This is a genomic window from Clostridium malenominatum (assembly GCF_039521365.1).
Classification (GTDB): domain Bacteria; phylum Bacillota; class Clostridia; order Clostridiales; family Clostridiaceae; genus Clostridium_AW; species Clostridium_AW malenominatum.
Window position 1 is genome coordinate 57672 of sequence record NZ_BAAACF010000006.1, and the last position, 57671, is coordinate 115342.

The 57671-nt window shown below is 30.2% G+C and carries 65 protein-coding genes and 1 riboswitch (2 of these 66 cut by a window edge); of the genes, 14 read left to right on the forward strand and 51 right to left on the reverse strand.

Annotation, left to right across the window (positions count from 1 at the left end; translation table 11 throughout):
- The 12 genes from ABDZ69_RS14615 to ABDZ69_RS14670 all read right to left on the reverse strand — a co-directional run.
- A protein-coding gene (locus tag ABDZ69_RS14615) for an ABC transporter permease (RefSeq protein WP_343770793.1) crosses the window boundary here: on the reverse strand, positions 1-73 show its start. Its footprint begins 695 nt before the window's first position; 73 of the gene's 768 nt are visible here — the first part of the coding sequence; it begins with the start codon at positions 71-73; the stop codon falls past the left edge of the window.
- 16 nt (positions 74-89) lie between these two features.
- Positions 90-1130: an ABC transporter substrate-binding protein gene (locus tag ABDZ69_RS14620; protein ID WP_343770795.1), complete on the reverse strand. Its 1041-nt coding sequence runs from the start codon at positions 1128-1130 to the stop codon at positions 90-92.
- 46 nt (positions 1131-1176) lie between these two features.
- Positions 1177-1962: a nucleoside phosphorylase gene (locus ABDZ69_RS14625; RefSeq protein ID WP_343770796.1), complete on the reverse strand. Its 786-nt coding sequence runs from the start codon at positions 1960-1962 to the stop codon at positions 1177-1179.
- Between the two features lie 22 nt (positions 1963-1984).
- Positions 1985-2770: an ABC transporter permease gene (locus ABDZ69_RS14630; protein WP_343770798.1), complete on the reverse strand. Its 786-nt coding sequence runs from the start codon at positions 2768-2770 to the stop codon at positions 1985-1987.
- On the reverse strand, positions 2767-3522 hold the full coding sequence (locus tag ABDZ69_RS14635; RefSeq protein ID WP_343770800.1) for an ABC transporter ATP-binding protein: 756 nt from the start codon (positions 3520-3522) through the stop codon (positions 2767-2769). Before ABDZ69_RS14635 ends, ABDZ69_RS14630 begins: the two co-directional genes overlap by 4 nt.
- 15 nt (positions 3523-3537) lie before the next feature.
- Entirely contained in the window at positions 3538-4449 is a 912-nt protein-coding gene (locus tag ABDZ69_RS14640; RefSeq protein WP_343770802.1) for a dihydroorotate dehydrogenase, read from the reverse strand.
- Complete coding sequence (locus tag ABDZ69_RS14645; protein WP_343770803.1) at positions 4442-5218, reverse strand: dihydroorotate dehydrogenase electron transfer subunit; 777 nt, start codon at positions 5216-5218, stop codon at positions 4442-4444. Before ABDZ69_RS14645 ends, ABDZ69_RS14640 begins: the two co-directional genes overlap by 8 nt.
- A gap of 18 nt (positions 5219-5236) precedes the next feature.
- The gene (locus ABDZ69_RS14650; protein WP_343770805.1) at positions 5237-6511 is read right to left on the reverse strand and encodes a dihydroorotase; all 1275 of its coding nucleotides are present in this window, start codon (positions 6509-6511) and stop codon (positions 5237-5239) included.
- A gap of 34 nt (positions 6512-6545) precedes the next feature.
- A complete protein-coding gene (locus tag ABDZ69_RS14655) occupies positions 6546-7781 on the reverse strand; it encodes a M20 family metallo-hydrolase (RefSeq protein WP_343770806.1) in 1236 nt (411 codons plus the stop codon).
- 19 nt (positions 7782-7800) lie between these two features.
- The gene (locus ABDZ69_RS14660) at positions 7801-8544 is read right to left on the reverse strand and encodes an IclR family transcriptional regulator (RefSeq protein ID WP_343770807.1); all 744 of its coding nucleotides are present in this window, start codon (positions 8542-8544) and stop codon (positions 7801-7803) included.
- Positions 8545-8689: 145 nt separating this feature from the next.
- Positions 8690-9529, reverse strand: coding sequence for a CvfB family protein (locus ABDZ69_RS14665; protein WP_343770809.1), 840 nt, complete (start codon positions 9527-9529; stop codon positions 8690-8692).
- A complete protein-coding gene (locus ABDZ69_RS14670) occupies positions 9496-10671 on the reverse strand; it encodes an MFS transporter (RefSeq protein ID WP_343770810.1) in 1176 nt (391 codons plus the stop codon). The genes ABDZ69_RS14665 and ABDZ69_RS14670 overlap by 34 nt, the downstream gene beginning before the upstream one ends.
- 208 nt (positions 10672-10879) lie before the next feature.
- On the opposite strand from ABDZ69_RS14670, the gene ABDZ69_RS14675 reads away from it, so the two are divergent.
- The 6 genes from ABDZ69_RS14675 (at position 10880) to ABDZ69_RS14700 (ending at position 16564) form a co-directional block, all read left to right on the forward strand.
- Entirely contained in the window at positions 10880-11554 is a 675-nt protein-coding gene (locus ABDZ69_RS14675; RefSeq protein WP_343770811.1) for a response regulator transcription factor, read from the forward strand.
- A complete protein-coding gene (locus ABDZ69_RS14680) occupies positions 11551-12582 on the forward strand; it encodes a sensor histidine kinase (RefSeq protein WP_343770813.1) in 1032 nt (343 codons plus the stop codon). The genes ABDZ69_RS14675 and ABDZ69_RS14680 overlap by 4 nt, the downstream gene beginning before the upstream one ends.
- Before the next feature lie 167 nt (positions 12583-12749).
- Positions 12750-13511: an ABC transporter ATP-binding protein gene (locus ABDZ69_RS14685; protein WP_343770814.1), complete on the forward strand. Its 762-nt coding sequence runs from the start codon at positions 12750-12752 to the stop codon at positions 13509-13511.
- Positions 13512-13524: 13 nt separating this feature from the next.
- Positions 13525-15468 carry an FtsX-like permease family protein gene (locus ABDZ69_RS14690; RefSeq protein ID WP_343770816.1) on the forward strand — a complete coding sequence of 648 codons (1944 nt, stop codon included), beginning with the start codon at positions 13525-13527 and terminating at the stop codon, positions 15466-15468.
- A 111-nt stretch (positions 15469-15579) separates the two neighbouring features.
- Positions 15580-16011, forward strand: coding sequence for a DUF2500 domain-containing protein (locus tag ABDZ69_RS14695; protein ID WP_343770817.1), 432 nt, complete (start codon positions 15580-15582; stop codon positions 16009-16011).
- A 28-nt stretch (positions 16012-16039) separates the two neighbouring features.
- Positions 16040-16564 (forward strand): 2'-5' RNA ligase family protein, encoded by a 525-nt coding sequence (locus ABDZ69_RS14700; protein ID WP_343770819.1) that lies wholly within the window; start codon positions 16040-16042, stop codon positions 16562-16564.
- Between the two features lie 161 nt (positions 16565-16725).
- Here ABDZ69_RS14700 and ABDZ69_RS14705 read toward each other — a convergent pair whose 3' ends face one another.
- The 4 genes from ABDZ69_RS14705 to ABDZ69_RS14720 all read right to left on the reverse strand — a co-directional run bounded on the left by ABDZ69_RS14705 (position 16726) and on the right by ABDZ69_RS14720 (position 22961).
- Positions 16726-18717: a fructose-1,6-bisphosphatase gene (locus ABDZ69_RS14705; protein WP_343770820.1), complete on the reverse strand. Its 1992-nt coding sequence runs from the start codon at positions 18715-18717 to the stop codon at positions 16726-16728.
- 146 nt (positions 18718-18863) lie between these two features.
- The gene (locus ABDZ69_RS14710) at positions 18864-20255 is read right to left on the reverse strand and encodes an MATE family efflux transporter (RefSeq protein WP_343770822.1); all 1392 of its coding nucleotides are present in this window, start codon (positions 20253-20255) and stop codon (positions 18864-18866) included.
- A 114-nt stretch (positions 20256-20369) separates the two neighbouring features.
- A complete protein-coding gene (locus tag ABDZ69_RS14715; protein WP_343770823.1) occupies positions 20370-21578 on the reverse strand; it encodes a DUF401 family protein in 1209 nt (402 codons plus the stop codon).
- A 111-nt stretch (positions 21579-21689) separates the two neighbouring features.
- Positions 21690-22961 carry a M14 family metallopeptidase gene (locus ABDZ69_RS14720; protein WP_343770825.1) on the reverse strand — a complete coding sequence of 424 codons (1272 nt, stop codon included), beginning with the start codon at positions 22959-22961 and terminating at the stop codon, positions 21690-21692.
- 181 nt (positions 22962-23142) lie between these two features.
- On the opposite strand from ABDZ69_RS14720, the gene ABDZ69_RS14725 reads away from it, so the two are divergent.
- Genes ABDZ69_RS14725 through ABDZ69_RS14740 form a run of 4 tightly spaced genes read left to right on the forward strand, consistent with a single transcriptional unit; the run spans position 23143 to position 27043 of the window.
- Entirely contained in the window at positions 23143-23961 is an 819-nt protein-coding gene (locus ABDZ69_RS14725; RefSeq protein WP_343770826.1) for a GDSL-type esterase/lipase family protein, read from the forward strand.
- Between the two features lie 15 nt (positions 23962-23976).
- Positions 23977-24462, forward strand: a complete 486-nt coding sequence (locus ABDZ69_RS14730) for a DUF4358 domain-containing protein (protein WP_343770827.1) — start codon at positions 23977-23979, stop codon at positions 24460-24462.
- A gap of 20 nt (positions 24463-24482) precedes the next feature.
- Positions 24483-25880, forward strand: a complete 1398-nt coding sequence (locus tag ABDZ69_RS14735) for an MBOAT family O-acyltransferase (protein WP_343770829.1) — start codon at positions 24483-24485, stop codon at positions 25878-25880.
- Positions 25881-25903: 23 nt separating this feature from the next.
- Complete coding sequence (locus ABDZ69_RS14740; protein WP_343770830.1) at positions 25904-27043, forward strand: DHHW family protein; 1140 nt, start codon at positions 25904-25906, stop codon at positions 27041-27043.
- Positions 27044-27082: 39 nt separating this feature from the next.
- Here ABDZ69_RS14740 and ABDZ69_RS14745 read toward each other — a convergent pair whose 3' ends face one another.
- The 6 genes from ABDZ69_RS14745 to ABDZ69_RS14770 form a co-directional block, all read right to left on the reverse strand.
- Positions 27083-28615, reverse strand: a complete 1533-nt coding sequence (locus ABDZ69_RS14745) for a zinc metalloprotease HtpX (protein ID WP_343770832.1) — start codon at positions 28613-28615, stop codon at positions 27083-27085.
- A 118-nt stretch (positions 28616-28733) separates the two neighbouring features.
- Positions 28734-29204: a peptide-methionine (S)-S-oxide reductase MsrA gene (msrA, locus tag ABDZ69_RS14750; protein WP_343770833.1), complete on the reverse strand. Its 471-nt coding sequence runs from the start codon at positions 29202-29204 to the stop codon at positions 28734-28736.
- Between the two features lie 24 nt (positions 29205-29228).
- Entirely contained in the window at positions 29229-30206 is a 978-nt protein-coding gene (locus ABDZ69_RS14755; RefSeq protein ID WP_343770834.1) for a hypothetical protein, read from the reverse strand.
- A 17-nt stretch (positions 30207-30223) separates the two neighbouring features.
- Positions 30224-30409, reverse strand: a complete 186-nt coding sequence (locus tag ABDZ69_RS14760; RefSeq protein ID WP_343770835.1) for a DUF4177 domain-containing protein — start codon at positions 30407-30409, stop codon at positions 30224-30226.
- A 442-nt stretch (positions 30410-30851) separates the two neighbouring features.
- Complete coding sequence (gene lepB, locus ABDZ69_RS14765) at positions 30852-31457, reverse strand: signal peptidase I (protein WP_343770836.1); 606 nt, start codon at positions 31455-31457, stop codon at positions 30852-30854.
- 10 nt (positions 31458-31467) lie between these two features.
- Positions 31468-32346, reverse strand: coding sequence for a radical SAM/SPASM domain-containing protein (locus ABDZ69_RS14770; RefSeq protein WP_343770837.1), 879 nt, complete (start codon positions 32344-32346; stop codon positions 31468-31470).
- 213 nt (positions 32347-32559) lie between these two features.
- Between ABDZ69_RS14770 and ABDZ69_RS14775 the strand changes: the two genes are divergently transcribed.
- Positions 32560-32724, forward strand: coding sequence for a hypothetical protein (locus ABDZ69_RS14775; RefSeq protein WP_343770838.1), 165 nt, complete (start codon positions 32560-32562; stop codon positions 32722-32724).
- Between the two features lie 84 nt (positions 32725-32808).
- Here the strand turns inward: ABDZ69_RS14775 and ABDZ69_RS14780 are convergent, their stop codons facing one another.
- The 13 genes from ABDZ69_RS14780 to ABDZ69_RS14840 form a co-directional block, all read right to left on the reverse strand.
- On the reverse strand, positions 32809-33456 hold the full coding sequence (locus ABDZ69_RS14780) for an HAD family hydrolase (RefSeq protein ID WP_343770839.1): 648 nt from the start codon (positions 33454-33456) through the stop codon (positions 32809-32811).
- Positions 33457-33504: 48 nt separating this feature from the next.
- On the reverse strand, positions 33505-33840 hold the full coding sequence (locus tag ABDZ69_RS14785) for an SHOCT domain-containing protein (RefSeq protein ID WP_343770841.1): 336 nt from the start codon (positions 33838-33840) through the stop codon (positions 33505-33507).
- Positions 33841-33846: 6 nt separating this feature from the next.
- Complete coding sequence (locus ABDZ69_RS14790) at positions 33847-34002, reverse strand: hypothetical protein (protein WP_343770843.1); 156 nt, start codon at positions 34000-34002, stop codon at positions 33847-33849.
- 136 nt (positions 34003-34138) lie between these two features.
- Positions 34139-34510, reverse strand: coding sequence for an NUDIX hydrolase (locus tag ABDZ69_RS14795; RefSeq protein WP_343770845.1), 372 nt, complete (start codon positions 34508-34510; stop codon positions 34139-34141).
- Positions 34511-34605: 95 nt separating this feature from the next.
- Positions 34606-35592, reverse strand: a complete 987-nt coding sequence (locus ABDZ69_RS14800; RefSeq protein WP_343770847.1) for a tetratricopeptide repeat protein — start codon at positions 35590-35592, stop codon at positions 34606-34608.
- 128 nt (positions 35593-35720) lie between these two features.
- Positions 35721-36788 (reverse strand): hypothetical protein, encoded by a 1068-nt coding sequence (locus tag ABDZ69_RS14805; RefSeq protein WP_343770848.1) that lies wholly within the window; start codon positions 36786-36788, stop codon positions 35721-35723.
- A gap of 46 nt (positions 36789-36834) precedes the next feature.
- Positions 36835-37896 carry a DUF5673 domain-containing protein gene (locus ABDZ69_RS14810; protein ID WP_343770849.1) on the reverse strand — a complete coding sequence of 354 codons (1062 nt, stop codon included), beginning with the start codon at positions 37894-37896 and terminating at the stop codon, positions 36835-36837.
- Complete coding sequence (locus ABDZ69_RS14815) at positions 37889-38647, reverse strand: alpha/beta fold hydrolase (RefSeq protein WP_343770851.1); 759 nt, start codon at positions 38645-38647, stop codon at positions 37889-37891. Before ABDZ69_RS14815 ends, ABDZ69_RS14810 begins: the two co-directional genes overlap by 8 nt.
- 26 nt (positions 38648-38673) lie before the next feature.
- A complete protein-coding gene (locus ABDZ69_RS14820) occupies positions 38674-39423 on the reverse strand; it encodes a DUF5694 domain-containing protein (RefSeq protein ID WP_343770853.1) in 750 nt (249 codons plus the stop codon).
- A gap of 28 nt (positions 39424-39451) precedes the next feature.
- On the reverse strand, positions 39452-39898 hold the full coding sequence (locus tag ABDZ69_RS14825) for a GNAT family N-acetyltransferase (protein WP_343770855.1): 447 nt from the start codon (positions 39896-39898) through the stop codon (positions 39452-39454).
- A 222-nt stretch (positions 39899-40120) separates the two neighbouring features.
- A complete protein-coding gene (locus tag ABDZ69_RS14830) occupies positions 40121-40732 on the reverse strand; it encodes a 4Fe-4S binding protein (RefSeq protein ID WP_343770857.1) in 612 nt (203 codons plus the stop codon).
- Complete coding sequence (locus ABDZ69_RS14835; protein WP_343770858.1) at positions 40707-40958, reverse strand: 4Fe-4S binding protein; 252 nt, start codon at positions 40956-40958, stop codon at positions 40707-40709. Before ABDZ69_RS14835 ends, ABDZ69_RS14830 begins: the two co-directional genes overlap by 26 nt.
- A 178-nt stretch (positions 40959-41136) precedes the next feature.
- Positions 41137-42924 carry a flavocytochrome c gene (locus ABDZ69_RS14840; RefSeq protein WP_343770859.1) on the reverse strand — a complete coding sequence of 596 codons (1788 nt, stop codon included), beginning with the start codon at positions 42922-42924 and terminating at the stop codon, positions 41137-41139.
- Positions 42925-43117: 193 nt separating this feature from the next.
- On the opposite strand from ABDZ69_RS14840, the gene ABDZ69_RS14845 reads away from it, so the two are divergent.
- Together ABDZ69_RS14845 and ABDZ69_RS14850 are read left to right on the forward strand one after the other, a co-directional pair.
- The gene (locus ABDZ69_RS14845; RefSeq protein ID WP_343770860.1) at positions 43118-44842 is read left to right on the forward strand and encodes a sensor histidine kinase; all 1725 of its coding nucleotides are present in this window, start codon (positions 43118-43120) and stop codon (positions 44840-44842) included.
- Complete coding sequence (locus tag ABDZ69_RS14850) at positions 44830-45597, forward strand: response regulator transcription factor (protein WP_343770861.1); 768 nt, start codon at positions 44830-44832, stop codon at positions 45595-45597. Before ABDZ69_RS14845 ends, ABDZ69_RS14850 begins: the two co-directional genes overlap by 13 nt.
- A gap of 67 nt (positions 45598-45664) precedes the next feature.
- On the opposite strand, the gene ABDZ69_RS14855 is transcribed toward ABDZ69_RS14850, so the two are convergent.
- The 16 genes from ABDZ69_RS14855 to ABDZ69_RS14930 all read right to left on the reverse strand — a co-directional run bounded on the left by ABDZ69_RS14855 (position 45665) and on the right by ABDZ69_RS14930 (position 57378).
- The gene (locus ABDZ69_RS14855) at positions 45665-46363 is read right to left on the reverse strand and encodes a DUF6199 family natural product biosynthesis protein (protein ID WP_343770863.1); all 699 of its coding nucleotides are present in this window, start codon (positions 46361-46363) and stop codon (positions 45665-45667) included.
- A 25-nt stretch (positions 46364-46388) separates the two neighbouring features.
- The gene (msrB, locus tag ABDZ69_RS14860; protein WP_343770865.1) at positions 46389-46841 is read right to left on the reverse strand and encodes a peptide-methionine (R)-S-oxide reductase MsrB; all 453 of its coding nucleotides are present in this window, start codon (positions 46839-46841) and stop codon (positions 46389-46391) included.
- A gap of 36 nt (positions 46842-46877) precedes the next feature.
- Positions 46878-47495 (reverse strand): HAD family hydrolase, encoded by a 618-nt coding sequence (locus ABDZ69_RS14865; protein WP_343770866.1) that lies wholly within the window; start codon positions 47493-47495, stop codon positions 46878-46880.
- Positions 47496-47508: 13 nt separating this feature from the next.
- Positions 47509-47919, reverse strand: a complete 411-nt coding sequence (locus ABDZ69_RS14870) for a hypothetical protein (protein ID WP_343770867.1) — start codon at positions 47917-47919, stop codon at positions 47509-47511.
- 22 nt (positions 47920-47941) lie between these two features.
- On the reverse strand, positions 47942-48457 hold the full coding sequence (locus ABDZ69_RS14875; protein WP_343770868.1) for a hypothetical protein: 516 nt from the start codon (positions 48455-48457) through the stop codon (positions 47942-47944).
- A 41-nt stretch (positions 48458-48498) separates the two neighbouring features.
- Complete coding sequence (locus ABDZ69_RS14880) at positions 48499-49089, reverse strand: GNAT family N-acetyltransferase (protein ID WP_343770869.1); 591 nt, start codon at positions 49087-49089, stop codon at positions 48499-48501.
- 113 nt (positions 49090-49202) lie between these two features.
- On the reverse strand, positions 49203-49790 hold the full coding sequence (locus tag ABDZ69_RS14885; protein ID WP_343770870.1) for an AAA family ATPase: 588 nt from the start codon (positions 49788-49790) through the stop codon (positions 49203-49205).
- A 5-nt stretch (positions 49791-49795) separates the two neighbouring features.
- The gene (locus tag ABDZ69_RS14890; RefSeq protein WP_343770872.1) at positions 49796-50785 is read right to left on the reverse strand and encodes a GNAT family N-acetyltransferase; all 990 of its coding nucleotides are present in this window, start codon (positions 50783-50785) and stop codon (positions 49796-49798) included.
- A gap of 185 nt (positions 50786-50970) precedes the next feature.
- Positions 50971-51582 carry a DJ-1/PfpI family protein gene (locus ABDZ69_RS14895; RefSeq protein WP_343770874.1) on the reverse strand — a complete coding sequence of 204 codons (612 nt, stop codon included), beginning with the start codon at positions 51580-51582 and terminating at the stop codon, positions 50971-50973.
- Positions 51583-51622: 40 nt separating this feature from the next.
- Positions 51623-52306: a cyclase family protein gene (locus tag ABDZ69_RS14900; RefSeq protein WP_343770876.1), complete on the reverse strand. Its 684-nt coding sequence runs from the start codon at positions 52304-52306 to the stop codon at positions 51623-51625.
- 96 nt (positions 52307-52402) lie between these two features.
- Positions 52403-53149 (reverse strand): SagB/ThcOx family dehydrogenase, encoded by a 747-nt coding sequence (locus tag ABDZ69_RS14905; RefSeq protein ID WP_343770878.1) that lies wholly within the window; start codon positions 53147-53149, stop codon positions 52403-52405.
- 62 nt (positions 53150-53211) lie between these two features.
- Positions 53212-54090, reverse strand: a complete 879-nt coding sequence (locus ABDZ69_RS14910) for an aminoglycoside phosphotransferase family protein (RefSeq protein WP_343770880.1) — start codon at positions 54088-54090, stop codon at positions 53212-53214.
- A 122-nt stretch (positions 54091-54212) separates the two neighbouring features.
- A complete protein-coding gene (locus ABDZ69_RS14915) occupies positions 54213-54887 on the reverse strand; it encodes an HD domain-containing protein (RefSeq protein ID WP_343770882.1) in 675 nt (224 codons plus the stop codon).
- A 45-nt stretch (positions 54888-54932) separates the two neighbouring features.
- Positions 54933-55442 (reverse strand): hypothetical protein, encoded by a 510-nt coding sequence (locus ABDZ69_RS14920; RefSeq protein ID WP_343770884.1) that lies wholly within the window; start codon positions 55440-55442, stop codon positions 54933-54935.
- Positions 55443-55516: 74 nt separating this feature from the next.
- Positions 55517-56158 carry a lactate utilization protein gene (locus ABDZ69_RS14925; protein ID WP_343770886.1) on the reverse strand — a complete coding sequence of 214 codons (642 nt, stop codon included), beginning with the start codon at positions 56156-56158 and terminating at the stop codon, positions 55517-55519.
- Between the two features lie 44 nt (positions 56159-56202).
- Positions 56203-57378 (reverse strand): S41 family peptidase, encoded by a 1176-nt coding sequence (locus tag ABDZ69_RS14930; protein ID WP_343770888.1) that lies wholly within the window; start codon positions 57376-57378, stop codon positions 56203-56205.
- 138 nt (positions 57379-57516) lie between these two features.
- Positions 57517-57641, forward strand: a riboswitch (cyclic di-AMP (ydaO/yuaA leader).
- A gap of 4 nt (positions 57642-57645) precedes the next feature.
- On the opposite strand from ABDZ69_RS14930, the gene ABDZ69_RS14935 reads away from it, so the two are divergent.
- Positions 57646-57671, forward strand: the 5' portion of a protein-coding gene (locus ABDZ69_RS14935; protein ID WP_343770890.1) for a LysM peptidoglycan-binding domain-containing protein. 739 nt of this gene lie beyond the right edge of the window; 26 of the gene's 765 nt are visible here — the first part of the coding sequence; the start codon lies at positions 57646-57648; its stop codon lies beyond the right edge, outside the window.

Consider the following 57671-nt stretch of genomic DNA (forward strand, 5'->3'; position numbering starts at 1 on the left):
ATTTCCATAATAAAATTATTATTGGAAACATTATTATAGGAAGAACTATTTTTCTCTGCTCCCTACTTAACAAATACATCACTTCCTTATTATTTAGCTGTGTAGATTAATTCTTTTGCGTCGAAAGTTTTGTCAATTACCTTATATTCATTTAGTATTTTTATTGATTTATTCCACTTTTCTAAGTCTGCTGCTCCTAAACCATTTTTCTTAGTGTTTTCGCTCTGCCATAAATATGGAACGAATACTTCATTTAATATCTTAGTTATAGTAGCTTCTTTACCTTTAAAGCTTTGTGCATATTTTTCAATTGAAAGATTAACAGCTTCTTCTGCGTTTCCGTCAACTATATACTGTATACCTTTATTTAATGCAGTTTTAAATCCTTCTATTAACTGAGGATTTTCTTTTGTTAGCTTATCGCTGGCTATTAAAACATTACCATGGGATGGCAAGAAATCGTCTGAACGTATTTCACTTACATCTACTCCCTGATTCTTTAACTCTATTGTTCTTAGCATTGAGAATACCATAACATCAATTTGATCTGTAACTAAAGCATTTACTATAGCACCAGTTCCAATAACTTCAACTTTAATGTCATCTAAAGTTAATCCTGCTTCCTTTAACATAACTTGTAATTGAATATAATTTGGACTTCCAAGGGAAGTAACTGCAACTTTTTTACCTTTAAAGTCCGCTGGAGTTTTTATTCCTTGAGATGTTTTAAATATTGCTGCTCCAAGACCATTTTGGTATGTAGTGTGAACTACTTTTACTGGTATGCCTTGAGTTTTAGCAATTAAAACTGAGTCAGCATTTGGGAATCCAAATTCTACATTTCCTGCTGCAACGTTCTTAACAATTTCTGCTGCTGCTGCATAGTAAAATTCCACATCTAATCCCTGTTCTTTAAAGTAACCCTTTTCTTTTGCTACATAAAGCGGCGCATAATAAGGCACTGCTGCTCCATCAATTTGAATGGATACCTTTTTCAATTCTTTTTTATCTGCTACAGGTTCCTTTTTGCTACTTCCACAAGCTGCAAGTAAAGTAGTTCCAAGTGTTAGTGTTAAAGTAGTAGCTAATACTTTAAACCATTTTTTGTTTTTAAATAAGCTAGTTTTCATAATTTTTACACCCTCTCTTTAATATCGTTAAAATATATTATAAATTTTATTTTAAGCAATTTTCATATACTTTAGTTACTGCCTCTAGTGCTGTTTTACATAATCTTTTCTGAGGCTCTTCATAATCCACAAGCCACTTATTAGTCAATCTATTACAATGAGCTGTGCAAATACTACCAGCCATAACTCCATAGATGGAGCTTAAGGTAAATATAGTTTCTGCCTCCATTTCAATGTTTAACACATTTAAGCGAATAAACTCTTCGTATAAATTCTTATAATTTTTATCTTTATTTATGCCTAGGGGATTTCTTCCTTGCCCTCTATAAAAGGAACCTACTGAAGCACCAATTCCCATATGATGTGGCACTCCACTTTCTTCACAGGCTTCCTTTATACACATAACTAAATTAAAGTCTGCCACCGCTGGATACTCTGGCATGGCATAAAAATTTGAAGCTCCACCCATTCTAACAGCTGCGGTATTTATAATGAATTCTCCACACTCTACATCTTCTTTTATTGCTCCTGTACCACCTATTCTAATTAGTGCCTTTGCGCCTAACTCAATAAGCTCAGTTATAGCAATTTCTGTTGATGGGGCTCCAATTCCTGTAGAGCAAACGTTCACAGGATATCCCTTATATTTTCCTTTAGCTAATTTATACTCTCTATTGGAAGATATAATTTCAAAGTCATCTAGAAACTCTCTAAAGAATTCTACTCTTCCTGGATCACCTGGAAGTAACACTACATCACAGATATCTTTTTTTTCGCAACGTAAATGAGGAACTTTATTATCGTATAATGGATTATCTGCAACAATATACAAGCTTATCATCCTTTCTTTTAATTTATCTTACTTGCTGGGACTCATGCCAATATAAGAACTTTTTCTCCATTAAATTAACTAACTCATAGAATATAATCCCAACAATAATTGTAAATATAATACCTGCAATAAGCAAAACTGTATCAAAGGTTGAGGAAGCATATATCAATACATATCCAAGTCCTTGTTTTCCTGATATCCATTCTGCAACTATTGCTCCGATTACTGCCTGAACCATACCTACTTTTAACCCTGAAAAAATCATAGGAAGAGCTGAAGGCATTTCAACTTCTCTTAAAATTTGAAACTTGGACGCATTTAATATCTTCATTAAGTTTCTAACATCCTTTGGAATAGCGTTTATTCCAAGCATAGTTCCCTCCATAACTGGAAAGAAAACCATAGATACAACCAAAACTAACTTTGAAGTTAAACCTAATCCAAACCAAATTACAAACAACGGAACCAATGCAATTTTAGGTGCTGTTTGGGCAAAAATTAAATATGGCATTAATGCATCTTTTAAAAAAGTTGATTTTTCTAGGAAATATCCAAAAATTATACCAAGTAGTGTACCTAGTATAAAGCCTAAAAATATTTCACTACTGGTTACTAAAAAGTGAACCCAAATTTCTTTTCCACCCATCATTTCAGCCAATCTAGCAAATACTGCCCCTGGCTTTGGCATCATATACTCCGGAACTCCAGTAGCATCTACATAGATTTTCCATATAAGTATAAAGGCTCCTATGGATAGAGCATACTCAAATATAAATTTAAATAGCTTCGAACTACCTTTATTATTCACCCTAGCACCTCCCTGAGATACTTGGAGTATTCATTAAATTTTTCCGTATTTCTTACTTCAGCTGTTCTTGGTCTTTCTAAATCTATATTTATTATTTCTTTTATTTCTCCTGGTCTTGCGGACATTACTACCACTCTATCTGATAACATTACTGCTTCATCAATACTATGTGTTACAAACAGAATTGTCTTTTTAGTCTTTTCCCAAATTTTTAATAGTTGAATATTTAATGTATCTCTTGTCATAGCATCTAATGCACCAAAAGGTTCATCCATAAGAAGTAGTTGAGGATCATAAGAAAGAGATCTCACTATAGAAACCCTTTGTCTCATACCGCCAGATAATTCTCTTGGAAGAGAATTTTTAAAATCTGACAGCCCTGCAACTTCTAATAATTCATCTAAATATTTAAGTCTTTCTTCATTTGCCATATTCTTAATTTTCAATGGAAACATAGCATTTTCTAAAACAGTCTTCCATGGTAATAGTACTGAATCTTGAAAAACAAAACCTATATGTTCATTTCCCTTTAGGTTTTCATTAAATTCAATTGTTCCACCTGAGTACTTTTCTAAATTGCTAACAATTTTTAATAAGGTGGATTTTCCACATCCTGAAGGACCAATTATAGACACAAACTCACCATTTTTAATGTCAATATTTATATCCTTTAATGCTATTGTTTCCTTTCCCAGCATGCTCTTATATGTTTTTTGCAGATTTTTTATAGAAAGACAATTTTTGTTTTCCAAAATATACACCTCCTCTTATATTTCGACCTTTCCTATTATATCTTTAACACTAGAATATCCATTTTCTACTAAATATTTTTCTATACCTTTCACTGTATCAATCATACAGTTTGGGTTAACAAAATTATACGTGCCTAACTGTATAGCTGTAGCACCCGCTAAAATATATTCTATTGCATCTTCCCAATTAGCAATTCCACCTATGCCTATAATAGGTAAGTTAACCTTTTGAGCTACTTGCCATACCATCCTAAGAGAAATCGGCTTTATAGCTGGTCCTGACAGTCCTCCAATAATATTACCTAGTTTTGGTTTACGAGTATTAACATCTATAGCCATGCCTATATAAGTATTGGTAAGAGCTATGGAATCCGCTCCTCCTTCTTGGGCTGCTAGAGCAATAGTAACTATATCACTCACATTTGGAGTAAGCTTTGGAATAATAGTTTTTTCCGTTATTCCCCTAACTTCTTTTACAATTTTATATGTGGCTTCTTCACTCATGCCAAAAGCTTTCCCTCCCTCTTCCAGGTTAGGACAGGATATATTTAACTCAATCATTGAGCAAGCTTCTTCTTTGTCTAATATTTCTACCATCTTTTTAAATTCATCTACACTATAAGCAGAAACACTTACCATAATTGGTGTATTAAACTTAGCATAGCATTGAAGATCATTTTTTATAAAATGCTCTAAACCTTTACTTTGTATGCCTATAGAATTTAGTATTCCCCCTGTAGTTTCAGCAATTCTAGGAGTTTTATTTCCATCTCTAGGATGTAGAGTAACACTTTTAGGTACTACAGCGCCTATCTTATTTACATCTATCAATTCGCAACTACCTATACCAAAAGTTCCCGATGCAGGCATAACTGGGTTCCTTAAAGTTATCTTTCCTAATTTAACTTGGAGATTTGGTTTACTCATCAAAACTCACCTCCTCCGTTGAAAAAACAGGCCCATGATTACAAACAGTTTTGTATCCATCTTTCGTTTTACATACACAAGCTAAACATACTCCAATTCCACAAGCCATTTTTTCCTCTAAGGATATATAACTTTCTATTTTATAACGGAGACTAATGTCTCTTAGTAATTTTCCCACTCTATTAGAACCACAAGTAAACATTTGATTTATATTATCTGTATTTATATGCTTATCTAGAATATTTTTTAGGTTATCCATTGAACTTGTGCCATCTTCATCCTGTATTGAGTAAACTGTACAACCTATGCTATTTAAAAATTCTTCGCCTAGTATACTCTCTTTAGTTTTACCACTTAAAACAGCTATTACTTTTATATATTTTTTTCTAGCTTTTTCTGCTAAGGATATTACGGAAGCTATTCCTACCCCTCTACCAATAATAATAATTCCCTTTGCACTTTCATTTAATGAGTAACCATTACCTGTTGGTCCTAGTAAATCTATTTCATCACCACTTTTAAAGCCCGTCATAATTTCTGTTCCTTTACCTTTTACAATATAAACAACTTCTATTTCTCCATTTTCTTTATGGAATCTATAGACACTAAAAGGCCTTCTTAAAAACGGATCTTCATTAGAGCCACAACGTATATGAAGTATTTGCCCCTCTTTAATTTCCTCAGCTAAGGGACTACATTTGATTACTAAGTGATAATATTTACCTTTAATACATTTATTAGATATGACTTTTCCTTTAGTTGTTTTCATATAAAAATTCCACCCTCCTTATATTTCACAAAATTGAATTTCTCCTCTAACTATAGTAGTTACTGCTTTTCCTCTTAATTTTCTGTTATGAAAAGGTGAATTTTTTGATTTCGAATAGAATTTGTTACTATCTACTATCCATTCTTTTTCTATATCCAATAAAATTATATCTGCAAAACTTCCTTCTTTTAAAGTTCCTCCGGGAATTTTAAAAAGCTTTGCCGGAGTACAGCTCATTTTATCTATAAGTTTTTCTATTGACATTTTTCTTTTATGAACTAATTCTAACAAGGATATTCCAAGGGCAGTTTCTAAACCAACTATTCCATTTGCTGCATCTACAAGATTTTTCTCCTTGTCCTCAGTACTATGAGGCGCGTGATCTGTAGCAATAATATCTATAGTACCGTCAAAAATCCCTTCGATTAAAGCCTCCACATCCTCTATCGTTCTTAGAGGGGGACTCATTTTACCATTAGAACCTAAACTTTTAATCTCATCCTCTGTTAATGAAAAATGATGAGGAGTTACTTCACAGGTTACATTAATCCCTTTTTTCTTAGCTTCTCTAACCATTTCTAAAGCTTTTTTAGTTGATATATGCTGAATATGAAGGTGCGCTTCTGTTATATCTGCAAGTACTATATCCCTCCATATAATAACCTCTTCCGCTAAGGCCGGTACTCCTTCTAAGTTTAGTTCTTCTGACATCTTACCTTTATTTATACTTCTGTCATATACTAAATTTATATCCTCACAATGTGCACTTACGGGTATTTCTAAGGCTTTTGCATCCATCATAGCTTCATACATTACTCTGGTATTCATTACAGTTTTACCATCATCCGTTATCCCAACTATTCCAGCTTTCACTAGCTCCATATATGGACTCTTTTCTAATCCTTCAAGACTCTTTGTTATACTTCCCATAGTATATATATTGCATTTTGCTTTTTTGCCCTTATTTATAACATATTGAACTACCTCTTCATTATCTATAACTGGCGTTGTATTTGGCATGCACACTATACTTGTAAAACCTCCAGCTACTGCAGCCATTGCTCCTGTCTTAATTGTTTCTTTATATTCTTGTCCTGGCTCTCTTAAATGCACATGAGCATCTATTAATCCCGGACAAACATAATATCCAGAAGCTTCAACTACCTTGCATCCATCTATTTCAATATGTTTTTCAACTTTTGAGATTTTTTCATCTTCTATAAGAATATCGTATATTCCAAATAAATTCTGAGATGGATCTACTATCCATCCGTCCTTAATTAATGTTTTCATATCGACTCCTCCAAATCCCAATTTTTGATAAAAATCATTTCGCAAGTTCTAAAACAGCTTCATATAATACATTTATTCCTATTTCAATATGTTTTAAATCTACATCTTCATTGGGATTATGACTTATTCCACCTTTACAAGGTATAAATATTAAAGATGATGGTGCTATCTTACTCATATTCATTGTGTCATGTCCTGCACCACTTGCCATCACTTTATAATTTACACCTAATCTATTGCATACACCTTTTACAAGTTCCATCATTTTATTGCTACATGCTATAGGCTCTTCTCGACTTAATATCTTTACATGGCTTTTTATATTACGCTTTTTACTTACTTTGTAAATGCAATTATTTACACCTTTTAAAGCTCTACTCATACTATCTTTGTCAATACCCCTAATATCAACAAATAATTCTACTTTTCCAGGAACTACATTGATTGCTCCAGGAAAAGTTCTACAATTTCCTGTAGTTGTTACTGTTTTATATGTAGCTTCCCTATTACCTACATTTTCTACTCCTAAAATAATTTCTGATGCTGCTACCAGTGCGTCTTTTCTCATATTCATAGGACATCCACCTGAGTGCGCTTCTTCTCCTTCTAGTTCTATGAGAAGCCTTATTGGAGCTGCAATAGCTTCCACTATTCCAATAGGTATATTTTCTTTCTCAAGTACAGGACCTTGTTCTATATGCAATTCTAGAAAAGCTTTTATACTACCCTCTTTTAAAATATCTTTTTTTATATCCTCAGGATTATAGTTATTATGAATTAAAGCTTCATAAATCGATACTTCATCATCATCTCTATAGTTTTTTAATTCCTCCACATCCATTTTCCCTGTCATGACCTTACTGCCAACGGTGGAAAGATTAAACCTACTTGATTCCTCTGTTGAAAAAATAACTATTTCTATTGAGTGGTTATGTGGTATATTGTTTTGGATTAACTTTCTCACTAACTCTATCCCTGCCACCACCCCTAATAGTCCATCGTATTTTCCTCCATGAGGTACCGTATCTATATGTGAGCCAACCATAACGCAAGGTAAATTTTTATCTTCACCCTTTTTTATAGCTCTAACATTGCCAACCCCATCTTCATTTATTGTTAATCCCATATTTTTAAATATTTCTATTAAGTAAGCTCTAGCCTCCATATCTTCTCTAGACAAGGCTAATCTAGTTACACCTTTTCCTTCTTTGTGCCCTATAGAATTTACTTTATTCATCACTTTTAGAAATTCATTAAGATTTTCGGCCAATATAACCCCCCCTATACCCCTACTTCATCCATCCTAGGGACGTAGATATTTTATCAGCAGTATCTATCAAGCTATGGATCTTATTTTCTATTTCATTATTTTCAGTTTTAATACTTATCATAGTTACACTTCCTATAACTTTTCCATACATATTTCTTATAGGTGTAGATATAGCAATAACTCCATCATCTAATTCTTCGTCACAAACTGCATAACCAGCTTCCCTTATTTTACTCAACTTTTCTTTTACTTCTAAGCAATCTGTTAAAGTATTTTTACTATATCTCTTGAATTCACTTTTTTCCAAAATTTCGTCTATTTCTTTTTCTTCTAAATAAGCTACTATTGCTTGCGCTGCAGAAGCGCCGTTTAACGGCATTTCGCTTCCAATCTTCACATAGAATTTTATCCTATCCCCACTATTAACAGTATCAATACAAATTGATTTTTTATTTTCCATTACGGTTAAAAAAATTACTTCTTCATACTTATTAAATAAATCCTCTAAAAATGGCCTTGCCACGGTTTTTACATTGTTATTATTTAAATATCCTACCGCTAAGGAAACCACTTTTAATCCTAATCTATATCTAGAAGTCTCCTTATCCTGAAGTACATAATCATTATCTTTAAGAGAAGCTAATAATCTATGGGTAGTACTTACAGGTAAATCCAAAGACTTGCTTATTTCTGTAATCATAAGACCTTCGGGCTTGTTACTTAGTAACTCTAATACCATGAAAATTCTTTCTACTAATTGCATAAAACCTCCTCTTTTCCGCCTGGCGGAAATGTATTCTTCCTAACGGAAATTAATATTATTATATCACATAGAATCAAATAATCAAATATTTTCAATATTTCGACATAGAAAAAATGGATGTAGTTTTTGCACTACATCCATTTTTTTATTTTAATAAAGTTGTTCCTTTTTCATCTTGGGTTACTAAGCCACTTTTCATTAAGCCCCCTAGAGCCCTTTTAAAATAGTTTTTGCTAGTTTTAAATACTTCCTTTATTTCTTCAGGTGAGGAGGCATCATTATATTCCATAAAACCGTCATTTTCTTTTAAGTACTTTAAAATATCCTCTTGAAGCTGAGTTCTTTCTTCCTTTCCAGTTACTCTAGTTGTAAGCCCCAGGGTTCCGTCTTCATAAACTTTTTTAATCTTTAATTTTATCTTTTCTCCGTTTCTTACCTTAATAAAGTATTCATTTTTAAGCATTATACCCTTATATTTATCTTCTACTGCTACAATTACATTTTCACTTCTATAAAGTCCACAGATAGTTCCCATTACTTCATCTCCAACCTTATACCCTTCTCCCATTTGTAAATGTTCTTCTACATCTACTGTACCAGCTAATCTTCCAGTTTTATCCTCATATACATAAAATAAATAGCTATCGCCTTCTTGTAATCTATATTTTTGCTCCTTTAAAGGCACGAATAAATCTCTATCTATTCCTATTTCTAAAAAAGCTCCTATTTGTGAATTATCCTTAACTTTAAGATAAGCTAAATCTCCTACCTTAGCTAAAGGGTCCCTTAATGTAGCCACCAATCTGTCCTTTGAATCTCTATAGAGGAATACAATTATTTCATCCCCCTCTTCAAATTCTTTTTCTAAAGACTCTTTAAAAGGTAATAAAATATCATCTTTTGTATCTCCTGTTTCAGCATCTAAATAATAACCTATTTTTGTTTTTCTACTTATTTTAAACTTATTGTAATCTCCAACTTGCATCCTTTTTCCCTCCATTTTTTACTCCACTTAATTATTAATATCAAAGCTATTATACTTAATATTCCACAAAATATGAAACTAAATCCTAAAGAAACATCACTAGCCTTTCCAATAGATAAATTTACAAAGGAAGCTATGACATTCCCAAACATTGCATACATAGATAAAATGGTGGCCCTATTTTCCCCCTCTATGGACTTATTTTGGATGTCCATGTTTAAAGGCTGTATTATGGCAAAAGCTCCTTCAATTAAAGCTATAAATATTATGGTAATAATTCTTCCCTTTACGTATGCCAATAAAAAGCTGCACCCAATTATTAAAGCAATTAAAGCTTTAAAGGATAATTCATAGCCAAACCTATCTTTTATTTTATAAGCTTTAGAAGAGCTTATACATATTATTTGCATAAAAGCTGTTAATAACCCAAAATATTTTATAGGCACACCTATTTCTAAATACTTTGGCCCATTTAAAAATACACAAATAGAATGAGTAGATTCCGAAATTAAAGCAATAGCTGCTATAAAAACCAACATTTCCTTATTTGTTAAAACGGATTTTATGCTACCTTTAATCTTTATTTCCTTATTAGTCTCCTTTACATCCTTTAAGAAAAACACTAAAAAAAATGTTACCCCATAAGGAAATATAGTAAGAAACACTGGCAAATCCAAGCTAACCTTTATCATAAAAGTAGATAAAAATGAAGCTGTAAAAAAACCAGCTGCGGAAAAAGACGCATATAAACTAAATGCTTTACCCGACTCTTCTTTCTCTGCTGATAAATAAATAAGAGCTGAATCAGAACCAGAAATACCAGAAATACTTAATGCTGACACTATTGCCGCAATTAAAAAATAAAGAAAACTATTACTTTTATAAAAAATTATTTTAGAAATAAAAAAGAAAAAATATGATAAAGTCAAAGTTTTCTTGTACCCAAACTTATCTCCAAAGTATCCCCAAGGTACTTCTAGTAAAAGCATAGATAACATAAGCATTGACTCTATAAAAAATATTTGAGATAGGGTAAGTCCCCTGCTTTGCCTAAAAACCGTAGCTATAGAACCATAAAAAACCAACCCCTGAAAATAAGAGATTGCATACATTATATATAAATTCTTTTTTTTGCTATTCAATTTGATACACCTCATCTAAAATTTTTCATCACAAAAAGACCTCTTTTTTAAGGCCTTAAAAAATATAGCTTTGGTATATCAATGATCTAGCATAACACCATCTCCAACTTTAAAAGTTTTGCTTTATTTCATTTAGTATACCATATATTTTCTAAGTATTGTATAATATTTCTAACTATACTTTACATTATTTGAAAGAGGTCATTAAATGTTTAAAATACTTATTATTGAAGATGACTTAAAAATGCGTGAAATAATTTTAGAAAATATACACCGTTGGGGATTTGATGGGCTTTATGTGAAAGACTTTAATCAAGTATTTAATGAGTTTATAAACTATGAACCTCATCTAATTTTACTTGATATAAATCTTCCTTCCTATGATGGCTTTTATTGGTGTGGAAAAATACGTGAAGTATCAAAGGTACCTATTATATTTATTTCCTCAAGAAATAGCAATATGGATATAGTAATGGCTATTAATATGGGTGGCGATGACTTTGTGCAAAAGCCTTTTTCTTTAGAGGTACTTATGGCAAAAATAAATGCCCTTTTAAGAAGAACCTATGATTATATGAGTACTGAAGCAAATGTAATTGAACATAGGAATTTAATATTAAATTTAAAGGATAGCACTGTATCTTATAATGATAAAAAAGTAGAACTTACTAAAAACGAGTTCAAAATCTTATATGTACTTATGAAAGATAAAGGTAGCATAATAAGCAGAGATTCTATAATGAGAAGTCTTTGGGAAGATGAAAATTTCGTTGATGATAATACACTTACAGTAAATATAAACAGACTTAGAAAAAAACTAGAGGACTTAGATATTGAAAATTATATACAAACTAAGAAAGGGCAAGGATATATAATAATATGAGATTTGATAAATATTTAGCTGATAAAAGATACTCCCTACTTTTTTATCTTCTTTTAATGAGCTTTGTTTCCGCTGTTATATCTCTAGATAGTAGCATGAAAGTTAGTATGGGCAATATTATTTATCTTAATGCAGTTTCTTTTATATTTTTCACTCTTTATTTAGTTTTAAATTATTTATTTATAAAAAATTATTATAAAACAATTAATGATATAGTAAAGAATAATAATGATGAGTTATTCTATAGAGTTCCCAAACCTAAAAGTTACGAACAAAAACTATTTCACCATCTTTTAAAGGATGTCTATGAATACCAAAATGAAAAAATTCAAAAGCTTTATGATACTAAGAAAGATAATGAAGAATTTATAACTTCTTGGGTTCATCAAATTAAAACTCCTATAGCCGTTAGCAGACTTTTAATTGAAAACAGCTTAAATAAACCTACTGCTGCAGTTCTTTCAAGCCTTGAGGAAGAACTAGATAAAGTAGAAAGCTACATAGAGCAAGCTTTATATTATTCAAAGATAGATGATTTTTCTAAGGATTACCTTATAAATGAAGTTGAGCTGGACAGAGTAGTTAAGGAAACTGTAAAAAAGCATGCTAAAACCTTTATAAATAAAAAAATAAAAGTAGAAATTGAAAATACAGAATTAGTGCTTGTTACAGATAAAAAGTGGCTATCTTTTGTATTAGATCAAATTCTAGATAACTCCTTAAAATATACTAATTCTGGTGGAAAAATTAAAATATATGGAATTAAGAATAATAGGGGTCACGAGCTAACTATAGAAGATAACGGCATTGGAATTAAAACCGAAGATGTTGATAGGATTTTTGATAAAGGCTTTACAGGCTATAACGGAAGAGAAAATTCTAAATCTACAGGTTTTGGCCTTTATCTTTCTAAGAGATTAGTCCGAAAACTTGGTCATGATATATATGTAGAATCTAAATATAGGGAATATACCAAAATTATTTTAATTTTTCCCAAGCTTTCAGAGTACCTTGATGTATCTAGATGATTATTATGGCAGCCAAATTTGGCTGCCTTTAGTCATTTTAAAATCTATGTGACAAAAATGTAAGGATAAAACTGCCCTTTGTAAGATAAAAAAATGGTTTAAACTTTTTAATTTTTATAAAATAGGATTATAGATTGAAGTAACATATTTTTCAGGAGGATTAAAATATGAATGACGTACTAGTTGCTAAAAACTTAAAAAAAGTTTATGGTTCAAGAGGAAATGTATATACAGCATTACAGGATATAAACTTAAATATTAAAGAAGGTGAATTTGTTGGAATAATGGGACCTTCTGGTGCTGGTAAAACAACACTTTTAAATATTATCTCAACTATAGATAAACCTACTGGTGGCTCTGTAACCATAGGTGGTGACGATATTGTTAAAATGAATGAAGAAAAGCTATCTTTATTTAGAAGAAACAAATTAGGATTTATTTTCCAGGATTTTAATTTATTAGATACGTTAACCGTTAAGGAAAATATTATACTTCCCTTAACCTTATCTAAGGTCAATGTTAAGGAAATAGAAAAAAGACTTAGAGATGTTTCTGTAGATCTTGGAATAGACGATATTTTAAGTAAATATCCATATGAAATTTCTGGCGGTCAAAAACAAAGGACAGCTGCTGCAAGAGCTATTATAAACAAGCCTGCTTTAGTTCTTGCCGATGAACCTACAGGGTCTTTGGACTCAAAATCTTCTACTGAGCTTTTACAGTCTTTAAGTGATTTAAATGAAAATAATAATACCACTATAATGATGGTAACTCACGACGCCTTTGCAGCAAGCTACTGTAAAAGAATAATCTTTATAAAGGATGGTCTTTTATTTACAGAGCTTACTCGAGGGGCATCCCGTAAAGAGTTTTTCCAAAAGATACTTGATGTTTTAAAAACTCTTGGCGGTGGACTAAACGATATGTAAGGAGGAAATTTAAATGGGTTTATTTAATATAGCCTTTAAAAATATAAAGGGAAACTTTTATAACTACTTTTTATACTTTGTATCAATGATTTTTAGCATAATGATTTACTTTACCTTTACCTCCATTCAATACAATACTCAGGTTCTAGAAATTGTTGGAGGTTCCATGCAACTTGCAATAGCTTTTAAAGCTGCCTCAGTAGTTATTGCTATATTTGCCGCAATGTTCATGTGGTACTCAAACTCCTTCTTTACTAGAAAACGAAAAAAGGAAGTAGCCTTATATTCTTTACTTGGAATTAGAAAGAAACAAATTGGACGAATGCTTTTCTATGAAAATTTAGTCATGGGAATATTAGCTCTAGCTAGCGGAATAGCCATAGGAGGACTTTTATCCAAGTTATTCATAATGCTTTTAATTAATCTTATGGGCTTTTCTGGAGATATAAAATTTATGATCTCTTTTAAAGCTATTTTAGATACAGCCCTTGTATTTGCAGTATTATTTTTAATTACCTCACTGCACAGTTATACTTTAATATATAAATTTAAACTTATTGAGCTATTTAAATCTGAAAATACAAGGGAAAAGGAACCTAAATCTTCCATAATATTTTCTATACTTGCTATAGTTTTAATTGGTTATGGATACTTTATTTATCTTGATACATCTAAAGGTTTTAATCCTAGTGTAATATTCATAACCTTAGGTTTGACAGTGCTAGGAACCTATGCTTTATTTTCTTCCTTAACCTTATTAGTCATTAAGCTATCTAGGAAAAATAAGAAAAGATACTATAGTGGGATAAACATGATTGGTACTTCTCAGCTTTTATATAGAATTAAGGGCAGCGCAAGAACCTTAGCAACCATAGCAGTGCTCAGTGCTACTACTCTTACAGCTATGGAAGTTACAGCTAGTCTTTATTACGACTTTACAACAAAGCTTAATAACTCCTATGGTTTTACTTATGCTTATGCAAGCAAAGATAAGGAACTAGATAAAAAAGTAGAGAAAATTATAGCTAAATATCCTAAAAACAAACTTTTGAATTCAGTTGATATGGAATTTCTTAAGGTTAAAGGAAACTGGCCTAACCTTATAAATGTAAAAACTGGAACCGGATTAGAATCTAAACCTATATCTGAGTTTTATATAATATCAGAAAGTAAATATAATGAAATTGCAAAGGCAAGAGGGCTACAATACAACTTAAATTTAAATACCCAAAGCGAAGCCTTAGTCTTTGATGAACAATTTGTTCCAGCATTTATGAGAAACTATACAGGCGAAACTATCACCATTGATCAGAGCAAGGAAAAACTAAACTTACAAATAAAAGCCTTTAAAACTCATACTCTAGCTAATCAGAGCATGATGTCTACGGTAGCCGTTGTAAAGGATGAGGTTTATAATAAGTCATATAAACCTGAAAATGTATATAGAATAAAAGGATATATAACTGATAATAGAAAAGATAGTGCCGAACTTACTAAAGAGATAACAGCACTTATGCCTAAAACTTCTCACTGGCCATTAAGTTATTCTTCATACTATTCACAGTATAGAGGTGGCTTAGCCGCATCTGGTGCAACTATATTTATTGGTGCCTTTTTAGGACTAGTATTTCTAGCTGCAACTGGCAGTATAATATTCTTTAAACAGCTATCTGAAGCTAACGATGATAAAAATAGATATAAAATCATAAAAAATATCGGGGTAACAAACAAAGAGATTAAAGCCTCTATAAGTAAGCAAATATTAATAGTGTTTTTACTTCCTCTAATAGTAGGAATAACTCACAGCTTAGTAGCTTCATCTCTTCTATCTAGAGTATTTAATACTGATTTTACCATACCAATTTTTATAACCATGGGAGCCTATACATTTATATATATGATGTATTACTTTTTAACAGTAAACTCATATTATAATATTGTTAATGGAGATAATTAACGTAAAAGGGTGGAAAACATACTATAGTTTTGCACCCTTTTTTCTATTGACAATGAAAGGATTTTACTTATTTGAATAGAATAATAGTATATAGACGAAAGGAGTGATTTTATGTTTCCGAGAGACCCATTTGGAGGAGGATTCTTTGGTGGTATGCCACCTTTTTTTGCATTATTTTTCATGCTATTTGTTATAGCTTTTGCCTTCGTTATTATATCCAGTATCAAAAGTTATGTAAAAAACTCTAACTCCCCTATTATTAGCGTAGAAGCTAAAGTAATTGGCAAGAGAGCAGATGTGTCTAACCATGTTCATCATGACAATGACAACCATACTCACCACCATAGCTCTACTACCTACTATATAACCTTCCAAACTGAGCATGGAGAAAGATTAGAATTATCATTGAGCGGAAGAATATATGGACAACTTATTGAAGGAGATACAGGGATGCTTACTTACCAGGGAAGCTGGTTTAAAGATTTTCAAAGAAAAACTACTGAGAGTTTTAGTAATAATAATAACGAATATAAAGAATACTAATTGCAAACTATTTAAAGGAGATAATCGCATGAATAGATATGTAATAGTATGTCTTTTAAAGGATGATGTGCTTAATTTTCACGAAAAACTAGTAGAAGAAGTTTGCTCTAAATATAAGGTAAGACCTCAAAAACTTCCTGCTCATTTTACTATAAAGGCTCCCTTTGAAACAGATAGAATAGATGAAGTAGAAGATATTTTAGAGAGATTTATAAAGGATAGAAAAAAAGAAGCTTTGGAAATATCGGGCTTTGATTATTTTAGGGATGCAGTAGTTTTTATGAGAGTTTTACCTTCTAAAGGAGCAATAGAAATTCACGACCAATTTATTGATGAATTAAAAATCTTACCTTGGTTAGATTGGAAACCTCATGAAGGAAAAGATAAAGTTTATCATTGTACAATAGTTAGCAGATTAAAACCTGATAAATTTCACCCCATTTGGGATTATGTAAATAAATATAATCCACAATTCCATACTTATTTTGATAACATTTCTATACTAAAATGGAATGGGGAGAGATGGGAAACCTATAAAGAATATTTATTTTAGTTAATAGTTTTTTAATTTTTTAGTTTCCTAGTTGCGGATGAAATTTCTTAGGAATTTCTAGCTTATAAAAATTTAAAGAATTCCCCTAGGGGAATTCTTTTTCCTTAACTAAAAACTCAAAAACTAACAACTAGTTAATTGAAAATTGGAAACCAATTTTCTTAAATTTCTTTTTCCTCAATTAACCCTTTTCTATAGGCAATTAAAAGCTTTTCTAAATCTAATATTTCATTTTGTAATTTTTTGCCTATGTCTGTATCTGCAACTCTTTTTCTTACAGCAGAATGTTCTAGAATCACAGTAGAGCTTAGAATATCACTTTCTTCTTCAATTGCCTTTTTAGTTGATTCAAAAGGCTCATGGGAAGATAGTAGCAATCCATAGGAATTATATATTAAAGTGTACCCTGCTATACCTGTTTCTGGTTGATATGCTCTACAGAATCCTCCATCAATTACCAAAAGTTTACCATTGCCCTTTACAGGACTTTCCCCTTTAATTGTTTTTACAGGAATATGTCCATTTATAATATGAGAAATTTTAGGGTTTAATTTAAATTCTTCAAATATTCTATTACATAATTCTTCGCTATCTCTATATTTATAATAATAGTTTTGATTTTCTTTATGAGTTTCTTTTTCTTCAATAAAATATCTTTCAAAGGTGGTAATTCTATCTTTTCCAAAAAGCGGTGAATATGGACCGCACCATAAATACCACATCATGTCCATGGCATGATTTTTTACATCTGTATCATTTTTATAAAAATATGCTTCCCTTGCATAATACTCAAATATATCTAGCAAGGATTTACCATAATATTCTTTATCCTGGATAACTAATTTTTTAAAGCTACCATCTTTATTTAATGGAATGCATCCATGATATAAGAGATTAGAATTGTATACTAAATATAAATTACCTTTGCTATACATAAAGCGTATGTGCTTTTGAAGTTTTTCGCTATTAACAAAGGATCTAGTTAGTTTACTTATCAACTCTTCCTCTTCTAAAGTCAATTTATAAGGTTCCTTAGGATCCACTGTTGGTAAGCTCATATCCCTCATTTTATATTTCTTTTTATTAACTTCCACAGTACCCTCTTCAAAATTAATCTTATCTAATAAAAGCATATAATCCATTTCAAATTCAGGTCTTCTTTTTATCTTTTGTCCTTCTAGTTTAAACTGAATAATAGCTATAGCTTTATGCATTTTCGCATAAAGGTGCTGGTCACCTTCACTAATGTCTTTATCTAATGTCTTTGGAATAAAACACTCACATGGATCATTATTATATGTTTCCATTGCAAAAGTAGCAAGAGGTAGAAGATTAATTCCATATCCATCTTCTAAAGTGCTTAAGTTTGCATATCTTAAAGATATTCTTAAAACATTAGCAACACATGCCCTAGAACCCGATGCTGCTCCCATCCAAAGTATATCATGATTTCCCCATTGAAAATCAATGGAATGGTGATCCATTAAAGCATCCATAACTATTTCAGCTCCTGGTCCCCTATCATAAATATCTCCAATTATATGAAGTCTATCCACCACTAATCTTTGAATTACCTTAGATAAGGCAATTACAAAAGCATCTGCACAGCCTATTTCTATAATAGTATTTATAATTCCAGTATAGTAATCTTGCTTATTTACTCTGTCACCTTGTTCATTTAGTAATTCTTCAATTATATATGCAAAATCCTTTGGAAGTGCTTTTCTAACCTTTGATCTAGTGTACTTTGAGGATACAGATTTACATACCTGTATCAATCTATAAAGAGTTACTTTATACCATTCTTCTAAATTTTGTTCCCTTTGCTTTAATAAATCCATTTTTTCTTCTGGATAATAAATTAAAGTTGCAATGCTTGCTTTGTCTCTTTCCATAAGGGATGTGCCAAATATATCATCTAACTTTCTCTTTATTACACCAGAAGCATTTTTAAGCATATGAGTAAAAGATTCATATTCGCCATGAATATCGCTTATAAAATGCTCTGTTCCCTTTGGAAGATTTAAAATTGCTTGCAAGTTTATTATTTCAGAACTAGCGGAAGATATAGTTGGATACTTAGTTCCTAAAAGTTTTAAGTATCTTATATCATCGCTTATTATTTCTATATTATTCTCATTATATAGCGTCATAGGAATTCTCCCCTTTTTCCTGGAATATTAATAACCATACTATATATTATATTACAATTCAATAATAAATTCTACATATATTGGTATTTATATGGAACTAAAAGAATAAAGTATATCACATTTATTATTGTGATATACTTTATTCTTTAGTTAGCTTGATATTCAAGTTCTTCTATATTATCATCATTCTTTTTACTTTTCAAAATTTTAATATCCCTAAGCAAAAGAATCGCCGTTAAAACTGAAGATAATGTATCCGCTATAGGACCGGTCATCCAAACACCATTTAATTTAAAAATCGGTGGCAATATTATAAGTAATGGTACTAACAATATAAATTGTCTTGAAAGGCTTAAAAATATTGCTATCTTTGCTTTTCCCACAGCTTGAAAATAATTAGAGCTTATTATTTGAAAGCCTATTATAGGCATCATCATCATATGAATTCTAATTCCATGACTTCCTAATGCTATAAGTTCTGCGTTATCTCTATTAAATATTTGTATAAAGGCTCTTGGGAATGTCTGTATAAGGATAAATCCTACCGTTGCAAGTATTGTTCCCGCAGATACTGCAAGCTTTAAAGCCTTAAGTACTCTATCATATTGTCTTGCTCCATAATTATATCCGATTATAGGCTGACATCCTTGGTTTATGCCAAACATTGGCATAAAAAATAACATAATTATACTATTTATTATACCCATAGCTCCCACTGCTAAATCTCCACCATAGGCTACTAAATTTTTATTATACAGGGTAGTAACTAGGCTTGCCGCTAATTGCATAGCAAAAGGAGACATTCCTATGGAGAATATAATTTTCATAGTGGTTAAACTTAGTCTTAAATTTTCTTTTTTAATTTTCAATGTACTCTTTCTACCAAAGAAGTAAGCTAATACCCATATAGAAGATACTGCTTGTGCTATTATGGTAGCTATCGCTGCTCCATCCACTCCCATGTTAAATACAAAAATAAAGATGGGGTCTAAAATTGTATTGATTACAGCACCAATTAACATAGTAGCCATGGCAATTTTGGGATTACCTTCAGCACGAATAATATTATTCATACTGAAACCTATGTTTTGAAGTATTGCTCCCCCGATTATATATTTCATGTAACCTTTAGCATAAGGCAGAGTGTCTGGGCTTCCACCGAAAATTTTTAACAAATCCTCTAAAAAAGTTAGTCCTATAACACCTATTAATATTGAAATAATAATTATTAATACGAATGCATTTCCAAGGATTTTTTCTGCTTCTTCTTTCTTTTTTTCTCCTAATTTTATAGATATCATAGTAGAAGAACCTATACCTATCAACATAGCAAAGGCCATGTTAATTAGTGTAAGAGGGTATCCTACTGCAATACCTGATATAGCTAAGGCTCCTACTCCGCCTCCAATATTACCGATAAAAATTCTATCAACCATATTATATAAAGCATTTACAACCATGCCTATTATTGCTGGTACTGAAAACTTCATCAAAAGCTTACCTATACTCTCTTCCCCTAATTGTTTAGATCTGTCCAAATTATCACTTCCTAATTTTTTATTTTAAAATAACTAATTAATTATACACTAACTTTGTAGTATTTACAATTTTTCAAAAAAGAAAGTTAGGACTAATTAATTTGTAATTGTAGTTTAATAAAACCAAAAATTTAACAACAAATAATATCCTATTACAAAAACGCAAAATGTGCTAATAACAGGGGTTGTCCTCTTTAATAAATCTACCATAGATGTTTTAAAGTACTCCACAACAAGAGTTAAACAAATATGAGTTGGGGAAATTTGCATTGCAGCATAAGAAATACTCATTAGTAATACCATCAATGGCAATCCTCCATTAGGAATTGCCGCCAATGCTAATGGTAAACATAAAGCGACCATTGCAGTAGCACCGCTTATAATTGTTCCAAAGAAGAATATAAGTGCAAATACAATAGGCGTTGGAATAGGTAGTTTTTGAAACATTCCTGGTAAAGTTTCGATAACACCAGTAGCAGTAATAATATCTTTGAAAATCATTACTACAATTGAGCTAGTCATTATTTTATACTCAAATGCAGAAATAAACATTGGCTTAAGCTCTTTAAACTTAAATTTATTTATGAAAATTGATAGTACTATAGAAATCAATGTTGCAGTATAAACAGGTAAATTAAATACTAAGATAAGTATAATTGTCAATGCGATAGTCCATAGACTTAGAATAAGATTTAACAAGTCTTTGCTGCGACTGGCACTTTTTTCTTGCCCCGTTTCTTTAGGGATTTTTCTAAGATAAAATAAATATCCTAAAACAAATAAAAATAAAACTACAGGAATCATAGCTATTATAAATGATGACACTGGAATACCGCTTAGTTGTGTTCCTAGTATAATAGTGGTGTATGTAGGCATAAAACTTTCAGGAATATGTCTATAATAGCTTGTCACAAATGTTTTTTCTTCTCTCGTTAAATAATCTCCGCAGGCTGAATCTACCATAGAACCACAGATAAATACTGCTCCTGCAGATGGAAGCAGCCCAATAAAGAATGATGCAATTGAAGCATTTATTCTTCGATTATTAAAAAGACCATTTAGTGACTTTTGTGCTAAGTCAAGGTGTCCTCTTTTCTCCAGCATTCTTTGAAGAAATGTAATCATATAAAAAATTAAAAGAATTGATATTGTACTCCAGCTTGTTATTGACTTAAAAGTCACATTAATTGTTTTAATGAATCCAACATTATATAAAATACTAGTTGCAATGGCTCCACAAAAAATGGAAAATGATAAAGTCTTTTTTATTTTAATTAAAACAATAATTAATGCAAAAATTGCTACTAATTTTATTGCGTCCATTTAGTTAACCTCCTATAATTCTCTAGCTTACATTATATCATTTATAATAATAAAAGGAATTTTATAATTATAAAATTCCTTTTACTTACCGTTTATAATTTTAATTTATATTTAAATAACCGCTGCCAATATGAGAAGCTCTTCATTATCATTATATATTCTATCAAATTGGGATATTGGAAGAGGATTTCTACCCCTACCTACTTCTATTGTATAACCAGGTTTTCTAAAATCTTGAATAAACCAATCTTTATATCCAGCATAGGATGCTATACCAGTGGTCTCACTTAAGGCATAACCACTAACTCTAGAGAATACTTCTCCTATTGCTCTAGACTCTGGTGGAGTTAATCCATCGTACTGCCAATATATGACCTCTCCTTGACTATGATAAGCCAATACCAATCTAAAGTTATGACTTCTTGTAAATCTTACTACAGCTTGAACCTCAGGTTCAGATTCTGGATAAGGTCCTGAGTATCTTGTAGGTCCCGGTCCCATTATTCCATATTCTCTTTCTGCGTCTTTAGATTGCTGCCAGCCAGCATTGTAATTATGGTTTAAATCTACTCCTCTATTATTTGCCTGCCAATCAGTAGAGAAGTTTGTACTTCCATTATTCCATCTTATTAACTGATTATAATAAGGGTTATCTCTACTTAGTCCGTTTAGTACTAAATCTACACCATCAGGGTTAACCATTGGCATTATATAAATACTACTCTCGCTCCAAACGTCTCCTATATTATAGCCTCTCATTTCTCTCCCTAAAATATAACTCTCCAGAAAATTTTCCGTGAACTTCATAAGTAGTGGAGAGGTTATCCATTCTAGAGAATGATGAGCACCGTTATAAAAAACCTCATTTGGTCCCACTCCCAGCCTTATATAATATAATTCTCTACCTAAAACACTTTTCCCAGCAGAACCTACTGTTATAAAAGGATACCTCTTTTTTAATCCCTCAATATCCCTTTTTAATATATCGTAGGTATAATCAATATTAGTATCTACAACATCTATACCATAAGGAACTACAATTTTCGTTCCTGGAATAAGGTTGTATGGGTCTAAGCCAGGGTTTGCCACTAATATTTTATATAATTGTGTGTAATATCTTTGAGCAATATTATATAATGTGTCTCCTGGCTTTATGGTGTAATTGTCATATCCTAAAAGGAGTCTTTCCATTATTCTATAGGTGTTAGGCCCCACTATTCCATCGGGAGTAAGCCTGTTGTTTCTTTGAAAAGCTTTCACAGCATTTTCTGTAGCCACTCCAAATATACCGTCAATGACTCCAGGATTATACCCAATTTTTTTAAGTAGGGATTGAATTTCCATTACGTCTGTTCCTCTGCTACCTCTTCTTAATACTCTCATTAAAACCCACCATTACATATTATTACTATTAATAGTTTATTTTACAAGGGGTATTTTGTGATAACTATTTGTATATTTGTATATTTAAAACTTAAATCTTTTGTAACCTTTTTCGTAAATGAATATATTATAATATTTTTTGTATTCTAGTCATAAATTGTAATAATATTGGAGGCACATTATGAAAAAGTCAAAAAAAATTTTAAGAAAAAAACTAATTAAAAAACTAATTAAACTATCAGTTCTAATCACAATTGGGTTTGTAGTCTTTATACCGTTGAACAGTTTAATATCAGCTAAAAGGCTAGACAAATCTTCATTAACAGTGACAAGTACAAATACAGGTTTAGATACAAATACAAGCACAGACGAAAATAAAAATATAGATATAAATGCAAAAACCGAAGAAAAACAATACAAAGAAGAAGTAAAAGTTAATAAAAACATTAATATAGATAACAAAACCTTTTTTAAAGACAGTTTATTTTTTGGTGATTCTATTACTGAAGGGTTATATTTTTATGAGTTTCTAGATGAAAATCATGTAATATTTAAAAAAGGACTTACAGCTTTAAAAGCTCAAAAAGAAGCTAATAAAATAACACTATTAGACCCCAAAAATGTATTTATTTTTTTAGGAAATAATGACTTAGTTGATGAAAAACTTACTAGTGATGCTTTTGTAGTTGATTATTTTCAGTTGGTAGAAACTATAAAAGAAAATCTTCCTCAAGCAAAGATTCATATTTTATCTATTTTGCCCGTAACAAAGGCAGCTGAGGAAAAACGTCCTTCTTTTTCAAATAAACGTATTTATGAGTTCAACCTAGCACTAGAAGATATGGCTAAAAAAGAAGGTATAACATTTATAAATACACAACCTATATTAAAAAATGGTTCAGAACTTCACGAGCCAGATGGCATACATTTTAAAGCACCGTTTTACGAACAGCTTTTAAACTATGTAAAAGACTATATCATTGAAAATGAAAATCTATAATTAGGAAGTGGTATCATGAAAAATTTATTGAAAAACATATTGTTATTGTTCTTACTTATAATATTACCTACTGGAATTTTATTTGGATGTTCTTCACAAAAAGCTTCTAAAAAAAATCCTTCCTCTAAAGAAATTGGCGAAAAAATTAAACAAGCTATGGATTTATCTCAAATGAAAGATGGAGACAGCGAAAAACTATACAAGTCATATGATATAAAGGAAAATGAGATAGAAAACTTCTTTTTATTAACTCCTCCGTCTAACATTAAAGCAGAGGAATTATTGATAGTAAAGCTAAAAGACTCTAAGGATATAGATTCTATAAAAGAAAAAATACAAAACAGAGTTGATGCTCAAAGTACAAGCTTTAAGGATTATCTTCCTGAAGAGTATAATTTAATTGAAAATCATATTTTAGAAGTAAAAGATAACTTTATATTTTTTACAATATCAAAGGATGGGGACAAACAAAAAGAACTTTTCTATGAAAGTTTTAAATAATATGTTGGGAGGTACAAGCTTTGATTTTTAGCAGTTTAGTATTTATTTTTAAGTTTCTTCCCATAACTTTGCTGATATATTATTTATCACCAAAAAGCTTAAGAAATTTTGTATTGCTCCTAGCAAGCCTTGTTTTCTATGGCTGGGGGGAACCAGTATATATATCAATAATGATTTTCTCTACAGTTTTTGATTATTTTAATGGATTACTTATCCATAAATATAGAGAACACAAAGCTATTCCTAAGTTAGTTTTGATAAACTCAATGGTAGTTAACCTAGGGATATTATTCTTTTTTAAATATTACAATTTTATGGTATTGAATATAAATAATTTACTAGGGGTAAGTATTTCCACTTCCCCTCTTCCACTACCTGTAGGTATATCTTTTTATACCTTCCAAACTATGTCATATGTTATAGATATCTATTTAAAAACAGCTCCGATACAAAAAAACATTATCTCCTTCGGTGCTTATGTAGCCATGTTTCCTCAGTTAGTCGCAGGCCCCATTGTCAAATATGGGGACATACATAAACAATTGAATGAAAGAAAAGAATCTCTCCAAAAATTTGGAGAAGGAACTGAAATATTCATCATTGGACTTTGCAAAAAAGTATTGCTAGCTAATAACATAGGACTTCTTTGGACAAACGTAAAAGGAACATCCTTTACCGAACTCTCTACTATTTCAGCTTGGCTTGGTATTATTGCCTTTACTTTTCAAATTTATTTTGACTTTAGTGGATATTCAGATATGGCCATTGGCCTTGGAAAAATGCTTGGGTTCGATTTAGATATAAACTTTAACTATCCTTATATATCTAAAAGTATAACAGAATTTTGGAGAAGATGGCATATATCCTTAGGATCTTGGTTTAGGGAATATGTTTATATACCTCTTGGAGGCAATAGATTAGGAAAATATAAACATTTAAGAAATTTATTTTTGGTTTGGTTTTTGACAGGGTTTTGGCATGGAGCTAGCTGGAACTTTGTATTATGGGGTTTATATTTTGGAACTATATTAGTTTTAGAAAAATACTTCATTCTAAAATGGTTACAGAGTAAGCCTAAGTTTATAAGCCACATATACGCTATACTGCTTATAATTATCGGTTGGGTTATATTTGATTTTGATAAACTAGCAAATATATCCTCCTTCTTAAGTATAATGTTTGGAGTGAGAGTTCCTTTTTTTGATTACAAATCACTTTATTACCTTTACACTAATGGTTTATTAATTATATGTCTTATAATTTTCTCCACTCCATTACAAAAAAAGATAATGAATAAAATCAAGGAAAGCTCTTTAAAACATGTATTAGTTCCTATTATATATGTAGCTCTTTTATTTATTTGTACTGCCTATTTAGTTAATGAAAGCTATAATCCTTTCCTATACTTTAGATTCTAAAAGCTATGTAAAGAGGTGATATATTGGATAGCTTAAATAAACTTTATAAAAATATATTAGGAATAGTATTCATAGGATGCTTGATTCTAGTATTCTCTTACAACATAATAGTTCCACAAAGAAAATTTTCTGAAAGTGAAAATAGAGTACTTCAACAAAAACCTAAATTTTCATTATCAAAACTTTTAAAAGGTAAATATACCTCTGATTATGAAAAGTATGTAGCAGACCAATTTCCCTTTAGGGATTTTTGGATAGGAGTGAAATCCACCTCTGAAAAATTAATTGGTAAAAAAGATAACAATGGAGTATATTTAGGTAAAGATGATTACTTATTTCAAATGTTTAATAAACCTTCAGAGGAAAGCTTGAAGAGCAGAATTGAAAGTATTAATACCTTTTCTTCTAAGAATAAAGAAATAAATAAGTACTTTATGCTTATTCCAAATTCAATAAAAGTTTTAGAAGATAAACTACCTAATTTTGCTTCTCCCGAGGATCAAAAGGTTTATATAGATAAAGTTAAAAACTTACTTCCAAGTGATATAAAATTTGTTGACGTCTATTCTTCACTGAAGAATAAAAGTGATGAGTATATATACTACAGAACAGATCATCACTGGACTACTAAGGGAGCCTACTATGCATATAGAACACTTGGAGAAGCTATGAATTTATCTCCTAAAAATGAAGAGAATTTTAATATAACTAAGGCCACAGATAGCTTTTACGGTTCTATGTATTCTAAAAGCGGCTTTAGAAACTTAAAGCCTGATGATATATACTTATATCTTCCTAAAGAAGAGGAAAATTTAAAGGTATTTTATTCAGATAAAAATGAAACCTTTAATTCTCTTTATACTATGGACAATATTTCAAAAAAAGATAAATACACAGTATTCTTCGATGGAAACCATCCTTTAGTTAAAATTAGTACAGGTTTAGATAATGGAAAAAAACTTTTGATTTTAAAGGATTCCTATGCTAATAGCTTCGTGCCATTTTTGACTGAGCATTTTAGTGAAATATACATGATAGATTTAAGATTTTATAATGAAGATTTAAGTACCCTTATTCAGGATAATAGTATTGATAATGTTTTAATCCTTTATAACGTAAATACATTTTTTGAGGATAATTCAATAAATAATATAAAGTTTTAAAAAGAGTGCTTTTGAACTTAGTTCAAAAGCACTCTTCTATTACATAATTGATAAAATAACGCCACCAGCCAATAACAAATATCCAAATATTTTAGTCAGTAGATAATTAAAGCACTGAGCCTTTTCTCCATTGAATATTATATATTTGCATACAAAATAAGGTTTACTGCTTCTTTTATACCATCCTATAATTTCAACTTCTTTCTCCATATACTTTTCAAGTTCAAACAATCCAAATATCCATTGAAGAATTTTTAATGGCTGTCTATAATCCACTAGCATTATACCTGTTCCATCATCTACAACTAAATCTTCGCTGTAAAATAATCCTGGTATACCTTTACCTATAACTTTTCCTTTAAGTATTGCTGGGATACCCTTTACTGGAGAAGCATCTTCCATTTCTAAAAGTTCTCGAATACTCTTTTCTTCATACCTTTTTCCATAAGAAAAATAATATTTAATTAATATACTAAGACCTAGTATTGACAAATATAAAGGCTTTTCCTTAATGAATCTATAAGAGCTTGAACCATCTCCTGCAATAAATAAAATAAGCCCCATAAAAAATATTGAATAAGGCAGCATATTAATTATGGCTTCCAAAAGAAAATTTCCTAACCCCTTCTTCCAACTCTCATTATCTTCAATCTCTATATTATTTAATGCTATAATTCTCTTTCCTGTTATAGGATGAGTACTATTTATTTCATACCACTTTGCCCAAGGGTTCTTTAAATCCCATCTTATAAGTTTTTCATCAAGCTTATTATCCCCTTCTAGCTTATAAGTTGATAACATCCATGCATCGTTTTGTATATTGTTAGTAAAAGCCATGCAAGATGTTCTAGGATTTTTATTTGCTTCTCTACTAGTAGTTCCATAGGCTATTTTAATCAAAGCATTCTTTAATGCTTCTCCTTCGCCCATTATCTCCTTTGCAAAATTATCTGAGTAATATTCCCTCATTCTAGAAAAACCCAATACTAAAAATCCACTAAGTAGGTAAGCCCCATAGGCTCCTAATCCAATCAAATATTTCACATCAGATTTTTTATCTTTTGTCCTTATATATATTTGATAAAGTATCATTGGTATTAAAGATACTATCATCATAGCTATAAAATCATAATGCTTTATATGGCCTAACTCATGAGCTATTACGGCCTTTTGCTCTTCTTCATTTAATATATCTAATAAACCTGTGGTTACTACTATTCTTGCATTTCTTGGTATATGACCATAGGTAAAAGCATTTGGATTACCATCTTTAATTATTCCTATTCTAGGAGTAGGCATATTATATTCCCTACAGGAATCTTCAATAAATTCTAATACATTTTTACTTATACATATATCGTAATTTTCAAACCATACATCATAAAATATATCTATAATCATAGGACCTAATAAAAACTGTAAAAATACTATGGCAAAAGAAATTCCAACGCCAAACCATATACTTAGGTCATATTTCCATACTAAGGTGGTAGCTACAGCAAATAACAATCCAAAAGACAGGGTTAAAAGTACTATTGACTTTCTTAATACAACCTTGTAATAATTTTTCATATAATCAACTCCCTTTATATATGATTATACCCAACTTTAGGAAAAAGACAACAACTTACATTTGGAAATAAAATACTTAGGCTATTAATAATTTATTTATTAATAGCCTAAAATTTATCTATAGTTTTATATGACAGTATCCACCTGGATTTTTCTTTAGATATTTTTGATGATATTCTTCCGCTTCATAATAAACTTCTAAAGGTTCAATATCAGTAACTATTGGTTTCGAATGTTTTTTACCCTCTTCTTCTTTACTCTTTAATATGGTATCTAAATCTTGTTCATTTATATAATAAATCCCTGTTCTATATTGGTGACCAATATCATTTCCTTGTCTATTTATTATGGTAGGGTCAATAATTTCCCAAAACTTTTTTAACAATTCTTCTAAACTTATTACATTTTCATCATACTTTACAACACAGGCTTCTGCATGCCCTGTATTTCCTGTACAAACCTTCTCATAGGTAGGGTCTTCCAAATGTCCATTAGCATATCCCACAGAAGTTTCCAAAACTCCTTCTATACGTGACATATACTCCTCTACTCCCCAAAAACATCCCCCGGCAAAAACTATTTCTTTCATGATCTTTTCCTCCCTTGTTTTTTATTAGTCATTATTAAATTGGCCAGAAAAATTTTCAAATATCTTAATTATATCTTCTCCAGTTATCTTTCTTTCCCTTCCATCTTTATTTACTTTAATATATTTATTATTACCTCCATTAAAGTAAATTTCCCCTCCATTTTCAAGTTTAATTACTACATTAATATGACCCTTCTCTTTTTCTTCTTCTAAAAATGGTGTCGAACTATTATACGCATTTATGAAACTTTCAATTTCCTTTGAATTATTCTCTTTTCTATAAGTTTCTTTTAAAGTGTCATCAAACTTTATTTCCATGGATACAATATCTTCAATTCTCAGCTTTTCTTCATAATTCATTTTTTCCTTTGAGAATCTGCACTTTAATATATATGCATAATCATATTCTTCTAACTTATTTTTATATTTATCTGGATTTTGAAAGAATTCTTCTGTCAAAGAGTTCATGGAATCTCCATGAGATTCTAATATTGCTGCTAGTACTACAGGATCTTCTTCTTTAATTTCTAGATTTTTTGCGCTCTGCCAAGAAGACATGTTAGCTTTACCCGTTTTATAATGTGACGTTTTTGCACTACCATATCCTCCTCCATCTATTACCGATAAATTCCATATCTCTTTATTGTCTTTTGTATCAATATCCTTTTGAATTATAAAAGAAATTTTCATTTCCTTTTTATCTTCTATGCTGCTTCCAAATCCCATAGCTTTACTTTGTAGTTTGCCCTTCTCATAATAATCTACCCAAAGCTCTACCCATTTATATTCATCAGTATTTAATTTCCCTTCGAAAATAAAGTATTTATCACTTAAAGGCTTTACTAAAGCTTCTTCATTAGGAGATAATTTTGCTTCAGTAATTACTCCTAATTTTTCCTTTGTATTACCTTTAGTTCCTTCCTTTGTACATGCAGTAAATGACATTAACATCATAATAAATAATAAAATTTTGAACTTATTCATTAATTTACTATTACTCATTTTATTCCCCCAAAATATCATTCCTCTATTTTTCTTTCAAAAATAATTTCATAAGCTGTAGGTTTACCATGACTATTATAATAAGTAGGTACTATTTGAAGTAATCTCCATCCATCCTTTGCATGTTTTTCAATCACTTTATGATGATTAGCCGTTGTGAAAAAGCTCCCCATTTCACAATTCTCATACTTATATTCGTACATAGTTCTCTCTCCTTTAAATTAATATAATTATACCTATATTTTACCATACATATCCTCATATTTATTATCAAATACTTACTTGTAATGACTTTGTAAATCTTAATTATTTACATATATTATAATAATATTATAATTCTTAAAAGAAGTGATCTTATGAAGATGAAATAGAAAATGCAAAAGAATTTGAAAATGTATTTACAGACGAAAAAAAGTCCACTATAGAAACTAAGGAACAATTCATTAAAAACTATGACAAAATCTTTACGGAAAAAGTGAAAAAAGCTCTAGCTAATTAGAAAGCAGAAGAAACCTTTGTTAACTATCAAGGAGTTATGGTAGGTGACGGTGAAATATGGTTTAATGTATTTAACGATAGTAAGAACAAGTATTTAATTTATGCAATAAACAACTAGAGAAATTGAAAGCCAATTTCTCTAGTTGTTTATTTTTTATATACATCCCCCATTTTATCTAATGGCCAAATTCTATATAACACTTTACTTTTAACTTGAGTGTAGTCAATTAGCCCTAAATCTCTACTATCAATGCTAACATTTCTATTATCTCCTAACACAAATACTTTGTTTTCTGGCACCTTTAAAGGCAATGTTACATTACCTGCATAGGTTTCTCCTTCAGCTTTAATATAGGATTCATCTAGCTTTTCTCCGTTTAAATAAACATACCCTTCCTTAATATCAATCGTATCCCCTGGTATACCTACAACACGTTTTATTATATATCTTTTTTCACATGTCCCTAAAATTGAATTTAGAGTTGCTCTAGCATCTGTGTATGTATTGTGCAGTATACCTTTGCTACCTTCATATTTATCAATTATAACTATATCTTCTCTTTTTGGTTCATTGAAAACATAACTTAGCTTATTTTCAAATACTCTCTCACCTTCAACAAAAGTGTTTTCCATAGAACTTTCTATGACCATAGGCATTGCAAAAACATTACTTTTAATTATGAGAGTAGCAATTATGCAAATAATAAACGTAAATACCCATTCTATTAATTCCCTTTTTATACTTTTTTTCATTTCCTTCCCCCTAAACATTAAATCTCTGCCTATATCCACATTTTCTGCAAAGTTCTTCTACTAATTCTCTTTTAGAAAAACCATTTACTAATCTATTAGCCCTCTCCCCCTCAATGATTTGAGTAAAAGAGTTTTTATGTATATTCCCTAAATTAACTATTCCCTCTCCATCAAGACAACAAGGAACTACAGTGCCATCCACCAATATGCCTACTTGATTTCTAAGTCCATAACAAAAGCCTTCTCTATCTTCATTTTCATTTTTTAAGTCTGGCCATTGAAATTGATGGTCTTGATTTAAATAAAGTCTATCTTTAATTTTAATTCCTCTACCTGGTACAACCTTCTCTTCAATTTTATAAGGTAGGTTAAAATCATTTTCAATAACATCAAGGATATTTCTGTTTATTTCTCTTTGAAGATTAGTCACATTATCTTCATCTAAATTCCATAATCTAAAAGATATTAACATATTAGTACTTTCTAAAGCTTCTTTTGTAAATTCTATAATATTTTTAATATAATCTTCCTTATTAATATTCATGTCATTACCATCGAAGCTATGTAATGAAAAATTAATCTGTCTTAATGCAGAAGCCTTTAATAATTTATCTTTAACTTTATTTATTAATGTACCATTTGTAGTTATATTTACTTTAAATCCTTTTTCATAACTAAGCTCTAAGAATTTATCAATATTAGGATGAAGTAAGGGTTCTCCTTTTATATGAAAATATATATATTCTGTATGAGGTTTTATCCCCTCTAATATATTATTAAAGGTTTCTATTTTCATAAATTCAGAAGCTCGTCTAGTTTCAGGACAAAAACTACAGGCTAGATTACACACATTAGTAATTTCAATATAAAATTTTTTAAATTTTTTCATTAGTTATTCTCCGATTCTTAATTTAATTACTTTGCCTTATTAGAAATTATAATACCTGTAGATTATAAAAATTTCAATACATCCTTATGATTTATTTAAATCTTAATAAATAAATTACCACAATATCCCTGTCTTTATACCCCATCAAAATGATCATCCACCCTGTATTATTTAATGGAACAAATGAAAAATTTATTTTACTGGAGGACAATCATGAGCATTTATGAATTTAAGTACAAAGTAGCACTAATTAAACAATTTATTTTAAAATTAGATAGGGATAGCATCCCTACTACTATGAAGAAAACGGCTATTAAAGTCTATGCTAAGAATTTAAATATTAAGCTAACAGATAATACAATTGATACTATTATTTAAATATCAATATAAGAATTCATAGAAATTTATTCATAGTTCTTAATGATATGTTTCTATGAATTCTTAATTTCTGCTTTTTATCTTTTATATGATTTCCATTACCTCTATTAAACTTTTTAACTTTGCATATGCCAAAGATTCGTTTTCCTTTGATGGCAGTTTTACATCTGGTACTAATATACATTGAATTCCTGCCTTATATGCTGCTAATAATCCCATTTCAGAATCCTCAATTACCAGTGCATTATTCGGATGCACTCCTAATTTCTCACATACTGTCAAAAAAATTTCTGGCTCTGGTTTCCCTCTACTTATTTCATCTCCACATAGTACGTAATCAAATCTATCTATAATATTTGTATTTGACAGTAACTTTTTCACTTTATCTCTTGAATTAGAGGTAGCCACAGCTTTTTTAAATCCTTTTTTATCTAAATGTTTTAAAAGTTCTAAAAGACCCTCTTTTATAGGAACACCTTTTTTCTCTATGATATTATCTACGCATATATGTGTCTTTTCATATAACTCCTTGTAAGGAAAATTGTTTCCAAAATGCCTCTTATATATTAATTCTGTATCCACTACATTACGCCCTATGGTTTCAAGTATAATTTCTTTAGTAATGGGATACCCTGAATCTTCACCTGTCTTTACCCACGCTTCTAGTAATATTTTTTCTGTGTCAAACATAAGACCATCCATATCAAATATTACTAACTCTAATAAGTCCATGTATGTCTTCACCTCTTTACTTCAAAATATAAAGTTTAGTTATTAACCTTACCACTTTTCTCTCATGATTTCGTCTTTTTTAAGATTATATTCCTCTTCACTTATTATGCCATCATCTTTTAGTTTCTTAATTTTACGTAGCTTACTATCAAAATCTTCTCCAGTTGATTCCAAATCAACCTCATAATAGGAAATTCCCTCTTTGCTAAAAAAATTATATACATTAGTACCAGTAATAATTATAGCCATTAAAGTCCAAAATACGCCGAAAAGACCTGCATTAGGTATAGCTATAGTAAATCCTATAATAACAAATATTGTGCCCATAAGCATACCTATTAAAGCTTGACCTCTACTAGGTCTTACTCTTCCCCTTCTAAACATAAAAAGTTACTCCCCTTTCTTTCTATCTTTTAGCAATTCTCTTATTTCTATTAGAACTCTTAAATTTTCCTTTAGTAAAGCAGTGCTCATTGATCGATTTATTGCCTCATTTATAACTGTATATAGTAAAAACAAAGATATAATCCATAAAATTGCTTCCATAGAACCCCATCCCTTTCAATTATATTTACTATTTAACATAAATATTTTTTCAATCTAATTCCCTCATATATCTTTCTAAAATCTCAACATCTGGAGAATTAATTTCTAAAGGTATATCATTTATCTCAAAAAATTTTTAAGATAGACTCTCATCATTTTCTAAGTCTAACTCTCCACTATATTTATCTGCTATGAATATAGTAACCACATTATGCACTTCATCCCCATTAGGGTAAACATAATGCTGTCTTTTACCCGAGAAAACTCCAAATAGCTTTAGATCATCAATTTCTATGTGTAGGCCACTTTCCTCCATTACTTCTCTAACCGCAGCTTCCTCAACCTTTTCTCCTATTTCAACGGATCCCCCAGGTAATCCCCACTTTTTATTATCTTTTCTTAATTGCAATAAGATTCTATTATTATTTTTTATTATAACACCTGCACCACATTGAATAAGTGGTCTTTGTCCTACAAGCTTTCGAAGGTCTAATATATAGTTTGCCATAACTTCCCCCTAAATTTTTATTACTAATATATATTGTACCATAATATTATGTAAAAATTTAGCACCTCTTATTTATAAATAAGAAGTGCTAATCATTACTTTGTTAATGCAATAAACTTACTATTTTCTTTTAAATTTTCGAAAGCTTCATCTGTTTTTGCATATTCTTTATACTCTTTATTTAATTCAATCGCCTTAGTTAATACTGCTAAAGATTCTTCAGCTTTATTTAATTCTGATAATACCCTGCTCTTACCATAGAATGCATCTGCAAAATTTGGATTTAACTGTATTGATTTATCATAGTTTATTAATGCCTCATCATATTTTTCTAAATAATATAATGCATCCGCCTTATACATATATGCAACTTCTTCATTTTTATCAATCTCAATTACTTTATCATAATTAGTTACTGCTTTTTCAAATTCGCTAAGGTTATAATAAGCTTCCCCTAGATAATAATATCCGTCTACATCCTTTGGCTTTAATTTTACATATTCATTAAAATCCTCTATAGACTTTTCGTACTCTCCATTTTCGTAATATACAATACCTTTTCCATAATAAGCATATGAGCATTTTGAATCATATTTTATAGCTAACTCATAGTTTTTCATTGCTTCTTCGTATTTCCCTAATCCTAATAATGCATTTCCTTTATTTGCATATGGTTCTGCATCGTCAGAATCTAGTTCTATAGATTTATCACTATAAACTAATGCCTCTTCATGTTTGTCTAAATCATTTAATACCCAAGCTATATTATTATAGGCAGCATCATTTTTAGGATCTTCTTCTACTACCTTTTTATAATAAGTTAGTGCCTCTTCATATTTCCCTTCTTGATGAAGATTATATGCCTTCATAAAATTATCTTCCTTTGGTGGTTCTAAGTATTGCATAACTCCTATTACAAATATCACTATAGCGAGAACAAAGTAGAAAATACTTGTACCAGTATCTCCAATAAATCCTCTTAGTCTTCTTGCCTTTCTGTGATTCCAAAAGAAATTTGGCTTTGCAATTGTGCACACTATAGTGAACAAAGAAATAAGAATACAAATTACTAAAGTCTCCATAGTTTCATCCTCTTCTCCTATAATTTAAGTAAAATTTTAATAACATTTAAACAATTTTTAAATATCATGTTAATTTTTCGTAAGTAATTAACAATTCTTTATAGTTTATAGGAGAAAATTTACATATTTTATGGAGACTGAATACTTTGTAATCCTGTTATGCTGTTTAGTATCCACTCACCCTTAGGATTCTTTATATAAAAACTTTTTTTCTTAGAATGAGATAAGGGTTCATTTTCATCTGACCTGCCTAATTCCTCAATTATAAGTTCTTCTGCTATGTTAACTACTTTATTCTCATCTTTATATTTTGGAGCTTTAATGTATGCCTTTTCTATGGACATCTTTGTATTGTAAATGGTAGGAACTATTAATTTTTCTTTGAATTTAATATCTCCATCCTTAGATTTCTTGGTATCAACAAGTATTTCATATAAATCATCCATCATTGATTTGCTCATAGTTTCTTCAAAAACCTTATTAAAGTCTTCCCTGGACTTTATATCTTCTTTATTAAACTCTTCTAAAGGCTTCCATGTTTTTTTAAGTATAGCTACAGCTTCATCTTCACTTAGTTTTATTTCCTGTACCATATATGGCTTACTTATTTTAATTAGATTCACATATCCTATAGCCATTATAATTGCAATTAACGCAATTGACACTTTCAACTTGAAATTTCTCTTTTCATTAATTTCCTTATCTTTTTTATTTATAAACTCATTCAGTAATTTATCTACTTCTTCTTTCGGTTTTTCATTTACTTCTAATTCTGTATTAACAACTCTATTTTCTCTTCCTAAGAGTTCAAATTGAATTTTATTGTCCGATATCCATGCATAACTTTTAATTCTGCCCCATTTAGTGAAGTGAGAAGATGTAGAATCACCTGAATATATACCCCCTTTAGTTATTCCTAATGTTACTCTGATTAAAATATTTGAAGCACATATCTGAATCCAAGTAACCCCCTGTAAAATTGTATTAATATTAACACTATTACCCCTTGTATAATCCAATAAAGAAGCACCTGTTATATAAATATACAATGCTAACACTGCAGTATATAACACTGAAATTTTTTTCCTTTGTGTTTTAATAATAAATCTTCCAGCATAAATTCTTTCATATAAACTATATAATAAAAAACAGCTCGCTATTATATTTATAATAATGTAAGTATCTATTCTTTTCATATTACCTCCTTGCCTTTCTGTGTTTCCAAAAGAACATTTACATATTTTATGGTGACTGAATATTTTCTAACCCAGTTGCATTGTTTAATATCCATTCACCATTGTCATTCTTTATAAAAAAACTCCTAATAAAATATCCTCGTGATTTATCTTCCTCAGAACTACCTGATTCTTCAATTGTAAGTTCTTCAGCTATATTAACTCTCTTATTTTCTTCTTTATATTTTGGACCTTTAATGTATGCCTTTTCTATGGACATCTTTGTATTATAAATGGTAGGAATACGTACCTTCTCTTTAAATTTAATATCTCCATCCTTAGATTCCTTCGTATCAACAAGTATTTCATATAAATCATCTATCATTGATTTGCTCATAGTTTCTTCAAAAACCTTATTAAAATCTTCCCTAGACTTTATATCTTCTTTATTAAAGTCTTCTAAAGGCTTCCATGTTTTTTTAAGTATAGCTACAGCTTCATCTTCACTTAGTTTTATTTCCTTTACCATATATGGCTTACCTATTTTAATCAGATTTACATATCCTATAGACATTACAACACCAATCAAAATAATATATGCTATTGCCTTAAAGGCTCCTTTTTTATTAATCTCACTATCTTTTTTATTCATAAACTCATTCAATAATTTATCTACTTCTTCTCTTTGTTTTTCATCTACTTCTAATTCCTTAATTGCAATCTTGTCCATCCTGCCCCAGGTTTTAAGTTGAATTTTATTTTCTGATATCCAAGTATAGCTTTTTATCCTAGTCCATTTAGTAAACCGAGAATAGTTAGAATCACCTGAGTATACTCCTCCTTCCGTTATTCCAAGAGATCTCTTGCTTAGAATATGTTCGAGACATAATTGAATCCAAAAAACTCCCTGTAAAATTTGGCTACTATTCATGCTTTCTCCACTTTTATAATCCAATATTGAAAAACCACCCAAGGTGAAAATCCAAAATATCAATAACCCAGTATAAAATTTTGAAATTCCTTTATGTTTTGTTTCAATAATAAATTCCCCAGCATAAATTCTTTCATATAAACTATACAATAAAGCACAACTCATTATTATACTTAAAATAAAATAAAATTTACTCATATTTCCTCCTTTTGTCACTAAGCCACTCATCACTCAACTTATTGAATTCCTCTGGTCTTAAAAGGGAATACCCGTGTCCTACTTTAGGTATTTTTATAACCTCGACATTCTTATTACATGTTTCTAAATCCTTAGCTGATTTAATCATTACGCTCTGCTCCTTTTCTCCTACCAATACTAACATTTTAGTAGTGGCCTTACTAAAGGCTTCTGGAATACTAAAGGACATATTTTCTTCATAAATTTTTATTAATACCTCTGAAGTAATAGAATGCACTCCCGAAAAATATTCTTCAAAATAATCATCACTTATATATAGATACTTTGATTGAAACTTTTGGAATGATTTATTTTTTATTAATCCTATTACCAAAGGTATTGTGGATCTAATAATCTTTTTAGTATATTTCATAGGACGAGCTAGTGGGCTTATAAGAATTGCCCTATCTATAATATCTGGTTTTTTACTTATTAAATCTATAGCTATTTGCGCGCCTATGGAAAATCCTATTAAAAAGATTTTTCTTCCATCTTTCTTTTTTTCAATCAATCTAATTAATTCATCCGCACATTCTCTTATGTTAAATTTCAATTCACATTTTGACTTCCCGTGAGAAGGTAGGTCTGGAACTAAACAATAGTAATCTTTAAAGTATTTAACCTGGTTATCCCACATCCATCCCCCTACTCCACCACCATGAATAAATAAAATTATATCCCCTTGAGGATTTCCACTTTCTTCAATATACATATAGACTACCTCGCATATTATCTACATTAAATATATTCCCTAATATCCCCTAACTCCATATTGCCGCTGGATCTAACTAATTCACTTAAAATTGCTGTATGCCCTGCACCATATATTACTAATATGCGGTCTCCCGAATTAGCAATTTTCTTTAAGTTTCCAAATATACGTATATTTCTTTCATACCAAGTGGAAAGAACTTTTGCTCCACAATAATTATCCCCCGCTCCAATAGACGCAAAATCTACATATAGACTATGATTTTTCTCTATCCACTCAGAATCATTTAAATATTTTAGTATATCACTTACAGTGGAAGTCTTTTGCAGATTATCAACTGTTTTATCCATTTCGTTAGTCTTTCTAATAAAACTATCATAAAAATATGATTCTAATTCTTTAGCATAATCCATGGCTTCTTCGAAAGGGAGTTCTAATTCTTCATTAATTGCATATATCTTTTCATGGTTCATGATTTTAGCTAGACGGAATCCTAATTGCTGCATTTCATGCCTAAGTAAAGAATAGTTATCACTACAATATTGTCTATAAGAATTGTTCAATACTCTGTCCCATTTAAAAGATTCTTCTACAGCTATTTTCGTAGGATTTATCTCCTTTAGTTTTTCCACTACTCTAATTATTTCTTCTTGTTTTTCATGAGAAAAAATATTAGATACTCTGAAATTTATAAAATCATCTCCTGACGGATCAAATCGATATGTGCCTAATATAAAAATTTGCGCCTTTTGAAGTGATTCAAAATCTCTAACCATAGCCTATCCCCCCAATAAATATTTAATCTTATAGATCTATACTTAACCTAATCATATCTACACATTGAATTCCATTTTCAATAATTTTTTCTTTATAATGCTTTATAAAAAAATCTCTATCTATACCAACTATTCGAAATCCACATTTTTGATAAAGTGCTAATTGTGAAATACTTGAATTTCCTGTACCTACTTCTACAACCTTTACTTTTTCTTCTTTAGCAACCTCAATAGCATGCAATATTAATTGTTTACCTATACCCATACCTTGAAATTTCTCATTCACAGCAATATTTACAAGTTCCATAGTTAATGGTCTCGTTTTTATAATAACATAGGCCGCTGCTATGTTTTCATCAATATATGCCACATAACAACATCCCCTTTTTAAATAATCCTCAATTATATGTATTGATGGATCAGCTAAAAGCAATAAATCATAAGGTATCTTTTCATCTTTATTTAATTTTCTCACTGTAATATCCTTCAAATTTACTCACCTAGCCCTTTTAAAATCTTTCTTATATACATTTTACCATAAGATAACAAAAGCTACCTATATTTACGTAAATATAGGTAGCTTCATGAACTAGTCTTTTTTTATTTGTTTATCTTTTGTCCGATGACTACCCGCTCTAATACTCCCCTCCTCTTCAAAGTGTGAGATAAGAGCGGCTACGTCCCTGGATAACGATTTCTAAGAATCAGATGGAGTCGCAACTCCACCCGATTCAAGAACTCTGTTTATTGTACAAATTCCTTGAGTCATAGTTCCCATGGGGCAATATACACACCAAGAACGAGGTTTGTAAAGCATCATAGTAATTAATCCTAGTATTGTAGATGTAATCATTACACTATAAAATCCAAAGGCAAATTGTGCTACCCAGGGAGTTACAAAACTTGTATTTACCCAATTCCATGGTAGTTTCCAAACCCAAAGTAATGTTATAGCTTTATTTAAACCCTTTCCTCCTGCAAAAACTAAATAGGTATTGAATGTCATCAACATAAACATGGTTAGAAAGAAAAGGAGAAAACCATATCTAAAATATTTTGTCTTTAAAAATTTAGGCATGGGTTTATTTCTAGATAATCCTAGCTTTTTACCTAAAATATCTAATAACTGTCCCCTACCACAATAGCTATTGCAATAGGCTTTGCCTCCCCCTGAAATAGAAATTATGAGAGGAACTAAGAAACAAATCATTCCAAGCCACGCGAAAACTATATTAAACAATCCTAGTACTAGATATATTATAGACAGAATCCACAAATATTCTTTAAGAGACTTCTTCTTTTTTGTCATATTTACCGTTCTCTCCTTCCATAACCTTCATTTCTATAATTGAAGCTGGGCATTCAAATTCGCATTTTCTACAACCTACACACTTATCCAAATTCACCTTAGCAAATATGCCTGAATGTATTTCTATGGCTCCCAAAGGGCATACCTTAGTACAAGCACCACAGGCCACACAATAATCTCTATCTACAAAAGCTTTCTTTTTTAAAAATTTACTTTTTTCACTCATAAATTACCCCTCCTTCATACCCACTATGGGTATAATAACAGAAATAATATCCTCTGTCAATATACCCTATATGGGTATATATGTACAAATTTTATTTTTTGTGATAATAAAAAATGTTCTTTCAAATTTTTTTGAAAGAACATTTTAGGAATGGATTTATATTTTAAATATGAATAACTTATTTAGCTGCATTTTGGCCAGCAATTCTACCGAAAACTGTAATATCAGCAAGAGCATTACTACCTAATCTATTTGTTCCATGAATACCTCCAGTAACTTCACCTGCCGCATATAGTCCTTCAATTACTTTACCATCTTTATTAATAGCCTGAGCCTTAGTGTTAATCTTAATTCCACCCATTGTGTGATGAACAGCAGGAGCTGCTTTTAAGATATAGAAAGGACCTTTTTCTATAGTAGATGGCATACTACGTTTATTAAACTCTAAATCCTTTCCAGCTTTTACATATCCATTATATCTATCAACACTTCCCTTTAATTCTTTTGCATTAATATCAAAGAATTTTGCTGCTTCTTCTAGGGTATCTGCTTTTACTAGTAATTTATTTTTATATAGATAATCAATTTCTGGTCCATGGTGTTCTTCTAAATTGCTTTCTTCTAGTCCCTTTTGATCTAGGATTTGATAAGCTACATGTCCTGTTTGCTCCTTAATAGCCATAGATATTACATCACGTCTTTCAAGTTCTTCTACGAAACGCTTACCTTCTTTATTTACCATGATAGTATGTCCGTACATTCTAGCATCTCCAAAATAAAGTAATGTACCTGTTAATGGGTCGCAAATTGGATAGGTTTGAATGTATTCCATTCCTTCTAGAGCTGCACCAATTTTTTCAGCCATAACTATCCCATCCCCTGTGCTACCTACTGTATTTGTAGAAAGAACATTTTTGTCCATTTTAGGATCATATTTAACTCTCATTTCAATGTTTGATCCAAAACCACCTGATGCTATTATTACCGCTTTCTTTGTATTAAAAGTATAGTTTTTATCTTCACCTTCTGCTTGTACACCTACAACCTTACCTTTTGTATCTGTAAATAACGCCTTTGCAGTAGTGTTGTACAAAATAGGGATGTTTAGACTTTCAGCTTTAGCTACCTGTTTTCTTATAATTTCTTTACCGTTTGCTCCAAGTGGAATTAAACTTCTCTTTACAGAATGTCCACCAAAGAACATCATTTGATCTTCCCATATAACACCAACTTCATCTCTAAGCCATTCAGCTCCTGCAAGAGCATTTTCTGCAACAACCTTTACAAGTTCTGGATTGTTTTTGTTGTCTCCACCCTTTAATATATCCTTCATAAATTGGTCAGTACTGTCTTTAATTCCCTCTTTTTTCTGTATCCAATTGTTTGGAGCTGCATATTCAGCACCAGAAATTAATGTATTACCACCAGCCATAGGCATTTTTTCTAAAACTATTACATCTGCACCTGCTTTTTTTGCTTCAATAGCAGCACTAAGCCCTGCACCACCTGCACCTATAATAACTATATCATGATTTTCATTAACTTCTTTTTTTGTTCCCGTTGTGCCAGACGCTTGAAGTTTTTTCAGCATATCTGCTTTTGCTCCTGCTGCAGTCAAAGCTGCATTGACTGCCTCAAGAAATCCTTTAGAGGTTAATGTACAACCTGAAACTATATCTACATCAACACTATTTGTTGAAATAATATTCTTTGTCAATGTGTTCATCGCAGTTTCATAACCCGGAGTTTCCTTTTGGTTTAAAACTTTAATGTCAGTAATAGTATCATTTTCAATAGTTACTTCAACGGAGATTGCTCCACCTTTACCCTTACCTTCACCCTTATATTTACCATCTTTAATTGCCGTTGTAGTTGCTTTATCACCCTGTGTTTGCTTCGCATTGCTACAACCTACAAGGCCTATCAACATAGTCATTGCTAGCAAAATTGCCAAAAACTTTTTCAATATTATTCCCTCCTACATCATGCTTGTTAAATTATTAACTTATTTGATACTAGTCTAACAGTTTTTGTTCACAAAGTATTTACATTTATTTGTTCATTTTTTGTATTTTAAGCTACAGTATTTAAAAATATGTGCAAATTATATATAATGAATGATGAACAGAAAGTATTTTGTCTACACAGGAGGTGGGTAAATGTCCTTGCGCTTAAAAATTATCATATCTTTTATATTATGCATTACGTTAGCAATTTCTCCTATGTTATATATTATACAAACTAAAGTAAAAACTTTTAACAGGTCGCAAATGGAACATCAGACCCTACAACTAATTGATTCCAAAGCTAATGAAATAGGTTCTTGGCTAAATCAGCGTGTGAGCGAAATTAGAATTATACATGAACACCCTGCCTGCAAGAAACTAAATTTTTCCGAGTTAAAGCTTTACTTAACCCAATTAAATCATGTATTAGGAAATCAATATGGTAATCCTTATGGAACTTTTGCTATTGGAAAGTTAGATGGACAAGGTTGGATAAGTGATGACATCACTATTGATATATCTAATCGTAAATATTTCAAAAAGGCAATTTTAGGAAATATGGAATATGTTATTAGCAACCCTATTGTTTCAAAGTATGACAACATGCCCAACTTTGTTATCTGCTATCCCATTCTCAATGATAATAAAGAAAAAGTAGGATTTATTAATGGATCTATAAATTTAAATAAAATTTCACAAATTGCTCATGACATTGATATTTACAATGGATTTGCTTGGATTATGAACAAGAACAAAGATACCTACTCTATTGCTAATGAGGAGCTCCTTAATAAACATATTTCCTCAAAAGGATTAGACACTATTATTAACCAAGCTGTAGAGAAAGGTTCTGGAACTGTGGGCATTAAAAATTTATCAAACAACGATACTACAGTATTTTTTTCTTCTGTCCCCTATACAGAAGATTGGCTTTTGTGCATTATGATTGAAAACAGTCAAATTCATGCCCAAACTAATAAAATCATTAACCTTATTATTATCTTAGGAATTATTCTACTTTTAGGTGCTATATTATTAGCTATTGCTATTTCAGGTTCTATTGTAAAACCTATTCAAGGATTAAAGTATAGTATGCTAGAAGTATCAAAGGGCAATCTTGAATCCTATTATGATACAAAGCACAATGATGAAATTTCTATATTAGGAAAAGTTTTTAATCAAATGGTTTATGATATTAAAAGATTGCTTCATGAAGTTTGTCAAGTTCAATCACAGAAAAGAACTGCTGAGCTAAGGGCACTTCAATCACAAATTAACCCACATTTTCTCTATAATACCTTAGATACAATACAGTGGAAGGCTTTAGAACACAATGCCTTTGACATTGCTGATATGATAAATTCCTTATCAGTATTTTTTAGAATTTCTCTCAGTGATGGAAAAGAGTTAATTACCATTGCCCATGAAGTAGAGCATGTACGCAATTACTTAGAAATTCAACAAATACGTTACAAAGATAAAGTAAATTATTATATTAATATAGATGAATCCTTAGGACAATGTCTTGTTCCTAAACTAATTATACAACCTTTAGTAGAAAATTCTATATACCATGGCTTAAAACTTAGAAAACAAAAGGGCATTATTTGCATAGACATATATGCGCAAGAAGACTACCTTATTATCAAAGTGTTAGACAATGGTTTAGGTATGAATAATGAGCAGCTTTCAACTCTTCGTAAAAATCTTGCAGAATCCATTGAGTCAGATCACTATGGGTTATATAATGTCAATGAACGACTAAAGCTAGCTTTTGGAGAAAAATATAATATTGAAATAAAAAGTGAAATTGAAAAAGAAACCCAGATATTGATTAAGATACCTATAATAAGTGAGGGATTTAAATGCTTAGAGTAATAATTGCTGACGACGAAGAGACCATCCGTAATGGTTTAAAGACTCTTATAGAGTCCTATAAACTTGATTTATCCGTTATTGCCACTGCTGAAGACGGTGAAGAAGCTATGGCATTAATTGAAAAATATCATCCTGAGATTATTTTAATGGATATAAATATGCCCTTTGTGAACGGGCTAAAAGTCATTGAAAAAATTAGAGAAGTAGATAAAAATTCTAAAATTATTATAATATCAGGTTATAATCACTTTGAGTACGCTCAAAAAGCATTAGAGCTAGGTGTATTCAGCTATTTACTTAAACCCATAAACTTTCGCAATTTTAAAGACGTCCTTTCAAAAGCAATAGATGCTTATTATGAAAGAATGTGGGAAATACGTAAACTAAAAGAGGACAATGATGAAAGAGATGATTCTAAAGATGTAGGTCAACTTGTACTTACATATATGAAAGAAAATTTTTCTTACAATCATTTATCCCTTAATTTTATAGCCGAACAATTTCATATTAGTCAATCTTATCTTGCTAGGATTATTAAACAAAAAACTGGAACCAGCTTTACCGATTATCTAAATAAATTAAGAATCAATATGGCAATAAAACTTCTAACAGATAAAGATATGGATTATACAATTAACGATATTTCTAACATGGTAGGGTATAGCAGCCAGCATTATTTTAGCAGAGCTTTTAAAAATTATATGGGAGTGTCACCAAATAAATATCGTAACGTAAATAAATACCCTAAAATTTAAAAATCCCTGTACTAAAGGGACATGCATTCACAAAGGTCGCATGTCCCTAATTTGAAATTTCTATCTTTTATGTTTTAATTATTGCTAACGCAAAAGCTATAAAAGATACTATTAAAGCTAATATACTTACAACTTTATTAAAGGACAGATATTCATCCGTTAATTCCACGTCCTCATAATTCTTAAACTTCCATCGTGATCCCCAAAACTCCATTTCCTTAGGATATTTCAGTCCCAAAACTCCCATGACGAGAGAAATAATTGCTAGGAATAATCCTTCTCCATTCCCCCTAAATCTTAAGCCATCTCTTTCTATTGTACTTATTACAAAACCTTTGGGATATTTTTCATCAAAGGATTGATTTAAAATATTTACCCCTGGAAAATAAATATTCGCCTCAAAACCTCCATCTTCATTATAGAAACGTCCATCTCTATATTCACCTTTATATATTTTATTTTCTGGATAATATAAAGTATATCTACCTTCAAATTCCTCAACTTTTATAGTGGCCATTTCCCCTGGGGATTTTATTGTAAATATATACATATCATCACTCTTATTTACAGTAAAATAATTGTCTTCAGATAACTTGTATTTATAAACCTCTCCTTCAACCTTTTCCTTATAAAAGTTTCCCTTAAAATAAATGCCATTTTGCATAAAAATACTAAAGTATCCTATAGCTATTAGACATAGCGATATTACAGCTATACGATTATAAAACTTTTTATTGTTATTATAAAGTTCTTTAATACTTCCCATTATATCCCCCTTGAATATTTAATTACTAACTGAAAATATCTAAATACTCTCCATATCCCTCTTCCTCCAGTTTTTCCACAGGTATAAATCTAAGAGATGCACTATTTATGCAGTATCTTAATCCACCTTTCTCCCTAGGCCCATCATTAAACACATGGCCCAAATGGGAATCCCCAAGTTTACTCCTTACTTCTGTTCTACCCATGTTGTAAGTAAGATCTTTCTTTTCTTCTATAAGATTATTATCTAAAGGCTTAGTAAAACTTGGCCAACCGCATCCTGAGTCAAACTTATCCTTGGATGTAAAAAGTGGCTCTCCGCTACATATATCTACATATATTCCATCTTTTTTATTATCCCAATATTCATTTTCAAAAGGTCTTTCCGTAGCACTTTCTTGTGTCACTTTATATTGAATGGGTGTAAGTTTTTCACTTAACTCTTTACTATTTAGTTTTAAATACTTCCTATTTTTCATTACATTCACCTCTAATAATTTAATCTTAGTGGTAGTTTACCTAAATACCTCATGTACAATACCATACAGAGCGAGTTTTTCAGTTAAATTTTTCATATTATCAAAAAGTATTGCTTCAAATCCAAACTTTTTAGCAGCCTCTATATTGCATTCAGTATCATCAATAAATATAGATTCCTTTGGATTTATTTTATATTTCTCAATGAGTTTACTGTAAACTTCTAATTCTGGCTTAAGTAATTTTTCCTCATAAGAAATTAACCCACCATCAAAATACTGAAAGAAATCATATCTTTTAACTACATCTTCGTAAGCAAGTAAATGAAAGTTAGACAAAATATAGGTTTTATATCCTTTGCTTTTTACATTCTTTAGGACTTGTACCATTTCTTTTTTAGGCGTAAGTATTTCATACCAATTTTCCATACATAGTTTTATTAAATCACTGTTCTCTAAACTTCTACTACAAATTCTACTCACTGCTTCTTCTTCAGTTATAACTCCTCTATCAAGCATAACCCATTCTTCACTTAAAAATATTTCTTTATAAATTTCCTCAATCTTATCTTTATCAGATATTTTACCACTTAAATATTCTAAAGGTTTAAAACTTAGTAATACATTTCCTAAATCAAAAATTATATTTTTAATCATATTAACTTCTCCTTTACTCTACTTTATAACTCCAAAAAATTCTAACTCCGCTTACCGCAAATATCACAGGAAATATATTTAAATACATATGTGTTATTAAAGAACCTAAAACAACTTTCTCAGCAAATATAAATTGTTCAATAAAATCTATAAAATTAAATATAATAAATATAAATAAAAATATATAGGCAAAAGCTTTAAAAGAATTTTTTATTTTTTTACTTATCACTTCTCCAACAGCAATTGACAGGATAGTCATAGCAGGTATGAAAATTAAAACAAATGAATTAGAATTTTCCGTGGCTATTGAAGATACAGGTTGAGGCATTTTAGAATTAATCATTAAAAATGCTCCAAAATTCATACCTAAAACAGTTATATATGATACTATTAATCCTTTTAAAATGGATAATAATTTATACATAAGTCTACTCCCTATACTTAATTTATATTTTTCTATCTCTGAGGCTGGTATTACATACCTCCTCCTTTTTATATTTTATTCCTAAACCCATAACTATTGATGGTATAAACGAAAATAACAAATACAAGTATGGATTGTTAATTTTACATTCATTGATAAGAAACAAAGAATACCCATTGTATATGCTATAAATCTTCCACAACTCAGAATTCAATAAAATATCACTTGTCTCTGTTATTAGAATATTAAATGCAATCCCCCAAAGAACTCCTCCTAATATAGCTACTAAACTAACTGATAGTATATTTTTATAGATGCTTCTATATTGAGTTAAAAATTTTTTACCAAGTAAATAATATAAAACAATTGCTATAATGCTGCTAACTGCTGCTATAAAAATCATACTATACTGATGATTCTTTGCCGCCTCTTCAGATATCCATTTCACTTGAGAAGTATTGAATGCTATAAATATAATTATAGAACTAATACTTATTACTATATGAATTAGGAATGATTTTATATTATTTTTAATCAATAATATCGCCCCTTAAATAAATGTTATAATTATAAAAATTATTATTGATAGTTATTTTTTACATCTTCATCTCTTCCATCCTTTATTACATTCCATTCACTCTTTAATATATCCATAAATAATACATCTTGAAATTTACCAGTTCTGCTATCAACATACCCTTCTCTAATTATTCCTGCTTCTTTAAACCCTAGTTTTTTATATAAGCCTTGCGCTTTTTTATTATCTATCATGGTAGTTAATTCAATTTTATTGAGATTTAAAAACCTAAATAGAAAATCAACGAAATGATATAACGCATCCTCTCCATAGCTCTTTCCTTGTTCAGTTACTTCACATATTTTTATTCCAAGCTCACACCTTTGATTTCTTGAATCCCAATCACAATAATTAATTTCTCCAATAGGCTGTAAATCATTTTTTCTGCATATAATAAATCTCTTGCTACTGGGAAACATACTATGGTTTTCGATTTCTTTTATAGTGCTAAGACGTATTGCCTCTTTGCTTTGTAATATTCCAAAAGCATGTGTGGCATGTCCCATCATGTCTCCGTCATTCCACCATCTATGCAGGTACTCTTCATCTCCTAATTCAAGTTGTCTTATTATTATATTTTTCCCTTTAATCATTTTGCCTCCTAAAATAATACTAATCCATAGTGAGTATTGGCTATACCATATGTTTTTTCAAAACAATCAATAATTTCAAAATCATGTTTTGACATATTCATCACACCTTTACTTTACCTAATTTGCTTTAATTGTATTATGATACGATCATATGTTTTTCTAAATTTTGTTCTATTATCAGGTAATAATTCTATGTTACATAGTGAAGCTATTTTTTCCACAACACCCTGAATTGATAAGTTTTCTGTATTTATATGTTGTTTAAATATTTCATTTGATAGTCCTTCTATACATCTATCTATTTGCTTAGCTGCCCAGGAATTTTTACCTTCTCCACGACTTCTCAGCCTTCTTAGCAAAGTTTCTTTTGAAGAGGATAATACAAAATGTTTTACTTCAATTCCATCATTCCTTAGTTTTACAACCGTTTCTTTAAAATATTGTGGATTAACTATAGTCATAGGCACAATTATTGTACCTTCGTATTCTTGAGCAATATATTTTAGCATAGAAAAATTAAATTCTCTCCACATTGGGTAATCTTGAAAATCATTATTACTGAAATCTTTTGGTATATTATTTCTAATAAAAAAACCTGTTTTTTCTGGGTCATATACAAAGGAGTTAGGAATCCTTCTATGTAATTCAAAAGCTGTTTGTGATTTTCCAGAGCCAAATGCACCATTTATCCATATTATCATAGCTACTATTCCACTCTTTCATATTTTAGCTGTACTAAACCAGAATCAAAGGTTTTGCTTTCAACTAATTTGACTTGGTTTTCATTATCTGTTTCTTTAAATAGCCTTATTCCTTTTCCTAGCAATACAGGAAGAATTGAAATTACATATTCGTCTATTAAATTTTCACTTCTAAATTCTTTTACTACTTCTGCTCCACCATCTATAAAAATATTCTTTCCTTCTTCGCATTTTAGCCTCTTTATTAAATCATTGATATTACCATTGTAAAATTCAACATTTTGGTCATTACCTTTTAGTGTTTTAGATAACACATAACATTTCATACCTTTATAAGGAAACTCAATACCAAAAGATAATACCTTCTCATATGTTATTCGCCCCATAATTACAGTATCCACAGTTTTAATAAAATTTTCATATCCATAATCTTCATTAGGCCGCTCAACAATGGATAGCCAACTAATATCGTTGTCCTCTCTAGCAATATAACCATCAATACTTTGGGCTATATATAAGATAACTTTTCTTTTTTTGCACATATATTTATAATTAATCTCATAAAATACCTCATCTTCGGATTCAAATCCAGTTATGAACTGTGTGAATCCAAAGCTTAAGTATAACTTTTTTGCTACTATACTATCTGGATGAAAACTTAAATATATTTTACTCGGTTTTGATTCTTCTTTTATTCTATTTAGTAAAAATTCTAAAGCCCGTTTCCCATATCCTTTTCCTTGATATTGTTCATCAATCATAAATCGGATCAAGCATATACAATCAGCTTCTTCATCATCTACTCCATACATTGCAAACCCTATCATTTTATCATCTTTATAAATTCCAAGAGTTACCCATTGAGGATAAAACTTTGATTCGGCAATAGATGCTACATTAGTATGTGGTAAATATTTTTCTTGTTCTTTTGATATTTTTAAGTCAATACATTCTTTTAAATTTTCTTCTGTAATATTTTTAAAATATATGTTCATCCTTAATCCTCTCTCTTATACTTCATATTTTCTTTTCAACTAATTTGATATAACCTTAAAACCATTATACTATATTTTCATTTATATCTATAATTTAACATTGAAATTTAATAAATATAGCACTTCCCAAAGTAACTGAGGGAAGTGCTATGTTTATTTTTTATTCTTTTCTTTATTATACTTAATTATGCCAACCCATATAATTCAGCAAAAGGGTCCCATTCTCTGTCTTCATTCCATTTATACTCAATGCCATTACTAATTTCTATAGCCTTTTCCCTTCCAATTAAATACTCTATAAATCCTAATGTCATATCCATTCCCGCAGAAACTCCTGATGAAGTAAATATATTACCGTCATTTACCCATCTAGCTTTTTTTATCCATTGTATGTCTTTTCCTTGCTCTATTACCCAATTGAAAGCTCTTTTATTTGTGGTAGCTTTTTTCCCTTTTAGTATTCCAGCTTTAGCTAATAGAGCTGATCCTGTACAAACACTCATAATATATTTTGATTCTCTACTAATGTTTTCTATAAAATTAATTAATTTTTCATCACCAACTTTTTCTCTTACACCCATTCCTCCTGGAATAAATAAAATGCTCTCTTCACTATGTTTATTATCATATGTACTTGTATCAATTCTTGCATTTTGAGAACTTGAAATAATTCCACCATCTAAGGATATAAAATTCAACTTAAAGATTTCTGGTAAACGCCCTAATATTTCAACTGGTCCAAAAACGTCTAATGTTTCAAACTCTTCAAATAAAATTATATTAACAACATAACTCATTATTTTCACTTCCTTAAATTATTTCTAACATAACATTCTCCTATTTCACCTCTGCAAATGCCCTTATTGACATAGCTGCGGTTTTCTTAGCCTTTAAAGGGACAGCAAAGAATCTAAAATCATGGTCATATAATTTTTCTAATGATGTTAAATTTTCAACTATGAAAATTTCATTTTTTAAAAACAAAGTGTGAGCAGGCCTTTCAGGATTTTTAGAGCTATCTATATTTATAGTATCTACTCCTACAAGCTTTACTCCTGAATTTATAAGAAAGTTTATAAGTTCTTCAGATATATATGGATAAGAATAATACTCTTCCTCTCCCCAATGCTTGTCCCATCCGAAATTAAATAAAACAGCTTTGCCATTTAAATCAAGTCCATTAGGAATAATATTAACTCCTATAGATTCAAACTTTTCCTTATCTCTTACATCTACAACTACACCTGGAAGTATAACTTCATTTATTTGAATTTCACTAATATCTCTCCCTTTAGGATAACGATGATATGGCGAATCCAGATACGTACCTATTGAAGTTTGAAAGGTTATCTCTGTTATCTCAAAACAAGCCTTTCCTTCATAGTTAGGTGCTGACTGTTCATGAGTTAAAAAAGGTTTTATCTGAGCTGTGTATTGTATTAACTTACCAAACTCATCCTTCATTCTAAAACCTGGCATTCCATCCTCAAAATAATGACTTAAGTCTATAAATGTTGACATTTGCATCACCCCATAATTTTCTATATAATTTTTATCTGTCATTCCTTCATCAGCAATATCATAAAAAACAAAAGTAATTGGAGCTATTTCACCAGATTATATTTTCCCCACTGGTGCTAGATAAACTACAAATTCATCCTCTCCATCAATTCTTAAAAACTTATCTATTGCAATCTGATCGTAAGCACCTATAGCACATGTCCCACAGCCAATGGCCTCACATGCAAGATAAAGATTTTGACATAAATGCCCTGCATCTAATAGCATGGTCTTATGGGCTGAAACATGATATCTCCATTCTCCTCTATAAGGAATACAACTCCATATAAATGTTGCAGCACTCTTTCCTACAAAGGACTGACCAAGTGTTAATTCTGTTAATTTTCCCTCTAAATCTTCCTCATGAAAAAGGAAAGTTAATTGATGGGTTAAAGGCAAATAAAGATATACTCCTTTTTTTAATCCCTTAACTCTATTTATAACTAAATATGTTTCAAAGGGGTGTCTTGCTCCTCCAGAAGGTACAGTTCTCATTGTGGCATAATTATTAGCTGACACCGTCTTCACTCCTTGTGTTGCCCAAAGAAGGAAAGATAATTCTTCTAGTGATAAACTTTCTTCTATATGCTTTCTATGACTTTTTCTATCTTTAATAATAGCTAATATATTCGTTTTCTTTAATATTTTTTCACTTATTTCAGGTAAATCTATAAGTTCATCACTTTCATTATAAGGTTTTTGCAATGAAGGTTGAGGTAGTTTCTTTTCCTGATCAGACTTTATGTCATCCCATTCTGTAAAATTAGATTTCATCCATTGACGTTGTAATTTTGCTTCATTCATAAATTCTCTCTCCTCATAAATTATAGTTTTTAATTATGTAAAATTTAAACTTGTTTGTCCTACTAATATTCTCTATACCATAAAGGAATGTATGTTTTAAAACCATCATACCATTCAAAAACTTTCTTTGCATTATCCATCATATATTTTATTTCTACTTCTCCAAAAGGTATTGCCCATGGAATTGAAGAAATTGTATTTGTAGCAATATATAGTGCCATCAATCTAAAAAACTCATCAGGTACATTGCAATCAAAGTATCCATGAATCTGTCCTATAACAAAGGGAATACTCACTCTACATGAGAATACACACCTATTAAACTCTTCCCATGGATCTCCGATATCCATTCTATTAAAATCTATTACCCCAACATCTCTTTTTGGTGAAATTATAAGATTTCCCACATGATAATCTCCATGAAGAAAAGTTTGAGGCCTATTATCTAAATATGATATGTTTTCCTTTATATAGTTTATAAAAGCGCTATCATTCTCAAATTTAATGGGCGAATTACCATATTGTTCTATTTTCTTATAAATCTTTTGTTTATATTTTTCAGACCACTCTTTTTCACAATTGTAGTCATTTATAGTATGTATCTTCTGCAATATGTTTCCTGCTCTTAGACCAATATTATATTGTTCTTTCTCACTGTATTTAGATAGTACTAACTCTGCCTCTTCCCCCTCTACCCAAGTGAATAATGAATATACATATCCATTATTTGAGCTTATTCCAAAATCTACTGGCTTTGACGTGGTTATTCCTAATGCTGCAACTTTTTTTATATAATTATACTCAAGTCGTTTGACTTCATACTTTGACAAATCAGATAGTTTCAACAAAAAATTTTCTCCTAGGTTATCTTCAATATAAAACTTCTTATCCTCTGACCACCCTTTAAGTACTGGTTCAATCTTACTCCAATTAAAATACATAGGTATATCTTTTAAATTATTATAAGTTATAATAATCCACCTCCCTACCTAATAATTTCTATTAATTAGTATTATAAAATACACATACTAAATCTATAAATTTAATTATACCTTATTTTTTTCTACTTAATTCCTTCCATCTCTAATCTTAATGTATTAAAATACTCTTCCATAAATTTAAGCCTTTCTATGCCTATTTCCCTTGCCTTTTTTGTATATAGTTTTTCAGGCACTTTTTTTAATTTTACTTCGTATTCAATGAAAGGTGTGTGCTTTGACATTTCCTTTACTCTTCCATTGTTAGAAGTGTTCTCACTTAAATAATCATTAAGAGATTCATCAATTACTAATCTTTGTCCAAATTGCCCTGCTAACATGAAACTGCGTGCTATGCCAGTCGCACCAATAGCATCTAATTTATCTGCATCAAAAAGTATTTTTGCTTCTATGGTTCTTGGTTCATTTCCTGTTCTGAATCTATGGGTAATTATACAATGCTTTATGTTTTCAACTTTTTTATCTTCATATCCTAAATTTTTTAGTATATTTTGTGCCATTTCAGCACCTACAGTAGCATGATCAACTTCTCCTGTTTTGTCTTCATTTTCTTTTACTCTTGCAATATCATGTAATAATGCTGAAGGAATAAGAATTTCTAAATCAACATTTTCCTCATATCTTGCAAGTAATAGACAAAGGTTATAAACTCTAAATACATGATCTAAACTATGAGCTGAACAGGTTAGTTCATCTTTAACAATTTCTATAATTTTTTTATGTTTTATATCAGTACTCACTTTATTCCTCCGTTTATGTAAAATAATTTTTCTCTATAAAATTTCTTACCATCGTCCATGACATAGTAATCTTTCTAATACAGCAACTATGAGCGTTGTAATTATATTTGCCACAAGAATGGCTTTCCCTAATGTTTTATTATCTTTTGAATACTTCTTTAATACTAAATATACTATGGGAAATTCTACAATTAAAGTTAATATTAAGTACCCTGTTAGAACAATATAATAAGGTCCGCTGTCAAAAGCTTTAATCCATGCATAATACCAGTGTCCCGCTACAGCCATGAATCTCTTAGCTCTTTCTATGTATGGTAAAACAAATGAAGCAATGTTAGCAAGTGCTACTACTATTAATACTTTATCCTTCCCTTGAACCGTTCCATATTTATAAATTATAAAAGTTTCTATGACTAAAGTTAAAATTATGGCAATTGGCAAAACTAATTTGGGACTTACCGTTACCCAATGCCAAGATGAATTCGCGTAAACCCTTCCTTGTAGCATAATCATTAGTGTTAAAAGTGTTAAAAGAAACACTCTTTTTTTCCCCATTCCCAAAATTCACTCCTTTTATAATTCATTTTTATTTGCTTTCTATGATATTTATTTAATACATATAGCCTTTATTAATAACCTAACGGTTTTCCTACTATAATTACCTTTATTCTTCCCTTAATAAATTGTCCTTTTATAATTACAAAATCGTTGCATATTCTATCTGGACTTTTACAGTCTATACAATAACCTAATGTAGTACATGGGGAGTTTTTACCTAATCTTTTTGCATCAATAGGAGCTGAGTAATTTCTTACTCTTTTTTCTGCCTCTTCTATATTCTTAACAATTTTATTTATTCCTGTTACTAGAATAACTTGTTTAGGGCCGTATATCATTGGTGCAACTCTGCTACCATTACCATCAATATTATAAAGCTCCCCATTTTCAGTTAGCGCATTTGTACTACATATAAAAGTGTCCGTAGAAAAATTTTGTATATAAAGTTCCTTCTTTTCATCCCTTGTAATTCCTTCCTTGTATTTGTCTAAAAATCTATAGTTTCCTTCACGAAGAAAATCTATAACTCCTGTTTCAAAAAGTGTCATAGAATCACCAACGCCTACTGTAGAATTTTCAGCTATAAGTTCTTTCAAAAGTCCTATCAACTCTATTTCATCCTTAACAAAAAATCCTTCCATATTGTGATTTTTTAAATTATTTATAGTTCTATCAATTTGTTTTTCTATATACCTTAGAACATTATCATCCATCTTACTATACATCCTTTCTCCTTAGTAAATACCATATTTTCAATTTATATCTTACATGAATTCCATGCCAAAATCCTCTCTAAGCAAGGATCTCTCTTCTCTATATAGTTCTTTATCTCTAATTCAACCATTATCTCTGGAATAAATGATGGTAAATCATCATCCTCTATAATTTTATAGTACTTTGTTGAATAGCAAACTGTAAGGCCTGAATTTTTTAAACTAAATCTTTCTACCTCACCATAACAATTTGGTTTTCCACCGCTTCCTTCCCCTACAAATATAGCCTTTGTATTTTCCTTTAAAGAAAATACATTTAATAATGCTGAAGAAAAGGTTTCTCTCCCCACTATTACAAATAAATTACCTTTATTGTTTATTGTTTTAGAGCTTTTTACATACTCAATAAAAGGATCTAATAATCTAGAGTCTCCACCAAAATTATTTCTAAAATCAATAATAAGCTTTTCTACATTTTTTTCTTCTATGAATTTAATTAATTTGTCACAGAAATCATAGACATTTATTTCATCCATATTTCTGCAAGCATTATATTTAAAATATACTGTTTTTAAATTCTCTAAGTATTCAAACCAGTAATATTTATCTGAGCTTTTTTCACATAAAGTCAGATTGATTTTATCAATGGATGATAATTTTAATTTTTCTCTAACCTCTTTTATTGATAGAGGGCTAATTTCTAATGTTTTCTCTATTCCATTTTTGTCTTCACATGTAAGCTCTAAACTTCCGAAATCATCTATAATTTCTAAGCCATATAAAATTTCTACTGCAGGTAAAAACTTAGGTAGTTGAGATTTTAAAAGCCATTGATTTTCATAGGACACAATTTCGCTTAAAATATTTATAATCTCTTCTATCTCTATATTATTTATACGAGTTATTCTACAATTTAGCATTTCTTTATATTCTTCAAGAGTATGAGTTACATATATTCCATCCTTAAACCAGTATAGTTCCATGGGATACAATAACCTTACTGGCAAACTAAGGGAGGTATGAGCGTCTCTAAAGGATGCAACAATTTTCCCTAAGTTTACTGCAATCTCATAGCTATCGTGATTATCTATATTATTTTTTAATCCTTCAATTTCCTCATAAAATTCTTCTTCTTTCTTATAGAAAAATAAATTTTTATGCCTTTTAGGAAGTTCTAAGGCTAATTCTTCAATATCTTCTATCCATTTATCCTTTGTCATAATTATATTCTCCTTTTTGCCTATTTTCCGCTTATTCTACCTAAATATTATATCACCTAATAGACCACAATTAACCTAAGTTACCAAAATTCCACCATGGACATGTCTCCTAACCCTTTGTTAAAATGGCACTAGTTCATAAAAACTACGCCGAATCTTCTTATGAAGTACCGGGGATACTTTTGGGGTGAATCTCACATTGTAGTAGGGTACCTCTGACCCGAACCCGTCAACTAACCTGGGAGGCAATTTAGAGGAGGTTTATTAATGATGAAAAGAAAATCTTTAAAAAC

Coding starts and splice junctions, on each gene's coding strand:
- ABDZ69_RS14885 (WP_343770870.1), bottom strand. CDS start 49,790: ATGATAATATGGATAAATGGTGCATTTGGCTCTGGAAAATCACAAACA.
- ABDZ69_RS14665 (WP_343770809.1), bottom strand. CDS start 9,529: ATGCAAGTTGGAGATTACAATAAGTTTAAAATAAGTAGAAAAACAAAA.
- ABDZ69_RS14845 (WP_343770860.1), top strand. CDS start 43,118: ATGTCCTTGCGCTTAAAAATTATCATATCTTTTATATTATGCATTACG.
- ABDZ69_RS14880 (WP_343770869.1), bottom strand. CDS start 49,089: ATGATTAAAGGGAAAAATATAATAATAAGACAACTTGAATTAGGAGAT.
- ABDZ69_RS14785 (WP_343770841.1), bottom strand. CDS start 33,840: ATGTTTAGAAGGGGAAGAGTAAGACCTAGTAGAGGTCAAGCTTTAATA.
- ABDZ69_RS14730 (WP_343770827.1), top strand. CDS start 23,977: ATGAAAAATTTATTGAAAAACATATTGTTATTGTTCTTACTTATAATA.
- ABDZ69_RS14745 (WP_343770832.1), bottom strand. CDS start 28,615: ATGAAAAATTATTACAAGGTTGTATTAAGAAAGTCAATAGTACTTTTA.
- ABDZ69_RS14895 (WP_343770874.1), bottom strand. CDS start 51,582: ATGAGTTATGTTGTTAATATAATTTTATTTGAAGAGTTTGAAACATTA.
- ABDZ69_RS14910 (WP_343770880.1), bottom strand. CDS start 54,090: ATGTATTTTAATTGGAGTAAGATTGAACCAGTACTTAAAGGGTGGTCA.
- ABDZ69_RS14775 (WP_343770838.1), top strand. CDS start 32,560: ATGAGCATTTATGAATTTAAGTACAAAGTAGCACTAATTAAACAATTT.
- msrB (WP_343770865.1), bottom strand. CDS start 46,841: ATGAAAAATAGGAAGTATTTAAAACTAAATAGTAAAGAGTTAAGTGAA.
- ABDZ69_RS14865 (WP_343770866.1), bottom strand. CDS start 47,495: ATGATTAAAAATATAATTTTTGATTTAGGAAATGTATTACTAAGTTTT.
- ABDZ69_RS14760 (WP_343770835.1), bottom strand. CDS start 30,409: ATGTACGAATATAAGTATGAGAATTGTGAAATGGGGAGCTTTTTCACA.
- ABDZ69_RS14870 (WP_343770867.1), bottom strand. CDS start 47,919: ATGTATAAATTATTATCCATTTTAAAAGGATTAATAGTATCATATATA.
- ABDZ69_RS14780 (WP_343770839.1), bottom strand. CDS start 33,456: ATGGACTTATTAGAGTTAGTAATATTTGATATGGATGGTCTTATGTTT.
- ABDZ69_RS14720 (WP_343770825.1), bottom strand. CDS start 22,961: ATGAGAGTATTAAGAAGAGGTAGCAGAGGAACAGACGTAATGGAAATT.
- ABDZ69_RS14705 (WP_343770820.1), bottom strand. CDS start 18,717: ATGACGCTATATAATGAGAATAATATAGAAATAATAAGCGATGATATA.
- ABDZ69_RS14685 (WP_343770814.1), top strand. CDS start 12,750: ATGAATGACGTACTAGTTGCTAAAAACTTAAAAAAAGTTTATGGTTCA.
- ABDZ69_RS14805 (WP_343770848.1), bottom strand. CDS start 36,788: ATGAAAAGAATAGATACTTACATTATTATAAATATAATAGCGAGCTGT.
- ABDZ69_RS14795 (WP_343770845.1), bottom strand. CDS start 34,510: ATGGCAAACTATATATTAGACCTTCGAAAGCTTGTAGGACAAAGACCA.
- ABDZ69_RS14725 (WP_343770826.1), top strand. CDS start 23,143: ATGAAAAAGTCAAAAAAAATTTTAAGAAAAAAACTAATTAAAAAACTA.
- ABDZ69_RS14820 (WP_343770853.1), bottom strand. CDS start 39,423: ATGGTTAGAGATTTTGAATCACTTCAAAAGGCGCAAATTTTTATATTA.
- ABDZ69_RS14680 (WP_343770813.1), top strand. CDS start 11,551: ATGAGATTTGATAAATATTTAGCTGATAAAAGATACTCCCTACTTTTT.
- ABDZ69_RS14755 (WP_343770834.1), bottom strand. CDS start 30,206: ATGAGTAATAGTAAATTAATGAATAAGTTCAAAATTTTATTATTTATT.
- ABDZ69_RS14790 (WP_343770843.1), bottom strand. CDS start 34,002: ATGGAAGCAATTTTATGGATTATATCTTTGTTTTTACTATATACAGTT.
- ABDZ69_RS14905 (WP_343770878.1), bottom strand. CDS start 53,149: ATGAATGAAGCAAAATTACAACGTCAATGGATGAAATCTAATTTTACA.
- ABDZ69_RS14855 (WP_343770863.1), bottom strand. CDS start 46,363: ATGGGAAGTATTAAAGAACTTTATAATAACAATAAAAAGTTTTATAAT.
- msrA (WP_343770833.1), bottom strand. CDS start 29,204: ATGAAAGAAATAGTTTTTGCCGGGGGATGTTTTTGGGGAGTAGAGGAG.
- ABDZ69_RS14800 (WP_343770847.1), bottom strand. CDS start 35,592: ATGGAGACTTTAGTAATTTGTATTCTTATTTCTTTGTTCACTATAGTG.
- ABDZ69_RS14620 (WP_343770795.1), bottom strand. CDS start 1,130: ATGAAAACTAGCTTATTTAAAAACAAAAAATGGTTTAAAGTATTAGCT.
- ABDZ69_RS14640 (WP_343770802.1), bottom strand. CDS start 4,449: ATGAGTAAACCAAATCTCCAAGTTAAATTAGGAAAGATAACTTTAAGG.
- ABDZ69_RS14850 (WP_343770861.1), top strand. CDS start 44,830: ATGCTTAGAGTAATAATTGCTGACGACGAAGAGACCATCCGTAATGGT.
- ABDZ69_RS14900 (WP_343770876.1), bottom strand. CDS start 52,306: ATGTCAACATTTATAGACTTAAGTCATTATTTTGAGGATGGAATGCCA.
- ABDZ69_RS14835 (WP_343770858.1), bottom strand. CDS start 40,958: ATGAGTGAAAAAAGTAAATTTTTAAAAAAGAAAGCTTTTGTAGATAGA.
- lepB (WP_343770836.1), bottom strand. CDS start 31,457: ATGAAAAAAAGTATAAAAAGGGAATTAATAGAATGGGTATTTACGTTT.
- ABDZ69_RS14815 (WP_343770851.1), bottom strand. CDS start 38,647: ATGTATATTGAAGAAAGTGGAAATCCTCAAGGGGATATAATTTTATTT.
- ABDZ69_RS14690 (WP_343770816.1), top strand. CDS start 13,525: ATGGGTTTATTTAATATAGCCTTTAAAAATATAAAGGGAAACTTTTAT.
- ABDZ69_RS14675 (WP_343770811.1), top strand. CDS start 10,880: ATGTTTAAAATACTTATTATTGAAGATGACTTAAAAATGCGTGAAATA.
- ABDZ69_RS14715 (WP_343770823.1), bottom strand. CDS start 21,578: ATGGACGCAATAAAATTAGTAGCAATTTTTGCATTAATTATTGTTTTA.
- ABDZ69_RS14660 (WP_343770807.1), bottom strand. CDS start 8,544: ATGCAATTAGTAGAAAGAATTTTCATGGTATTAGAGTTACTAAGTAAC.
- ABDZ69_RS14645 (WP_343770803.1), bottom strand. CDS start 5,218: ATGAAAACAACTAAAGGAAAAGTCATATCTAATAAATGTATTAAAGGT.
- ABDZ69_RS14930 (WP_343770888.1), bottom strand. CDS start 57,378: ATGACAAAGGATAAATGGATAGAAGATATTGAAGAATTAGCCTTAGAA.
- ABDZ69_RS14925 (WP_343770886.1), bottom strand. CDS start 56,158: ATGGATGATAATGTTCTAAGGTATATAGAAAAACAAATTGATAGAACT.
- ABDZ69_RS14830 (WP_343770857.1), bottom strand. CDS start 40,732: ATGACAAAAAAGAAGAAGTCTCTTAAAGAATATTTGTGGATTCTGTCT.
- ABDZ69_RS14695 (WP_343770817.1), top strand. CDS start 15,580: ATGTTTCCGAGAGACCCATTTGGAGGAGGATTCTTTGGTGGTATGCCA.
- ABDZ69_RS14920 (WP_343770884.1), bottom strand. CDS start 55,442: ATGGGGAAAAAAAGAGTGTTTCTTTTAACACTTTTAACACTAATGATT.
- ABDZ69_RS14810 (WP_343770849.1), bottom strand. CDS start 37,896: ATGAGTAAATTTTATTTTATTTTAAGTATAATAATGAGTTGTGCTTTA.
- ABDZ69_RS14890 (WP_343770872.1), bottom strand. CDS start 50,785: ATGAACATATATTTTAAAAATATTACAGAAGAAAATTTAAAAGAATGT.
- ABDZ69_RS14770 (WP_343770837.1), bottom strand. CDS start 32,346: ATGAAAAAATTTAAAAAATTTTATATTGAAATTACTAATGTGTGTAAT.
- ABDZ69_RS14700 (WP_343770819.1), top strand. CDS start 16,040: ATGAATAGATATGTAATAGTATGTCTTTTAAAGGATGATGTGCTTAAT.
- ABDZ69_RS14650 (WP_343770805.1), bottom strand. CDS start 6,511: ATGAAAACATTAATTAAGGACGGATGGATAGTAGATCCATCTCAGAAT.